Consider the following 53,481-nt stretch of genomic DNA (forward strand, 5'->3'; position numbering starts at 1 on the left):
GATCGATCCGCCGGTGCTGCTCGCGACGCCGCTCAGCGTCACCGGACGGCCCGAATTGGCGGTGCCGTCCTGCCCGGCGTTGACGATGACGCCCTCGTCGGGGCCCTTGCCGTTGCTGTCGTCGCACGCAACCAGCGCGAAGCCGCCCAGCGAAAGCGCGGCAGTGGCCTTGGCGGCGCTGAACAGCGCGGCGCGGCGCGAGTAGCGCGCGTCGATGATGCTGGTGATCGTCGGATTGTCCGAACGGTTGGTGTCGATGTCGCCGTCGGTATAGGTCAGCTCGGTCACGTGAATCCCCCGCGATATGGATTGTCCATGCGGCGGGTAGCGGCGGTGCATGACGGAAAGATGCACCGGCGAAGTCAGATTGATGACATTGCGACACCAAAGAAAAAGGGGCGGCCCCGCCATCGGGACCGCCCCATTTTCGTATCGCTGCGAACGCCCCGGTGCGAGCGTTCCGGCAGGATCAGCGCTTCGAGAACTGGAAGCTGCGGCGGGCCTTCGCCTTGCCGTACTTCTTGCGCTCGACCGCGCGGCTGTCGCGGGTCAGGAAGCCCGCAGCCTTCACCGGCGCGCGCAGCACCGGCTCGAAGCGGGTCAGCGCCTGGCTGATGCCGTGCTTGACCGCGCCGGCCTGACCCGAGAGGCCGCCGCCCTTGACGGTGGCGACGACGTCATACTGGCCCTCGCGCTCGGCGACCGAGAAGGGCTGGTTGATGACGAGGCGCAGCGTCGGACGCGCGAAGTAGATTTCCTGGTCGCGGCCGTTGATCGTGACCTTGCCGGTGCCGGGCTTGATCCACACGCGGGCGACGGCATCCTTGCGGCGGCCGGTGGCGTAGGCGCGGCCCTGCGCATCGACCTGCTTCTCGCGAAGCGGGGTGGTCGGGGCGGCAGGCTGAACGGGGGCCGAGACGATCACGTCTTCGCCCGCAGCAGCCGGAGCGGCGGTTGCGGCAACGACCGGCGCGCTGGTCAGCGCAGCGAGGTCGGACAGGGACTGGCGATTGTCGGACATTATGCGCCCACCTTGTTCTTGCGGTTCATCGAGGCGACGTCGAGCACCTCGGGGTTCTGGGCTTCGTGCGGATGCGCGGCGCCCGAGAAGATGCGCAGGTTGCGCATCTGCTGGCGGCCGAGCGGGCCGCGCGGGATCATGCGCTCGATCGCCTTCTCAAGCACGCGCTCGGGGAAACGACCCTCGAGAACCTTGCCCGCAGTGATTTCCTTCAGGCCGCCGGCATAGCCGGTGTGCTTGTAGTAGATCTTCTGCTTCAGCTTGTTGCCGGTGAAGCGGACCTTGTCAGCATTGATGATGATGACATTGTCGCCGCAGTCGATGTGCGGGGTGAAGCTCGGCTTGTGCTTGCCGCGCAGGATATTGGCGACAATCGACGCGAGCCGGCCGACGACCAGACCCTCTGCATCGATGAGATGCCATTTCTTTTCCACCTGAGCCGGGGTGATCGACTTGGTGGTCTTCATCAGAGCCTTCATGGCCTGTGACCTCGTTTCCTGAAAATAAACCGCGCCGCCCGTTTCCGGACGACGCTGATGGCGGCCTAATGCGGGGGAGGCCGGCGAAAGTCAAGCAAAAGCGCGCCATTGCTGACGGGTATCTTAATACCGCTTCCGCCAAGGCCCGTCATTGCGAGGAGGCGAAGCCGACGAAGCAATCCAGAAAGATGCCTGGCGTCGCACTGGATTGCCGCGCTCTGCTCGCAATGACGTTGAACGGGGAGGCGAGAAGCCTCACTCCCCCGAAGGCGTCAGCGTCCGCGTCTCGATCATCGTGCGCGTCAGGCTGCCCGGCCCGCTGTTCACGCGCGTGCGCACCGATTTCACCAGCAGCCCGGTGGTGCGCGATATGTCTGCCTCGACATGCTCGGTGACGGAGATCATCGCGCCGCTCGTCGGATCGGTGCGCGAATCGAGCACGAAATGGGCGATGTCGCCGTCGCTGCCGGTCAGCGTCTCGGACCCGCTGATCCGCGTCGGCCCGGCCGGGGCCTGGCTGAAGCTGACGGCTTCGCCGATCGGCGCGGTGATCGCGGCATGGTCGGTCAACTGGCGCGTATCCTCCATCAGCCGCGCCTTGCGCGCTTCGAGCGGGGCGTTCTCGACCGAGGCGATCAGCGCGCGGATGCCGGCCTTCTTCTCCGGGGTCGCGGCGGGGTCGCTTTCGGAAACGCGCATCCCGGTCTGGAAGCTCTCGACCATCCGCGCCCAGCTCCTGTCGAAATCGATGGGCTCGATGATCGCGCCGTTCGCCCCGACCTTGTAAGCGAAGGTGTAGCCCTTCAGCACCGCGACGCTGCTTTCAAACACCTGCTTGGGGTTGCCCGTCGCGTCGGTCGCATAGTCGGTCACGGTCATTTCCAACCGCTTGCCCGCGCCATCGGGCACGAAGCGCACCGACCAGACGACCGAGAAATGCCATTTACCCGCGCGGACTTCCTGCTCCTGCGCCTTCTCGTAGCGGAACGTCGTCGCCGGTGCGGCGAAGGGGATGGAGAGCGTGGCCGCCGCCGCGCCGAGCGCCAGCGCGATCATCGCGCGCTCCGCCCCAGCGCGTGCGCGGTGGCGACGCTCGCGCCCAGCAGCAGCGCCGCCACTGCCTGATGCGCGACCGCGATCTCGATCATCACTCCGCTCAGCAGCGTCGCGATGCCGAGCATTATCTGCAGCGCGAGCAGCCCCGCCACCGCGCGCGCTTGCGTCCGCGCGCCGCGCTTCGCCGCGCGCATCGTGAGCACGGCGAGCCCCGCCGCGGCCACGAAGGCGAGCCAGCGATGGACGAACTGCACCACGATCGGATTGTCGACGAGGTTGCGGAGCATCGGGCTCAGCATCGGCGTGTTCGCCGGGAACCAGGCGTCGCCCATCATCGGCCAGCTCGAAAAGGCATAGCCCGCGCGCAGCCCGGCGGTGAAGGCGCCGAACATGATCTGGCAGCCGAGCAGCCCCAGCGCGATGATCGCGACGCCGGTCAGCCGCGCCGGCTTTGCCCGACGGTCGCGCGCCAGCGCCTTCAGGTCGAGCGCGGTCCAGATCAGCGCCGAATAGATGAGCAGGGCGGTCATCAGGTGCACCGCCAGCCGGATATGGCTCACGTCCACGCGCCCGACGAGGCCCGATACCACCATCCACCAGCCGATCGCGCCCTGCAGCCCGCCGAGCGCGAGGATGCCGACCAGCCGCCAGCCAAAGCCCCGGGGGATCGCCCGCTTCGCCGCGAACCAGATCAGCGGCAGCGCAAAGGCGACGCCGATCAACCGCCCGAGCAGCCGGTGGACATATTCCCAGAAGAAGATCGCCTTGAACGCGGCCAGATCCATGCCGCGATTGACCGTCTGATATTCGGTCGTGCCCTTGTAATGCGCGAACTCGGCCTGCCACTGCGCGTCGTTGAGGGGCGGGATCGCGCCGGTCAGCGGCTTCCATTCGGCGATCGACAGCCCCGATTCGGTCAACCGCGTGATCCCGCCGACCACGACCATCAGGAAAACGAGCGCCGCCACCCACAAAAGCCAGTTGGAGATCGCGCGCGGGCGGGGCCGGGCGGGGGAGGCGGACTGGCTGAAACGGCGCGTGTCGGTCATGCGCCCGCGCCTATGCGCCTGCGCACGCGGGCGTGCAAGCATATGGCTCGGATCGTTGACCCTCGTCGCGCCGCCGCTTATACGCGGCGTCCGTCAGGGCGGCCGCCGGGGCCGCCTTTTTGCGTTCTGTCCGGAGCCTTTTCTCCAGCCTTTAAGGAGTGCCCGTAATGCCGATCACCCCGCTCATGCCCGTCTACCCGCGGTGCGGCGTGCGTCCGGTGCGAGGCGAGGGCGTCTATCTGATCGGCGAGCGCGGCGAACGCTATCTCGATTTCGCCGCCGGCATCGCGGTCAACGCGCTCGGCCACGGTCATCCGAAGCTGGTGAAGGCGATCGCGGATCAGGCCGCGACGCTGATGCACGTCTCCAATCTCTACGGCAGCCCGCAGGGCGAGAGCCTTGCCCGGCGCATCGTCGACATGAGCTTCGCCGATACGGTGTTCTTCACCAATTCGGGCGTCGAGGCGATCGAGTGCGCGATCAAGACCGCGCGCCGCTATCATTATGTCAGCGGCAACCCACAGCGTCACAAGCTGATCACCTTCAAGAACGCCTTCCATGGCCGTTCGATCGGTGCCATCTCGGCGACCGACCAGCCCAAGATGCGCGACGGGTTCGAACCGCTGCTGCCGGGCTTCGACTATGTGAAGTTCAACGATCTCGAAGGCGCGCTCGCCAAGATCGACGGCGAGACCGCCGGCTTCCTCGTCGAGACGGTGCAGGGCGAAGGCGGCATGACCGCCGGCACGCCCGAATTCATCCAGGGCCTGCGCAAGGCGTGCGACGAGCATGGCCTGCTGCTGATCCTCGACGAGATCCAGTGCGGCTATGGCCGCACCGGCAAGATGTGGGCCTATGAGCATTACGGCATCACGCCTGACATCATGACGGTGGCGAAGGGCATCGGCGGCGGCTTCCCGCTCGGCGCCTGCCTCGCCACTGAGGAAGCGGCCAAGGGCATGGTCGTCGGCACCCACGGCTCGACCTATGGCGGCAATCCGCTGGCGATGGCGGCGGGCGAAGCGGTGCTCGACGTGATGCAGGAACCCGGCTTCCTCGATCATGTCACCCGGATGGGCGATCGCCTGCGCGCCGCCTTCGAACAGCTCATCCCCAATCATGACGGGCTGTTCGACGAGATTCGCGGCAAGGGCCTGATGCTCGGCATCAAGATGAAGGAACCGGCGGTCAGCCGCGATTTCGTCGCGCATCTGCGCGACAATCACGGGCTGCTGACGGTGGCGGCGGGCGAGAATGTGTTCCGCGTCCTCCCGCCGCTGGTCATCGAGGAAAGCCACATCGCCGAATGCATCGAGCGCCTGTCCGAAGGCGCGCGGACCTACAAGCCGGCGGCTGCGGCCTGATGCGCCAGCGTCCGTTCGTCCCGAGCGAAGTCGAGGGACGTTCGGTGCCGGCATGTCTCGACTTCGCTCGACACGAACGGGGACTTAACAAGTGACGACCAGGCATTTCCTGAACCTCGCCGATGCGGGTGGCGATGCGCTCGCGGCGATGATCGCCGATGCGATCGATCGCAAGGCGGCGCGCGCGGGCTGGCCCAAGGGCAAGCCTGATGCCGACAAGCCGCTCGACGGCCGCGTGCTCGCGATGATCTTCGAGAAGAGCTCGACGCGCACGCGCGTGTCCTTCGACATGGCGATCCGCCAGCTCGGCGGGACCAGCATCGTCATGGATGCCGGATCGATGCAGCTCGGCCGCGGCGAGACGATTGCCGACACTGCGCGCGTGCTCAGCCGCTATGTCGATGCGATCATGATCCGCACCGACGATCATGCGAAGGTCGAGGAAATGGCGGCGCACGCCTCGGTGCCCGTGGTCAATGGCCTCACCGATCTGTCGCACCCCTGCCAGATCGTCGCCGATCTGCTGACCGTGGTCGAACGCGGCGTCCAGCTTCCCGGTTCGCGATGGGCGTGGCTGGGCGACGGCAACAACGTCCTCCACTCGATCGTCGAGGCGGCGGGATTGTTCGGCTTCTCGGTCGGCATCGGTTGTCCCGAGGGCTATGATCCCGATCCCGTCTTCATCGACGAGGCCAATCGCCGCCTCGCGGGCAGCAATGCCCGCGTCGCGATCGAGCGCGATCCGGCACGTGCCGCCGCCGATGCGGATATTGTCGTCACCGATACCTGGATATCGATGGGGCAGGCGCATGCCGAGGCCAAGCTGGCAGCGATGGCGCCCTATCAGGTCGGATCGGCGCTGATGGCCGAGGCGAAGGCGCAGGCGACCTTCCTCCACTGCCTCCCCGCGCATCGCGGCGAGGAAGTGACCGACGCGGTGATCGACGGGCCGCAATCGGCGATCTGGGACGAAGCGGAAAACCGCCTTCACGCCCAGAAATCGGTGCTGCTCTGGTGTTTCGGGCTGCTTTGAGGGTTGGGATCGGAATGGGTTTCCAACCCATTCCGGTCAGCACCGGCCCGCTCCCCCACCCGGCCTCCCATTTCAGGATACTGTCGTTGGGAGGCCGGGTGGGGGAGCGGGCTGGCGCTGCCTCCCCAAGCGACGACTGGCGAAAGCGGCGTTGGTTCCTACATTAAGGACTTTCCGTCCTTCACTTAGTGACTCCCGGCCGCCTTTCGCCGGGTGAAAGGCTTTGCGATGACCGACAATGTCACCGCCGACCGCGATCGCGCGCTCGGTTTCGCCCTGATCGACCGCCATGCGCGCGGGCGCCTCGTCCGCCTCGGGCCGACGCTCGACGCCATCCTTGCCGCGCACGCCTATCCGCCGGTGGTCGAGCGCCTGCTCGCCGAGGCGCTGACGGTCACCGCGCTGCTCGGCGCGATGCTCAAGGACGATAATGGCCAGCTCACCCTGCAGGCGCAGACCGAGAATGGCGTCGTCGATCTGCTCGTCTGCGATTATCGCGGGGGCGAGCTGCGCGGCTATCTGAAGTTCGACGCCGATCGGCTGGCCGAGATGCCGGCCGATCCGTCGCTCTTCGCGCTGTTCGGCAAGGGCTATCTCGCGATCACCTTCGATCAGCCGGCGTCGAACGAGCGTTATCAGGGCATCGTGCCGCTCGAAGGCGTGTCGCTCGCGGCCGCCGTCGAGCATTATTTCGACCAGTCGGAACAGATCCCCAGCCTCGTCCGCGTCGCCATTGCGGGCGGCGAAGGCAGCCCCTGCGTCGCCGGCGGCATGCTGCTCCAGCATCTGCCCGAAGGCGAGGTGGGGCGCGATCGCCTCCATACGCGCCTCGATCACCCCGAATGGCAGCATGTCGAAACGCTCGCCGCGACGGTGAAGCCCGAGGAACTGACCGATTGCGATCTGCCGCTCGAGACGCTCGTCTGGCGGCTGTTCCATGAGGAAGGCGAAGTGCGCCTGCTCGGCGGTGCGGCGATCTCCAAGGGATGCCGCTGCAATCCCGAGCATATCAGCTCGGTCCTCTCGCGTTTCCCCGAAGAGGAACGGATCGCGATGGCCGACGATCTCGGGCTGGTCCATGTCGATTGCGAGTTCTGCTCGCGATCTTTCCCGATCGCGCTCGAATCCCTTGCGATATCGGGCGATGCACCCCCATATGCGCATTGAGCGGGAACGGCACCGTAACCAGTTTCGCATAAGGGCCGCATCGCCGAACCGCCTGTGAGATCACGAACAAGGATTTCCCGTCCGATGCGCCCCTTGCTGCTCCTGTCTGCCTTCACGCTGGTTTCCTTGGGCGCTGCCGCCGCCGTATGGTCGGCCGCGCCCGCGCCGCAGGTCGCCGCGCTTGCCCAGGTCGAACCCGGCCAGTGGCAGGTCAAGCCCTTTCTCGGCGAAGGCCCGGCGCGCAGCCTGTGCATCAGCAACGCCGCCAGCTTCATCCAGATCGAGCATGGCGACGCCAATTGCTCGCGCTTCGTGGTCGAGGACAAGCCGGGCGTCGCGACGGTCAGCTATAGCTGCCCCGGCGCGGGCAGCGGCCGCACCACCATCCGCGTCGAGACGACAAGGCTGCTCGATATCCAGTCGCAGGGCATCCTCAACAATGCGCCCTTCGAGGTTCGTTACGAGGCGCGCCGCACCGGCCCCTGCGCGACGGCGGCCCGTTAATCAAAGATTTACCATGATCGGGTTACAAGGATCGCGTGTCGGGTTTGGCACGCTTTCCTCCCTATCAGGCCGATAACGGCCTCACTGGGGCCGCCCATCGGAGCGGCCCCATTCTTTTGTCCGGTGCTTTCGACCGATCCATATGTTCACAATGGCGTCATTGCGAGCGCAGCGAAGCAATCCAGAGAGGCCGGGCACTGCGGGACGGCGACGGATCAGCGTACCGGCCGCTTCTCCAGCTTCCGCGCCAGCGTGCGCCGGTGCATCCCCAGCCGCCGGGCGGATTCGGAAATGTTGAAATCGGTCTCCACCAGCACGCGGTGGATATGCTCCCATTCCAGCGTCTTGATCGAGGATTGGCGGCCGTCGACGGGGGCTTCGGTATCGCCCTCGGTCCGGTCGAACGCCGCCTCGATATCGTCGGTGCTCGACGGCTTGGCGAGATAGTGCGACGCCCCCAGCTTGATCGCCTCGACGGCGGTGGCGATGCTGGCGAAGCCGGTCAGCACCACGATCTTCATCTCCGCATCGACGGCGCGCAACGTCTGCACGCAGGCCAGCCCCGATGCGCCGCCCAGCTTCAGGTCGACGACGGCATAGCCCGGCCAGCGATCGGCGAGCAGCGCGACCAGCTCGTCATGGCTTGCCGCGACGAGCACCTGATAGTCGCGCCGCTCGAACGAGCGCTTCAGCGTCCGTGCGAAGGCGGCGTCGTCCTCGACGATGACGAGCAGGCGGTCGGCCTCGCTCACAACGCGCCGCCCCGGTAGAGGATCGTCGACAAAGGCAGCGTCAGCCGCACCACCGCGCCGCCGCCGTCGCGATTCTGCGCAAAGGCCTCGCCCCCCATCTTGCGCAACACGTTGACGAGCAGGAACAGCCCCAGCCCGCCGCCCGGCTTGCCCTTGGTCGATCGATAGGGCTGGCCGAACGCCGCGATCATCTCGGGGTTGAAGCCCGGCCCATGGTCCGCCACGTCGATCACCAGCGCATCATGCTCGCGCGTCGCGATCACCGCCACCCAGTCGGGCGAGACCTCGACCGCATTGTCGATCACATTGCCGATCACCTGCTTCAGCGCGGGGTCGGAGACGATGGCGACGTCCTTTCCGAAGCGGTCGATATAATCGATCGTCCCCGGCAGGCGGGTCGATTGCCACTCGCTTATGATCCCGTCGAGGAAGGTGCGCACGGTGGTGATCTGCGGCGCGATGCCGCGCGCCTCGCCCGCCGACATCAATATGCCCCCGACGATCGTCTTGCAGCGCTGCACCGCCGTCTGCATCTCGCGGATGTCGGCGCGCAGTTCGGGGTCGCCCATCAGCGTCGGGATATGCTGCCAGTCGCCGATGATCACCGACAAGGAGGAGAGGGGGGTGCCCAGCTCATGCGCCGCGCCCGAGGCGAGCAGCCCCATGCGGACGATATGATCCTCCTCCGCCGCGCGCTGGCGGATGGTCGCGAGCGCAGCGTCGCGATCGCGCAGGTTGCGGCTGATCCGCGTGACGAAGGCGACGAGGAGCAGCGCGATCAGCCCGAAGCAGATCAGGCTGCCTTTCAGGTACAGCCCCCAGGGGTCGGCGGCGAGGCCGGGGGGCAGGTCGAGCGGCACCGCTCCGGTCGCCAGCACGCCCAGCGCGATCGCGCTCGCCGCCACGATCGTCCACGACCAGCCGGGTTTGAGCAGCATCGCCCCGATCACGACCTGCAGCAGGAACAGCGAGGCGAAGGGATTGGTGAGCCCGCCGCTGTAATAAAGCTGCCAGCCCAGCGCGCCGACATCGATCAGCAGCACCAAGGTCAGCTCGCCGTTGGTCACCGCCTCGCGGCGCATGAGCAGGGGCAAGGTGGCGAGGTTGATCGCGATCAGCAGCGCCGGGGCCATCAGCAGCGGGGCAAGCGGCAGCCTGATCCCCATCCCCCATTCGGCGACCGCGATGGTGAGTATCTGCCCGCCGACCGCGATCCAGCGCAGCTGCATCAGCAGCAGCATGTTCCGGCGCCCCGCGTCGGCCTCGGCCGGCGCGGCTGCGATCGCCGGCTTTGTTTCGTTCACGCCGTCCCGTCCTCCTGCCTTCGTTCGCCGAGCAGCCACCATGCCCACCACAGGCTCAGCGCCGCCATGCCGAACCAGGTCAGCGCATAGCTCATATGATTATCGGGGAAAGAGACGACAGTCAGCCCACCCACCGGATAGCCGCCCCTATTGGGCGTCGCATCGGCGTCGATGAAATAGGGGGCGACGGGGCCGATCGCGCGCGCGGCGGCGATCGCGGCCACGTCGCGCGAATACCAGCGATCGGCCTTGGGGTCGTTGCTGCGCAGGAAGCCGCCATGCGGTTCGCTGATCCGCAGCAGCCCGGTGACCGTCACCTCGCCGGATGGCGCGCCGGTCGCCGCGCCGCGCTGCTCGGGCGGCACGAAGCCGCGATTGACCAGCAGGGTGAAGCCGGGGGTGACGAGTGGCGTCAGCACCCAATAGCCCGGACCTTTTTCGGTCACCGCCTGCACCAGCGTCGATTGCGCGGGCAGGAAATGGCCGGTCGCGCGGACATGGCGATAGGCGTCGCCGTCGGCGCTGACCTGTCGCCATGCGGCGGGCGGGGGAGGGGGCGTCGGCGCGGCGTGGATTCGCGTCTCGACGATGTTGATCAGCCTGTGTTTCCAGGCGCGGCGCTCGATCTGCCAGATGCCCAGCGCGATAAACCCCGCCGTCAGCAGCAGGGCGAACGCTACCGCCACCCGCGCCCGGCGCGGGTGGCGATGCGATAGGGTCAAGGCAGCTGCCTCACATCCACCGGCTGCGGCATCATGTTGGTATGCAGGTGGTACATCACCCACAGCGAGCCCGACAGCACGATGACGACGACGATGATCGTGAAGATCAGCGCGGTCATGGTCCAGCCGCCTTCGGCCTTCCCGTTCATGTGCAGGAAGTAGATCATGTGGACGACCATCTGCACGGCGGCGAGGCCCATGATGATCGCGCCCGTCGCCGCGTTCGAGAACTGGTGAGTCATCACCAGCCAGAACGGGATGGCGGTCAGGATGACCGAGAGGACGAAGCCGATGACATAGTCACGCAGGCTGCCGTGCGGCTCGGCGACGGAGTCATGGTGATCGCTCATCGCAGCATTCCCATCAGATAGACGAAGGTGAAGACGCCGATCCAGATGACGTCCAGGAAGTGCCAGAACAGGCTGAGGCACATCAGCCGGCGGCGGTTGGCGGGGACCAGGCCCTTGCGGCCGATCTGGACCATCATCGTCACCAGCCAGATCGAACCGAAGGTGACGTGAAGCCCGTGCGTGCCGACGAGCGTGAAGAAGGAGGAGAGGAAGGCGCTGCGCCACGGACCCGCGCCCTCATGGATGAGGTGCGAGAATTCGTAGAGCTCGATGCTGAGGAAGGCGAGGCCGAACAGCCCGGTGATCGCCAGCCACATCTGCGTCTGCGCCAGGTTGCGGCGCTGCACCGCCAGCATCGCGAAGCCGTAGGTGATCGACGAGAAGAGCAGCATCGCGGTGTTGAGCGCGACCAGCGGCAGGTCGAACAGGTCGCGCGGCCCCGGGCCGGCGGCATAGCTGCCGCCGAGCACGGCATAGGCCGCGAACAGCATCGCGAAGATGAGGCAGTCGCTCATCAGGTAGATCCAGAAGCCCAGCATGGTGCTGGCGCCTTCGGGATGGTCGTGCTCGTCCAGCTCGTAGAAGCGCGCCGTATCGGCTGCGCCGCCGGCCAGGGTTCCGGCGTGGGTCGTCGCGGTCATTCTCAGGCTCCAGCGGCGAGCAGGCGGGTCCGTTCGGCCTCGGTGGCGATCACCGTTTCGGCCGGGATGTGGAAGTCCCGCTTATAGTTGAAGGTGTGGCCGATCGCGGTGGCGATCAGGCCGACGAAGCTCAGGCCGACGAGCCACCAGATGTGCCAGATCAGCGCGAAGCCCATCACCAGGCTGATGCCCGACAGGATGATCCCGGCACCGGTGTTGCGCGGCATGTGGATCGGGCGGAAGCCGTCGGTCGGACGCTTGACGCCGAGCTGCTTCATCTCCGCCCAGGCGTCCAGCGAGTGGATCACCGGGGTGAAGGCGAAATTATACTCGGGCGGCGGCGAACTGGTCGACCATTCGAGCGTGCGGCCATTCCAGGGATCGCCCGTCTCGTCCTTCAACTGGTCGCGCTTCATGATGCTGACCGCGAACTGGACGAGCATCGCACCGATGCCGGCAGCGATCAGCAGCGCACCCAGGCCCGCAATCACGAACCAGATCTGCAGCGAGGGATCGTCGAACACGCGCATGCGGCGGGTGACGCCCATCAGGCCGAGCACATAGAGCGGCGCGAAGGCCAGCCAGAAGCCGGGCACCCAGCACCAGAAGCTGACCTTGCCCCAGAAGGGGTCGAGCTTGTAGCCGAACGCCTTGGGCCACCAGTAGTTGATCGCCGCGAATACGCCGAACACGACGCCGCCGATGATCACGTTGTGGAAGTGCGCGATCAGGAACAGCGAGTTGTGAAGCACGAAGTCGGCGGGCGGCACCGCCAGCATCACGCCCGTCATGCCGCCGATCACGAAGGTCAGCATGAAGGCGATCGTCCACATCATCGGCAGCTCGAAGCGGATGCGCCCCTTGTACATGGTGAACAGCCAGTTGAATATCTTCGCGCCCGTTGGGATCGAGATCACCATGGTGGTGATGCCGAAGAAGCTGTTCACGCTTGCGCCCGAACCCATGGTGAAGAAGTGGTGCAGCCACACCAGGTAGGACAGGATGGTGATGCAGACGGTCGCGTAGACCATCGACGTGTAGCCGAAGAGGCGCTTGCCGGTGAAGGTCGCGGCGATCTCCGAATAGACGCCGAACAGCGGCAGGATGAGGATGTAGACCTCGGGGTGGCCCCAGATCCAGATCAGGTTCACGTACATCATCGGGCTGCCGCCGAAGTCGTTCGTGAAGAAGTTGGTGCCGACGTAGCGGTCGAGCCCGAGCAGCGCGAGCACGGCGGTCAGTACGGGGAAGGAGGCGACGATCAGCACGTTGGTGCACAGCGCCGTCCAGGTGAAGACCGGCATCTTCATCAGGCTCATGCCCGGCGCGCGCAGCTTGATGATCGTCACGATCAGGTTGATGCCTGATAATGTCGTGCCGACACCGGCTATCTGCAGCGCCCAGATATAGTAATCGACGCCGACATTGGGGCTGTAGGCCAGCTCCGACAGCGGCGGATAGGCGAGCCAGCCGGTCTGCGCGAACTCGCCGATGAACAGCGACGCCATGACGAGAACGGCGCCCGCCGTGGTCATCCAGAAGCTGAAATTGTTGAGGAAGGGGAAGCTCACGTCGCGCGCGCCGATCTGGAGCGGGACGACATAGTTCATGAGCCCGGTGACGAAGGGCATCGCCACGAAGAAGATCATGATCACGCCGTGCGCGGTGAACACCTGGTCATAATGGTGCGCGGGCAGATAGCCGTCGGACCCGTTGAAGGCCATCGCCTGCTGGCCGCGCATCATCAGCGCGTCGGCAAAGCCGCGCAGGAACATGATGAGGCCGAGAATCATGTACATGATCCCGATCTTCTTGTGATCGACGCTGGTGAACCATTCCTTCCAGAGATAGCCCCACAGCCGGAAATAGGTGAGCAGGCCGAGCACCGCGATGCCGCCCAGCGCCACGCCGGCGAAGGTGCCGATCAGGATCGGCTCGTGATAGGGAATGGCCTCAAGCGTCAGCTTCCCGAAGATCGGGCTGTAAGGCATGGTCTGTTCAACGGACATGTCGATCTTCCGAAATCAGGATCGGGGGCTGGGCGGCGGCGCACGGTCGGCGTCTGCGACCAGCAGCGATTTGGACGATGCGCCGGGGCGCGACAGGCCCACGCCGCGCAGCGGCGCGAGGTCGATCGGCTTGGGCAGCGGCGCCTTCTCGATCGCGCCTTTCATCGGGGCGCAGAGTGCGGCGACCATCATCCGGTCGCCGGCGGTGGTGGCGGGGCTGGCGCCCGTGCCGCGCGCGCCGGCCTTGTCGTAGACCAGCGGGCGGACATTGTTGATGCCGGCCAGGCCCAGGCCGCCGCGCTCGTCGATCGCCATCATGTCGTGCATGCACATCTTGCCCGGCTCGACGCAGAGATTGACGACGGCGTCGAACAGGCCCGCCTCGACGCTGGCGAAGCGCTTGACGGGCACGGCCTCGCTCGGCTGCTCGAGCTTCAGATAGGCCGCGCGGTCCAGTTCGCCGCCGGCCGCCTGCGCCTGCTTCACCCAGGCGTCGAAACCCGCGTCGCTCAGGCTCTTGGCGTCGAAGCGCATCCTGGAGAAGCCCGCGCCGCTGTAATTGGCCGAAAAGCCCTTATAGACGCCTTCCTTGTTGAAGACGGCGTGCAGCTTGGTCTCCATCGAGGGCATGGCGTAAATCTGCCCGGCCAGCGCCGGCACGTAGAAGCTGTTCATCACCGACGAGGCGGAGATGCGGAAGCTGATCGGGCGGCCGACGGGCGCGGCCAGCTCGTTGACCGTCGCGATGCCGTACTGCGGATATATAAAGAGCCATTTCCAGTCGAGCGCGACCACCTCGACCTGCAGCGGCTCGACCCCGGCCTTCACCGGCTCGCCCGGCGCGGTGCGCGCCAGCGGGCGATAGGGATCGAGCAGGTGGGTGCCGACCCAGGTCAGCGCGCCCAGGCAGATGATGATCATCAGCGGTGCCGCCCAGATGATCAGCTCGAGCGAGGTCGAATGGTCCCAGTCGGGCCGATAGTCGGCCGCGCTGTTCGACTCGCGATATTTCCACGCGAAGAACACGATCAGCGCCATCACCGGTATGATGATCAGGAGCATCAGCCCGGTCGAGATCAGCACCAGATCGCTCTGCTGCTGGGCGATGTCGCCGGCGGGGTGGATGACCTCGAAATTGCAGCCGCCGAGCAGAGGCAGGGCGGCAAGCGCTGGTGCGAGGCGGAGAGAGTGCCGGATTCGGCTGGATTTTTCGAGCATGATGCGCGCGCCTACCCCTGCATGTTGCGGTGCGACATAGGACATTTTGTCCAATCCCATTGGGCCGCCCGAACGACGAATGGGGGCAACCCTGCCTGCGCCCCGTCAGTCGTGGCCAGACATATTATGGTATACTATACATTGTCGGAGCGCCGCTCCAGGAGTCGAAAAATGAGTGCGCAATCCGCCATGACGACATCCGCCGAAAAGGATGCCCGCGACATCAACGCGCGCGGCGGCCACAAGATCGCGCCGGGCGAAATCGCCATCGGCGTCATCATCGGCCGCACGTCGGAGTTTTTCGACTTCTTCGTCTATGCCATCGCCTCGGTGCTGGTCTTTCCGAAGCTGGTCTTCCCTTATGTCGATCCGCTGACCGGCACGATCTACAGCTTCGCCTTCTTCGCGCTCGCTTTCATCGCACGGCCCTTCGGCACGCTGATCTTCACGACGATCGACCGTCTTTACGGCCGCGGGGCGAAGCTCACCATCGCGCTCTTCCTGCTCGGCGGCTCGACGGCGGCGATCGCCTTCCTGCCGGGTTACGAGACGATCGGCATCGGCGCGGCGCTGCTGCTCGCGCTGTTCCGCCTCGGCCAGGGCGTCGCGCTCGGCGGCTCGTGGGATGGTCTGGCCTCGCTGCTCGCGATGAACGCCCCCGAAAGCAAGCGCGGCTGGTATGCGATGATCCCGCAGCTCGGCGCGCCGCTCGGCCTGATCGTCGCCAGCCTGCTTTTCGCCTTCCTCACCAGCGTGCTCCCGGCGGCCGATTTCCTCGACTGGGGCTGGCGCTATCCTTTCTTCGTCGCTTTCGCGATCAACGTCGTGGCGCTATTCGCGCGCCTGCGCATCGTGGTGACGCCCGAATATGCCCATCTCTTCGAATCGCGCGAGCTTGAGCCCGCGCCGGTGATCGAAACCATGCGCTCGGAATGGCGGCTGATCGCCATGGGCGCCTTCGCGCCGCTCGCCAGCTTCGCGATGTTCCACATGGTCACCGTGTTCCCGCTCTCCTGGGTCAACCTGTTCACCACCGAAAGCCCCACGCGCTTTCTGGTGATCGAGGCGGCTGCGGGCGCCGTCGGCGTGCTTGCCATCGTCGCCTCGGGCTATTTCGCCGATCGCGTCGGCCGCCGCACGCTGCTCGGCTTCTCGGCGGCGGCGATCGCTGCGTTCAGCGGCTTCGCGCCCCAGTTCCTCGATGCCGGCGAAGGCGGCGAGATCGCGTTCATGCTGCTCGGCTTCATCCTGCTCGGCATTTCCTTCGGCCAGTCGTCGGGTGCGCTGTCGTCCAACTTCGCGCAGCGTCACCGCTACACCGGCTCGTCGCTCACCTCGGATCTCGCCTGGCTGTTCGGCGCCGGCTTCGCGCCGCTCGCCGCGCTGCTGCTGTCGAGCAATTTCGGCCTGATCGCCTCGGGCGCCTATCTGCTCTCGGGCGCAGCGGGCACGCTGCTCGCGCTCTGGCTGAACCGCGAGCTCGGCCGCACCATCGAGTAGGAAAAAGGCGCGGCGCGGATTATTTTCGCGCCGCGCCTTTCCCGTCCAAGGTCATGATCGAATGCCTCCGTCATGGGGTGCGGACACGCATCCGGGGGCATTTGATTTATGCAGACAGGGTTGGCCGGGCTTGTCCGGTATCGGGGCATCTTCGCCCTTCGTCATGATCGACGTTCGCCAGCGGCCACAATCCGCGCCGCGCGGACAGGGAAGGGCGCATGACCGTGCGCCGTTCCGATCTCGCCATTGCGGACAGGCCGCCGGCATCGCCGCCGCCGCGCGGCGTCGATCCGCTGCTCATCCGCCGCATCCAGAACTCGCGCCAGGCGCGCCTGCGCTTCTTCGATGCCGATCTGGTCGCCGATCCGGTGTGGGACATGCTGCTCGATCTCGGCCTCGCCGCGATGGAGGGGCGCGAGATTTCGGTCTCCAGCCTGTGCATTGCCTCGAACGTGCCGCGGACCACCGCGCTACGCTGGATCGTCACGATGGTCGAACGCGGGCTGGTGACGCGCGAAGCCGACCCCGCCGACGGCCGCCGCTCGATCGTTCGCCTCACCGACGAGGCTGCGGAGGCGCTCCACAAATGCCTCGCCTTCATCGCGAAGCAATGGGGGCGGGATTAGCGAAACGTGACTGTAGTCGTTGATCGACGGCACTGATGAGCTAGTTATCGGGAATGGCAGCAATCGACCCCAAAATCCTAGCGGAGGTAATTCTCCAGGAGCAGGGACAAGCCGCCGTAATCGGCATTGACGGATGGACCGGGGTCGGAAAGACCACCCTTGCTGAAGCACTCGCAGATGCCACGGGTGGCAGAGCCTACGATCTAGACACCGCGCTAGACAGGAATCGCAATTGCTATTTGCGCGCACTCAGATTGGACGAAATTAGGCACGCACTTCGCCCCCATGGGCTTCTGTTCGTTTCCGGCATCTGTCTCCGTCAGGTCTTTGCCGAAATAAATGTCGAAGCAGATGCGCATATTTACGTAAAGCGCATGGCATCCTGGGGCTGGGCAGATGAAGACGACTTGTTGGGGCGTATTCCTGAGTTTTCGGAATCTAGCGGAGAAGCCGTACGGGACGAAATGCGCAGCTACCACAAAAAATGGGAACCGCACCTGCGAATGACCTACGAATTTCACAGGTGCGATTAGATTTCACTCTGGAACGAGGCAAAAAGTATTGGGATAAAGCGAGCTGAGATTTGCAATTCGAAGGGCGGAATCCGCAATCTTCTTCCCCCGCAACGAGCGCAATGCTTATGGTAGCAGCAGTGCCTATCGAAGCGCGCGCGCCTAAAAATTGGAGCGCCCCGCACCCACCGCCTTGCGCCGGCCCGCATAATCTGGCTTCTCGCTCCCATGCGGGGGATGCTGTCCAGAACATCGGCGATTGCGGTGGCCGCGCTCGGTCTTTCGGCCTGCGCCACGCCCGCGCCGTTCCGTGAAACGACCTGCGGCGCGACGCAGCCGCCGGGCATCACGGTTTCGCCCGATGGCCGCACCGCATCCACCACCTTGTCGGTCCTCACCTACAATATCGAGGGGCTGGGCTGGCCCGCGCGCAGCGGCCGCGCGCCCGAACTGACCGAGATCGGCAGCCGCCTTGCCGCGATGCGCGCGGCGGGCGACGCCCCCGATGTCGTGATGTTCCAGGAAATGTTCAGCGGCGCGGCCAAGCGCGCGGTCGTCGACACCGGCTATCCCGCGATCGTCACCGGCCCCCAGCGCACCACGCGCGCGAAGGGGACGACGCGCGATCCGCTTCCCGGCAAGTCGAAGGTCAAGCGCGGCGAGATCGGGGTGCATTTCAGCGGTAGCGGCCTCGCCATCGCCTCGCGCTACGCGGTGATCGACACCGATCGCCACGCCTATGGCCGCCGCTCCTGCGCAGGCTATGACTGCCTCGCCAACAAGGGCATCGTCCTTGCGCGCATCGTCATCCCCGGCGTGCCGACGCCGATCGACCTCTACGATACGCACATGAACTCGCGCCGTGCCTCGCGCGCACCTGCGCCGCGCACGCTCGCCGCGCACGACCGGCAGGCGCTGGAGGCGTCCGAGTTCATAGATCGCACGCACAACGATGCCTATCCGGTTATCTTCGGCGGCGATTTCAACATGCGCCACTCCGAGGAGCGGTGGGAGAATTTTACCCGCTACCAGTCGCTGTCGCTCGTCCACCGCGTCTGCGCCGATCCCGCGTCGGGCTGCGACGTGCGCATGTCGTGGGATGGCGATGCGCCGTGGATGGATACGCAGGATCTGCAATTCTTCTGGCCCGGCGACAGCGTCTCGATCCGCCCGATCCGCGTCGAGGCGATGTTCGACGGCGGTCCCAGCGGCCCCGAGCTTTCGGACCATGACGGCTTCAAGGTGACCTACGAGCTCAAATGGCCGGTTTCGATCAAGCCCGCCGGAGGCTGCTGAGCGGGCCGGCGGCCGCACCTCTTGCGATTGCTGCGCTGCGGGAGTAGCGCGGTGCCATGTCTTCCCAGCCGAAGCGCGCGGTCGTCCTCCTTTCGGGCGGCCTCGACTCCATGGTCGCCGCCGGTCTCGCCCGCGAGGCCGGCTTCTCGGTGCTCGCGCTCACCGTCAATTATAACCAGCGTCACGCGGTCGAGATCGAAGCCGCAGGGCGTATCGCCGCAATGCTCGGGGCAGAGCGCCATATCGTGCTGCCCATCGATCTGCGCGCCTTCGGCGGATCGGCGCTGACCGACGATATCGATGTGCCCAAGGACGGCGTGGTCGAGGGCGTCATACCCTCCACCTATGTGCCCGCGCGCAACACGATCTTCCTGTCGCTCGCGCTCGGCTGGGCCGAGGCGGCGGGCGCGCGCGATCTGTTCATCGGCGTCAATGCGCTCGATTATTCGGGCTATCCCGATTGCCGTCCGGAATTCGTTGCGGGGTTCGAACGGCTTGCTGAGCTGGCGACGCGCGCCGGGGTGGAAGGGCAGCCCTTCCACGTCCAGGCGCCTTTGCTGCACATGAGCAAGGCCGATATCGCGGCGGAGGCGGCGCGCCTCGGGCTCGACGCGGGGATGAGCTGGTCCTGCTACGATCCCACGCCCGACGGCAGGCATTGCGGCCTGTGCGACAGCTGCCGGCTGCGCCACGGCGGGTTCGAGGCGGCGGGGCTCCCCGATCCGACCGATTACGCCACGCTGCCATGAGCTATGCCGTCAAGGAGATGTTCCTGACGCTCCAGGGCGAGGGCGTTCAGGCGGGGCGGCGCGCGGTCTTCATCCGCTTCGCCGGCTGCAACCTGTGGACGGGGCGCGAGCAGGATCGTGAAAGCGCGGTCTGCCGCTTCTGCGACACCGATTTCGTCGGCATGGACGGCACGTTCGGGGGTCGTTACGATATCGCAACCAAATTGGCCGCCCAGGCAAAAGCGCTATGGGACCGTGACAACCCAGCAGGATTCTGCGTCCTCACCGGCGGCGAACCGCTCCTCCAGGTCGATGCCGCGCTGATCGATGCGCTCCACGCCGAAGGCTTCGAGATCGCGGTCGAATCCAACGGCACCATCGCCGCGCCCCCGGGCATCGACTGGCTCTGCATCAGCCCCAAGGCGGGCAGCGAGGTCGTCCAGACCAGCGGCGACGAGCTGAAGCTCGTCTGGCCGCAGCCCGGCATCGACCTCGATCGTATCGAGGGCTGGGACTTCCGCCATTTCCTCGTCCAGCCGATGGACTGTGCGGAGGCCGATGCCGCGCGCGACGCGGCGATCGATCTGGCGATGGAGCGGCCGCGCTGGCGGCTCACGCTCCAGAACCATAAGCAGCTCGGCCTGCGCTGATCCTGCTCAGAAGGAGCAGTGGCGCGTATCCAGCCGGCTGTCCTTCCAGCATTTTTCCTCGAGCGGCGGATAGCGATAGTCGAGCGGCGGCACATAGAAGACGAAGCTCTGCTCGCCATAGCGGCCAAGGCTCTTGCGCACCTCGCGCAGATATTTTTCGGCGACGGTGTAGAATTGCCCCTTGGGCACGAACAGCGCCGCGCGCCCGACCTTGCTGATCGTCTCGCAGAAGGTGAATTGCGAGCTGACGGTCGAGAAGCTGGAATAGGTGCGCGTGCCATATTGGTCGAGCGCGGTCTGAGCGAGCTTCGGCACCTTCTTGGTGCGTTTGAAATAATTGGTCAGCGTCTGATAGGCCTGACCCAGCTCGACCCGATGATAGTCGAGCAGATGATTATACTGGTTGTTGGTGAGCAGCGTCGGATCGAACTGGCATTGCAGCGCGCCGACGTTGAGCGCCGACCGCATCCGCCAGACGATCGCCGCGCGCATTTCCTGTGGCGTGGCACCGGGCAGCAGCTCGCCGATATCGGGCTCGTTGCCGACGACCGGCGGCCCCGACAGGTCGGGCGCCTTCCAGAAGAAATTGGCCTCGGCCGAAGCCAGAGGCGTCGCGACCGCCAGCAAGGCCGCGACAGGCTTGAAATAGCCGCGCGCCGTAAGGAAACTCATCAACACTCCTCCGCCTATCCGGTGATCCAGCGCGGATGCGGCGAAACGTCGCCCCCTCCCACTCGCGCGAATCCTATGCGCGTTTGGCTCGCGCCTCAAACGCTTTTGCATGTCCCGTGGCGGCGGGGTGTGCGGATGCTGCGACGATCGGCTGCAACCAAAGAAAAGGGCCGCCCGGTCGCCCGGACGGCCCCTCGAAACGATGCGACGCGCGCTTACTGAGCGACGTTGCCCGCGGCTTCGTTACCCATGGTCGCGTTGGCGTCCATGGTGTCGTTGCCCATCGCGCCGTCGACGGCGGTCATGTTGTCGGTGACTTCGCCGGCCGGCTCGACCGCGTTCAGGTCGGTCACGGCGGTGTTGTCGACGGCATTGGCCGTCTCGGTGCCGCCGCAGGCAGACACGAGCAGGGCGGCGCCGGCAACCATAGTCCCAAGAGTCAGCTTCGAGAGAAGGTCACGCATTGAAAACTCCCTATTTTTGTCGCGATTTGGCCGGCTTAACGGGCCCTTCAACAAACCAAATCGAGGCGGACATTAGACATAAATGTGACGCCCCTCAAGAAAACTCTATCGCAGGTGCAGCGAAGACAGAAAGCCGGGCAGACTGTCGGCCAGCGCCGCGTCGAGCATCTCCATTGTCGCGCCGTTTCCAAGCGCCGCGAGGCTGGTCACCGGAAACGCGCTGATCCCGCACGGCACGATGCCCCCAAAGTCCGACAAATCGGGCGAGACGTTGATGGCCGCGCCATGCAATGTGACCCAGCGGCGGACGCGAACGCCGATCGCGCCGATCTTGGCTTCATGGCCGTTCGCGTCGTCGGTCCAGATGCCGATCCGCCCCTCGGCAGGACGCGCGGCGACGCCAAGCCGATCGAGCGCTGCGATGATCCACTGCTCGAGCGCATGGACGTAGCAGCGGACGTCGCGGCCGCGCTTCGTCAGGTCGAGCTGGACGTAGACGATGCGCTGTCCCGGCCCATGATAGGTATAGCGCCCGCCACGCCCGCTCTCGAACACTGGAAAGCGTGGGTCGAGCAGTTCGGCCGGGTCGGCGCTGGTCCCCGCTGTATAGAGTGGCGGGTGCTGGAGCAGCCAGATGCGTTCGCGCCCCGTGCCGGCCTGGATCGCGGCGGCGCGCGCTTCCATGTCCGCCACGGCGTCGGGGTAGGGGACGAGTCCGGGTTCGATCCGCCACTCAATCCCGTTCTGGTCTTCGGTCATGCCCATCCTATCGGGGCGCGGGGCCGCATCTTCAAGCCCGCTGCGTCTCCGGCGCAAGCGCATCTCCACATTGTCGAACGCGCGCGCGCCGTATAGCAGGCGTCCGACGATTTGGAGGGGTGCGTGCGTAAACTGGATGGCGGCAAGACATGGGCCGATATCGTGGCGATGGCGCGCGGCAATGCCGAGCCATTGGCGCTGATCGGGGGGCTTTTCATCATGCTGCCCGCGTTGATCGTGCAGGTCTTCGTGCCTTTCGTTCCCGTGGCAACGACCTTGCAGGCGCGGGTGAACGAGCAGCTTGCCTATTTCGAAGCGAATATGGGGCCGCTGCTGGTGGCGCTGATCGTCTCGACATTCGGGCAGGCGGTGATTCTGTCGCTCCTCCTCGATCCCGATCGGCCGACAATCGGCCGTTCGTTCGGGATCGGCGCTGCCGGCCTGATATGGTTGTTGATCGCCAATTTCCTGACAGCGGTGGTGGTGGGCACGGGGCTTACGCTTTTCATCGTTCCGGGCCTCTATCTGTTCGGCCGGCTGGCGCCGATCCCGGCGATCCTGTTCGCCGAACGCCGGACCAGTCCCGTCCAGCTTTTCAGCCGCAGCTTCGCGATGACGCGCGGCAATGGTTGGCGCAACCTGCTGTTGTTCGCAGTCATCTGGGTGACGGCGACGATCGTCATCGCAGCGGCGATTTCGGTCGTGGGGATCGTCGCCAGTCTCGCGGCGGGAGGCTTCGCGGCTTTCATCACTGCGCTCGCAGCGGCCATGCTCGATACCGCGTTCGCGCTGCTCCTGCTGCTGACCTACGCCGCCATCTACCGCCAGCTCGCCTGACTTCAGATCAGCGGGATCTGCGGCGCCGAATCGCGGGGCAGCTTGCCCGTCAGGCGTGGGTCAGGGAAAGTCTCCACTGCGCGCGCGATCGGCGTGAAGCCCTGTGCGCGGTAGAAATTGAGCGCCGAGGGATGGTCGAGCGTGCACGTGTGCACCCACAGCCGCTTGATCCCTTGCGCCCAGCCGAGCTGCTTGGCCTGCGCCATCAGCCAGCGGCCGTGGCCTTTGCCGGCAAGCTCCGGGACCAGCGCGAAATAGGCGATTTCGCACTCTCCGGGCATGCGGAAATCGAGCTCGAGCATGCCGACCTCGATTCCCTGGCGATCGACCGCCGCGTGGATATGGACAGCGGGGTCGCCGATGATCGAATCGAGCGCCGCATCGTCGATCACGAGGCGAGAGAACCACAGCCACGGTGCGCCGACGCGCGTGAACAGCGCGCGATAGGCTTCGCGCGTCGGCGATTGCCAGCGGACGAGGCGTAGAGGCGCATCGGGAAGCGGCGCGGGTCTTGGCCGCTCGCGCATCTCGAGCGTGGTGACGACGGCCGCGACCTGGCCGGGTTCGAGCGCGGTCAGGCCCATGTCGCCTCCGGCGGCAGGCTCATCAGGATCGCGTCGATATTGCCGCCGGTCTTCAATCCGAACAGCGTGCCGCGATCATAGACGAGGTTGAATTCGGCATAGCGCCCGCGCCAGGCGAGTTGCTGCTGCTTGTCCGCGTCGTTCCAGGGCATGTCCATTCGCCGCCTCACGATCCGGGGGAAGATGTCGAGGAAGGCGAGCCCCACGTCGCGCGTGAACGCGAAGTTGGCGGCGAAATCGCCTTCGAGATGATCGTAGAAGATCCCGCCGACGCCGCGGTGGACCTGCCGGTGGGGAATGTAGAAATAATCGTCGGCCCATGCCTTGAAGCGCGGATAATGCGCAGGATCGTGCGCGTCGCACGCGGCCTGCATCGCGGCATGGAAATCCGCGGTGTCCTCGTCGATCGGGAGGGGCGGGTTAAGGTCCGCGCCGCCGCCGAACCAGCGTTTGGTCGTCGCCAGAAAACGCGTGTTCATATGGACGGCGGGCACATGCGGATTCGCCATGTGCGCGACGAGGCTGATCCCCGTCGCGAAGAAGCGGGGATCATCCCCCGCGCCGTGGATCGAGCGCGCGAAATCGCCTTCGAAGCGCCCGCCCACGGTCGAGACGTTGACCCCGACCTTTTCGAAGACGCGCCCCTTCATCACGCCGCGCACGCCGCCGCCGCCCGGCTCGCCCGAAGGATCGGCGCGATCCCAGCCGGTGTAGGTGAAGGCGGCGTCGCTGCCCGCGTCGCGCTCGATCGCCTCGAAGGCGGCGCAGATGCGGTCGCGCAGACTTTCGAACCAGTCGCGGGCAAGCTGTTGCTCGTTGTCGAGCACGATCATTCGGGCAATCCTCCGGTCTGGCGCAGCGCCTCCGCAAGCGCGATGCCCGTCGAGACCGCAAGGTTCAAGGATCGAAGCCCCGGGCGCATCGGAATCCTGATGCGCATTGCCGCCGCATCGTGGATGTCCTGCGGTACGCCCGCGCTTTCGGATCCCATCAGCAGGATATCATCGGGCGCGAACGCGGCATCGTAGAGCGGAACGGAACCATGCGCGCTCATCAGGACGATGCGCCCCGGCTGCGCCGCGCGAAACGCCTGCCAGTCGGCGTGGCGCACCATTTCGACATGGGCGAGATAGTCCATCCCCGCGCGTTTCATGCGCGCATCGGAAAAGACGAATCCGCATGGCTCGATGACGTCGATCGGGATGCCGAAGCAGGCGCCGATCCGCAGCACCGCGCCGACATTTCCGGCGATGTCCGGCTGGTAGAGAGCGACGCGCACGATTTGGTCCCGGAGCGATTGATGACGGGCGCTGCGTTAGCCGCACCGAAATCCTGTTGGCAAATGGCTTTAGCCTTGGCTATCACCATCTGGATCGCCTCGGGGAGTGGCGATTGCGCTGGGGAGCGCCGGGAGGGGAAAACGCCACCGGAGTCCATTCGTCTTGCATGGGGCGATCAGCGGAGAGGTGTCATTGCGCAGAAGGCCGTTGAATGACGACGCTTGAGCATAATGAGGGGGTGGACGCTGAAAGCGGCGTGCGCCGGCGCGATTTTCTGAATGTAGCTGCGGCCAGCTTTGCCGGTGTCGGCGCTGTGGCTGTGGTTGGTCCTCTGGTCACGCAGATGTGGCCTTCGGCGGATGTCCTTGCTCAGGCGTCGACCGAAGTCGATATCTCGGCGATCCAGCCCGGGCAGGCGATCAAGACCATCTATCGCAAGCAGCCTTTGTTCGTCAGGCATCTGACGCCGAAGGAAATCGGCGAGGCCGATGCCGTTCCGCTCAGCGAACTGCGCGATCCGCAGACGCTTGAACAGCGCACCAAGCCGGGCAAGGCGCAGTGGCTGATCACGATGGGTGTCTGCACGCACCTCGGCTGCGTGCCGCTGGGTGCGGGCGAGGGTGAGAATCGCGGCGAATATGGCGGCTATTTCTGCCCCTGCCACGGCTCGTCCTACGATACCGCCGCGCGCATCCGCAAAGGCCCGGCGCCCAAGAATCTCGAAGTGCCGGATTATGTCTTCCGGTCCGACACCGTCGTGGAAGTGGGGGCCAAGGCATGAGCTTTCCCTGGGCACAGCAATATGATCCCAAGCACCCGCTGATGAAGTGGGTGGACGAGAAGCTGCCGCTTCCCCGTCTGGTCTACAACGCCGTCGGCGGCGGTTATCCGGTGCCGCGCAACCTCAACTATTGGTGGAATTTCGGCGTCCTGGCGGGCGTCGCGCTGACCATCCAGATCATCAGCGGCATCGTGCTCGCGATGCATTATGCCGCCAATGCCGGCGTCGCCTTCGACTCCGTCGAACATATCATGCGCGACGTGAATTCGGGCTGGTTCCTGCGCTATGCGCACGCGACCGGGGCGAGCTTCTTCTTCATCGTGGTCTATACTCACATTTTCCGCGGCCTCTATTTCGGCTCCTACAAGGCGCCGCGCGAAATGGTCTGGCTGCTCGGCCTCGTCATCTTCCTGCTGATGATGGCGACGGCGTTCATGGGCTATGTGCTGCCCTGGGGGCAGATGAGCTTCTGGGGCGCCAAGGTGATCACCGGGCTTTTCTCGGCGATCCCGCTCGTCGGCCCGACCATCCAGGAATGGCTGCTTGGCGGCTATGCGCCGGATAATGCGACGCTCAACCGCTTCTTCTCGCTTCACTATCTGTTGCCCTTCGTCATCGCGGGCGTGGTGGTGCTGCACATCTGGTCGCTGCACCTGACCGGTTCGAGCAACCCGACCGGCGTCGATGTGAAGTCCGAGCAGGATACCGTGCCCTTCCACCCCTATTACACCGCCAAGGACGGGGTAGGGATCGGCGTCTTCCTGTTCCTCTTCTCGGTGATGCTGTTCTTCGCGCCCAACTATCTGGGCCATCCGGACAATTATATCCCGGCAAACCCGCTTTCGACGCCTGCGCACATCGTGCCCGAATGGTATTTCTGGCCGTTCTACGCGATCCTGCGCGCCTTCACCGTTGACTTCATTCTCCCGGCGAAGCTGTGGGGCGTGCTCGCCATGTTCTCGGCGATCCTGCTGCTCTTCTTCCTGCCATGGCTCGATAATTCTCCGGTCCGTTCGGGAACCTACCGGCCGCTGTTCAAGAAGTTCTTCTGGATCCTCGTCATCGACGTTCTGGTGCTCGGGTTCTGCGGCGGCGCGCCGGCCGAAGAGCCTTATGTGATGATCAGCCAGATCGCCGCAGCATACTATTTCCTCCACTTCCTCGTCATCCTGCCGCTCATCTCGTGGATCGAACGGCCGCTACCGTTGCCAGCCTCGATCACCGAGGCCGTGCTCGCCAAGCACAGGGACGACACGGGCCTCGGCGCTGCCGCCGAAGTCACGGCTGAATAAGGGGGATCGGAGAGATGCTTCTTCGCTACACACTCGGGGTGATCGGCGCGGCGTTCGCGGTCGTCCTGCTCATCGCCTTCGGCGTAGGCGCTTATAACTATATCTCGTCGCCGCCGGCAGCGACGGTGGAGCATGAGTTCCACAAGACGCCGAAGGAGCTGCGCCTCGCCAGCGACGGCCCGCTCGGCAAGTTCGACCGGCGTCAGCTCCAGCGCGGTTTTCAAGTCTATCAGGAAGTCTGCTCGGCCTGTCATTCGCTCCGTCTCGTCGCGTTCCGCGACCTGAAGGAACTCGGCTACAGCGATGCCGAGGTGAAGGCGATCGCCAAGAACTGGAAGATTCCGCAGCCCGCGATCGATCCGAACACCGGCGATACCACGACGCGTCCGTCGCTGCCTGCCGATCATTTCCCGTCGCCTTTCGCCAACGAGACGGCGGCGCGCGCGGCGAACAACAATGCGCTGCCGCCCGACCAGTCGCTGCTCGCCAAGGCGCGGCATGACGGCGCGGCCTATATCTACTCGATCCTCACCGGCTACGAGAACCAGCCGGCGGAACTGCTCAAGCACTTCCCGGACGCGAAGACGCCGAAGGGGCTGCACTACAATCCCTATTTCCCGAACCTCAACCTCGCCATGGCGCCGCCGCTGACGGCGGAGGGCCAGGTGACTTATGAGGACGGGACGCGCGCGACCGTGGACCAGATGGCGAAGGACGTTTCGGCCTTCCTCGTCTGGACGGCCGAACCCAAGCTCGAAACACGGCATAGCTGGGGTATTACGGTTCTGATTTTCCTCGCAATCTTCACCGTGCTCACATACATGTCCTACCAGAATATCTGGGCCGGCAAGAAACACTGACCGGCCTTCCAATTTCGACGCGGGAGACCAAGCGCGATGACCCGCGCCGATATTCAGGCACTGATTCGCACGATCCCGGACTTTCCAAAGCCCGGGATCCTTTTTCGTGACATCACCACGCTCTTGATCGACGGCCCCGGCTTCGCGGCCGCGATCGATGAGCTTGTCGAACTGGCGCGACCCTATGGCTGCGATCTCGTGGCCGGGATCGAGGCGCGCGGCTTCATCTTCGGCGCGCCGATCGCGCGCGCGCTCGGCGCCGGCATCCTGCCCGTTCGCAAGGCCGGCAAGCTCCCTGGGCCGCGCGTCGGCATCGACTATGCGCTCGAATATGGCACCGACCGGCTCGAAATCCACGAAGGGGCGCTGGTGCCTGGGCATCGCGTGCTGATCGTCGACGATCTGATCGCCACCGGCGGCACGGCTTTCGCCACCGCCCAGTTGCTTCGCGATTCGGGCGCGGAAGTGCCTGCGGCACTGTTCGTTATCGATCTGCCCGATCTCGGCGGGGCCGATCGGCTGCGTTCCGCCGGCCTGAGCGTCGATGCCTTGTTCGACTTTCCGGGCCACTGAATTTTTCCGCCTATAAACGATCCCTTAGTCAGCGGGCGCTAATATCGCTCCCAGAATGAGCGGGATCGCGAAATCATTTGCCCGGTGGCTTGCCGCGGCGGCGCTATTCGTTGCCGCGACGCTGGTGGAGTTTGTGTCTCCGGCCGTCGCGGCGACGGACGTCTCGGTCTGCAGAATCGTGACCGGTCCCAAGACGACGGCGGCCGAGATCATGGTGCGACCGCCAGGGCCGTGCGAACCCGCTGCACGCACTGCGAGCGGCACTGTCTGGCTCGATTTCGGATCGCCGACGCTGCTCAGGGGCGGCACCGGGCGTTACCGCCTGCTGCTCGACAATCACCGCGTCGACAGCGTCGATCTTTATTTCCGGCGCACCGACGGCGCGATCGAACATGTCGCCTATGATCCCGCTTCGCCGACGCGCGAATGGCGATCTGGCGGTTATTTCACCATTCCCGTGCAGTTGCATGACACGCCGGTCGACCGGCTCGTCGTCCGGCTGGGTGGCGTGAAGATGATCACCATGTCGCGCGCGCCGCATCTAGTGGACGTGAAGCGCTATATAGCGCTCGAGCGCAGGGACAGCGCCCTGTTCGGCATGGCGGTCGGCATGCTGGGGCTGACCATTTTGTTTCACCTGTCGCTGTTCTTCGCCATCCGCCGCCGTTTCCAACTGCTCTATTGCGCGCACGCATCGGTGCTGCTGCTCTACGCGCTCGCCTATTCGGGGCTGATCATGCTCGCCGTGCCATTTTCGGCCGACGCGATTTCGCGGCTGATCGGCGCGTCCATGGCGGCTGCTACGGCGACGGGGCTGCTATTCTCGATAGACTTCATCGAAGGCAGAGTCCTGCCGCGCTGGATGCGGCGTTGGGCGTTGGTTGGAGCCGGGCTTTCGATCCTGTCGGCAACCTTCCTGATGCTTGCGCCTGACGACATGACGCTTGCCGTCTACATCTTCGGCAACATCGTCGGGTTGCATGCTTTGCTGCTGATCGCGGCGATCGTGATGACGGGCAGCATCAGGCGCAGCCGGACGGCATGGATGCTGGCGGCCGGGTGGTCGGTGCCGCTTACCGTCGGTATTTTCTTCCCGCTGCGCTTCGCCGGCCTGGTGTCGAGCGCCATATTGCCCGACGGCGCCATGGTCGCCGCCTGCACCATCGAATGCCTTATCGTCTCGCTTCCGGTCATCGAACGCGTCAAGCGGCTGCGCCTTGATCATGAGCGCGTTCGCGAACGGCAGCAGGTGCTCGAGCGCCAGGCCGCGACCGACGCGCTGACCGGCCTGTCGAACCGTCGCGGCTTCATCGGCGCGATCGAACGCGCCGTGCGGCTGCGCGGCGGAGAACATCCGATCGCGCTGCTGATGATCGACATCGATCATTTCAAGGCGGTCAACGACCGCTACGGCCACGTCCGCGCCGATGCGGTCCTGGTCGACGTCGGCGCGCATGTGGGGCGTGCGGCGGGGTCGGGTGCGATCGTCGCGCGCTATGGCGGCGAGGAATTCGTCGTCGCGCTCGTCGGCCTCGATCAAAAGCGCGCGCGCACCATCGCCGAGCGGATCAGGCGTGGGATCGAGGCACGCGGCGAGGATCTGCTCTCGGTGACGGTCAGCATCGGCGTGGCCTGCGGTCCGTGCGGCGCGATCGATCGCCTGATGGTCGAAGCCGACCTCGCGCTCTACGATGCCAAGCGCGAAGGCCGGAACCGCGTCGCGCTGTCGGCGGCCTCGATCGTTCCAGCGATCGCCGCCTAACGCAGCCAGCCGCGTTTCGCGGCCGAGTTGGCGAAGATGACCAGTATGATCCCGATGACGATGATCGTGGCGGGCAGCGGAATGGCGGACGGCCCGATCACTTCATGCGCGCGGCCGATGGCGAAGACCCAGCCGAACTGGACGATCGCGGCGACCAGCGACACGATGAACAGCGATTGCGCCCAACGCCGCCGCATGAGCAGGCCGATCGCCGCCGTCAGCCCGCCCCACACCGCGACCGCGAAGATGGCGGTGATCCAGCCGGGCGTGATTGAATAGACATGGCGCTGGCCTTCGGGCAGGGCGGCCAGCTGATCGGCCGTCATCGTCACCTGCATCATATAGGCGATGACGCCGCTCAGCTCCCACAGCAGCGCCAGCACGGCGACGACCCAGAACCAGCCTGGAATGCGTGTCTCGACGGTATCGTTCATTCCACCCTCCCTGTTTGCGGCGGGAGGATGCGCCTGTTTCGCCTGCGATGCTAGAGGCGCAGGCCCGATGTCTCGGGCAGCCCCGCCATCAGGTTGAGGCTCTGGACGGCAGCGCCCGCGGCGCCCTTGCCGAGATTGTCGATGGCGGCGACGAGCCGAACCTGCCCGGTCGCGTCATTGCCGAAGACGTGAAGCTCGATCCGGTCGGTCCCCGCCACGCGCTCGATCGGCAACACGCCGAGGCTCGCGCTTTCTGCTTTGTCCGCGACACCGATCAGCGGCGAGGCGGCATAGGCATCGGCCAGTGCCTCGCGCAGCATATCGGGTGCCGCGGATAGCGCCTGCGCGGGCAGCGGAACCTCGACGATCATGCCGCGATAGGTGTGCGTGACGGCGGGGGCGAAGATCGGCGGATGCGCAAGCCCGGCATGCGTCTGCATCTCGGGTACATGCTTGTGCGCCAGCGACAGGCCGTAGATGCGGAAGGCGGTATCGGTCGCATCCGGCGCCGCACTGTCCTCGAAGGCGGCGATCATCGACTTGCCGCCGCCCGAATAGCCCGAGACGGCGTTGACCGTGACCGGCCAATCGCGATCGACCAGCCCCGCGCGCACCAGCGGCGCGACGAGCGAAAGAAAGGCGGTGGGGTAGCAGCCCGGGTTCGATACGCGCGCCGAGGCCGCGATGCGCTCGCGCTGACCGGGCGAAAGCTCGGGGAAGCCATAGTCCCAGCCCGTCGCGGTGCGGTGCGCGGTCGACGCGTCGATGATCCGCGTGGGCGCGTCGCCGACGAGCGTCACGGCTTCGCGCGCGGCATCGTCGGGCAGGCAGAGGATGACGAAATCGGCGCCGCGCAGCGCGTCGGCGCGCGCGGCAGGATCCTTGCGCAGGGCTTCGGGCAGGGTCTTGAGCGCGATCTCGCTGCGCCCGCCAAGCCGGTCGAGAATCTCGATGCCGGTGGTGCCGACGCCGCCATCGACGAAAACCGAAACAGTCATGATATCCTCCGGCGGGCGAGCACGGGAACTTCATGCTCCGCCGCGGTGCGCGAGATAAGATCGGCGAGCGGTTCGACAATGACCGCCATGGCAAAAGCCGTCGCATGCAGGATGCGCTGGCCGTCGATCATGATGCCGACATGGCCGGGGAAGAAGACGAGGTCGCCGCGTCGCAGCGCCTCGCCGTCGGGGATCGGCGCGCCGGCGGCCGCGCATTGCTGGTCGCTGTCGCGCGGCAGCGCGTGGCCGGAAAGGCCGAAGACAAGCTGCACCAGCCCCGAACAGTCGAAGCCGCCATCGCCGCGCCCGCCCCACAGATAGGGCTCGCCTGCCAGTGCTTCGGCGAGGCCCGCGGGGTCGGGCAGGGCGGCACCCACCACTTCGAGCTGAGCCGCGAACATATGCCCGCCCGCGACGGCCAACCATTCGCCTTCGCCTTCGGCCTGCACCAGCGCGCCGAGCGTGAAGCGGCCGACGGCAGGCGATTTCAGATCAGGCGCCGCATAGACGAGCGCGGCAGGGGTTATGACGCGGTGGGAAAATTCGCTGTCCAGCCCCAGCATATCGGCCGCGATATAGCCGACATAATGATCGTGGACGCTATAGCCCCAGGCCCAGCCGCCGCTGACGTCGAGCACCGCGAATGTCTCGCCGTGCAGGAGTTGCGAGACGAGCGGCGCGTCCGCCGCGCCGGCAGCGCGCATCGGTGTGGACGGTACGGCGCAGTGCCGCAGCACGGGCCGGGCATAGTGCGGCGCGAACAATGTTCCGGCGAGCGCGATGTCTGCTATGTCGCCGCGTGCGGCGTTGATCCGAGGGTCAAGCCGTGCGGAGCGGCCCAAAAGCGCGAAATGCGTCGTGAACCGGTCAGTAGTGGCCGGATGCCCGACCGATGATGAGAGACTTGAACCCGTCAAGGAAAGTGGCCCCTTCGTGCGTGGACGCGACGAAGATGTTGCGCCTGTCGGCGTCGTCACGCTGGCGGCGCAGATAGCCGAGTGCGCCCAGCCTGTTCAAGGCGCGCGTGATGACGGGCTTCGAAACGTTAAGTCCGCGCGCCAGTCCGCGCACGGTATGCGGTCCGGGCTCGAGATGAACGAGCATCAGCAGCGCCATCTGGCGGTTGGTGAGATCGGGCTCGCCCGAACGCACATAGTCCACAAGCGTCTGCTTCCACGAATTCAAACGGTCATCACCCACGTCCTGCTTCCTCCTCGCCGCCCCTGGCGCTTCTACGGATCGTTACGCATGGCAACGCATCGCGGCGGCGGTTGGTTTCGCAGCGGGAAGGAAAAATGACAGATTTTCGGGATCAGCCGAAGCGCGCGCGGAGCATCGACCACGCCGCGCGCAGCCCCAGCGCCTCGCCGCCCTTGGGCCGGCCGGCGCGTGCGGATGGCCGCCAGGCGAAGGTGTCGAAATGCGCCCAGGGCGTATCGGCGGGCACGAATTTCTGCAGGAAGAGCGCGGCCGTCACCGCCCCGGCCATGCCGCCTTCGGGCGCATTGTCGATATCCGCAATGTCGGATTTGAGCATGTCGTTATAGCCGGCCCACAGCGGCATCCGCCACAGCGGGTCGCTAACGGCCGTCCCCGCCTTCAGCAGATCGTCGGCAAGCAGATCGTCATTGGCGAACATCGCCGGAAGATCGGGGCCGAGCGCAACGCGCGCCGCGCCGGTCAGTGTCGCGAAATCGATCGCAAGCACCGGCTTCTCCTCGAAAGCGCGGGCGAGCGAGTCGCCCAGGATCAGACGCCCCTCGGCATCGGTGTTGCTGATCTCTACGCTCGGCCCCTTGCGGCTGCGCAGCACGTCGCCGGGGCGGAAGGCATTGCCCGAAATGGCGTTTTCGACGGCGGGGATGAGGAGGTGCAGGCGCACGGGCAGGCGGCTCGCCGCTACCAGCTTGGCGAGGGCGAGGGCGTGGGCCGCCCCGCCCATATCCTTCTTCATCAGCCGCATTCCCGATGCGGGCTTGATGTCGAGCCCGCCCGAATCGAAGCATACGCCCTTGCCGATCAGCGCGATGCGCGGATGCGCGGGATTGCCCCAGCTCATCTCGACGAGACGCGGCTCGCGGCCCTTCGCGGCGGCGCGGCCGACGGCATGGATCATCGGATAGCCGCTGGCGAGTTCGTCGCCCTTGGTGACGCTGACATCGCCGCCAATGGCCTTGGCGACCTCGCGCACCTTGGCCTCGATATCGGCCGGGCCCATATCCTCGGTCGGCGTGTTGACCATGTCGCGGACGAGCGCGACGGCCTCTGCCAGCCGGATGGTCTCGTCGATCGCGGCAGGCTCACCGGTCAGCAGGACGCGCGCACCCGCCGGCTTGTCGGCGGCGCGGTAGCGATCGAAACGGTGCTGGGCGAGCAGCCAGCCGAGCGCGGCCGCGCCGGGGGCTGCGTCGACGAGGCGATAGCTGCCGTCGGGAAGCGCATCGGCCGCGCGTGCGAGGCACCAGGGCGTGAGCGCCGCGCGATCGGCGACGCCGACCGCCACAGACCATTCGTCCGCCTTCTCATCGGGCAGGATCGCCTGTTCACCTGCCTTGCCTGCAAAGCCCTGTGCGGCTGCCGCGGCGCGCGCGCGCGGCGACTGGGCCTTCAGCCAGTCGTCATACCCCGCCGCGTCGACGAGGTGAATGTTGCGCGCCGTCTGGCCCTTGTCGGCGGTGAGGAGAGTCGAAAAATCGGTCATGGCTGCGGCCCGAAGTTGAGAAAGTTGACACGATCCGCGTCGATCTTCGCTTTCCGCCGCATCGCCTGAACCGCAGATGATCGACAGGCAGGGGCGGGGTGGGGGATCATGGTCCGTCGACGCTAGCGAATCCTCGTGGCGTAGGACAGCTTTGTTCGCGGGTCTCCGCGCCGTCGTTCGTCGCAGCTTCCCCGCAGTTGGTCGGCCGGCGCTTGGCTTTCGCGGTGTGCGTCGTCTACAACTTTAGTATGAAAAAAGAGGATGTCGTCGGCCCGACGATCGAAAGCTGCCTGTCGCCGCTCGCGGCGCAGCTGGCCGAATGGAACGAGGCCGAAAGCCTGACGATCAAGGCCGCGATCGCGGCGGCGGCGGGCTATGTCTGCGCCGAACCTGGCTATTCGCACGAAGAGCGGGGGCGGAACATCGCCGCCATCGCGACGATGGATATGCTCGTCCGCGCCAGCATGGAGGAAGACAGGCTGCGCGCCGCCGCGCCGGTGCTCGCGATCGCCTGAGCGATCGGCACTGGTCCAATCAAGCGACGGGCACGCCGAACAGATCGTGCTCGTCGGCATCCTCGACCAGAACGCTGAGGATATCGCCGGGCTTCGCGCCATGCGCGTCGCGTAGATGGACCGCGCCGTCGATCTCGGGCGCGTCGGCCTTGGATCGCCCGCTCGCGCCACCTTCGTCATCGGCCACGTCGATCAGCACGTCGATCGTGCGCCCGACCTTGGCGGCGAGCCGCGCGGTCGAGATGGCGGCGGTGTGCGCCATCAGCCGCTGATAACGCTCTTCCTTGACCTCTTCGGCCACCGGATCGGGCAGGTTGTTGGCTGCGGCGCCCTCGACGGGCTCGAAGCGGAAGGCGCCGACGCGGTCGAGCTGCGCTTCGCTCAGCCAGTCGAGCAGATACTGGAAATCCTCCTCGGTCTCGCCGGGGAAGCCGACGACGAAGGACGATCGGATCGCCAGATCGGGAGCGATTGTGCGCCAGCCCTTGATGCGTTCAAGCACCTTGGCGTCGTTGGCCGGGCGCTTCATCGCCTTGAGCACCTTGGGGCTGGCGTGCTGGAAGGGAATGTCGAGATAGGGGAGGACCAGCCCCTCGGCCATCAGCGGAACGACCTGTTCGACATGCGGATAGGGATAGACATAATGGAGCCGCACCCACGCGCCCAGCTGGCCCAGTTCGCGCGCCAGATCGGTCATGTGCGCGCGGACAGGCGCACCCTTCCACTGCCAGTCGGCGGCATGGCGCAGGTCGACGCCATAGGCCGACGTGTCCTGACTGATGACCAGCAATTCCTTCGTCCCCGCCGCGACCAGCTTCTCGGCCTCGCGCAGAATCGCGTCGGGGCGCCGGCTGGCGAGGTCGCCGCGGATCGAGGGGATGATGCAGAAGGCGCAGCGATGGTTGCAGCCCTCCGAAATCTTCAGATAGCTATAGTGGCGCGGCGTCAGCTTCAGCCCCGCCTCGGGCACCAGATCGATGAAGGGCGAAGGGATGGGCGGCGCGGCCTCGTGCACGGCGCCGACCACATCCTCATATTGGTGCGGTCCGGTGACGGCGAGCACCTGGGGGAAGCGCGCGCGGATGACCTCGGCCTCATTGCCCATGCAGCCGGTGACGATCACGCGGCCATTCTCGGCAATCGCTTCGCCGATCGCCTCGAGGCTCTCCTCCTTGGCGCTGTCGAGGAAGCCGCAGGTGTTGACGAGCACGACGTCCGCGCCGGCATAGTCGGGCGACATCTGATAGCCGTCGGCGCGCAGCTTGGTCAGGATGCGTTCGCTGTCGACCAGCGCCTTGGGGCAGCCGAGCGAGACCATGCCGACTTTCGGCGGGGAAGGGAGCGTTGTTGCCATGAAGGCGCGCGACATAGTCGCATTGCGCCGATTTTTCCAGATGCGGTTTAGCGACGGCCGAATGCGCGCCGGTTTTAGCTGGCGGCCCAGACCTTTTCCTCCACTATGCCGTCTCTCACGTCATTGCGAGCGTAGCGAAGCAATCCAGTACTGTGCTCGACATCTTTCTGGATTGCTTCGCTACGCTCGCAATGACGGCGATGATACTCAATGGCCTCACGCAGAGCGTTTTTTAGCGAGCGCCAGGGACTGACGTGCGGGCGCGGAACCGATTGGCGGCACGCTCATTCTCACCGGAACGGGGATCGCAAGCGGAGGGAATATGAAACAGCTCGTCGCCTTCGACCTCGATGGAACGCTCGCCGAGAGCAAGCAGGCGATCGACGCCGAGATGGCGGCGCTGCTGGCGCGATTGACCGAAGTCGCGCTGGTTGCGGTGATATCGGGCGGGGACTGGCCGCAGTTCGAGACCCAGCTGGTCAGCAGGTTGCCGGCCAATGCCCGGCTGGCGCGCTTCCTCGTCATGCCGACGACGGGCACCAAGCTCTATCGCCACTGTCCCGACGGCTGGATGCGCGTCTATGCCGAGCTTTTCTCGGATGCCGAGCGCGCGACGATCGAGGCACGGCTGAAGGCAGCCGTCGAGCAGGCCGGGCTGGCGGGCCAGCAGGTCTATGGCCCGCAGATCGAGGATCGTGGCAGCCAGATCACCTTTTCGGCATTGGGCCAGCAGGCGCCGCTTTCGGTCAAGACGGGCTGGGATCCCGATGCAGCCAAGCGCAAGGCGCTGAAGGCGATCCTCGATCCCCAGCTTCCCGGCTTCGCGATCAACATCGGCGGCGCGACCTCGATCGACGTGACGCGTGCCGGTGTCGACAAGGGCTATGCGGTACGCCGCCTGTCCGACGCGACGGGCGTGCCGCTCGATGCCATGCTGTTCATGGGCGATGCGATCTTTCCGGGCGGCAACGACTATGCGGTGAAGGTCGCCGGGGTCGACAGCGTGCGAGTCCGCGACGTCGAGGAGACGAAGCGGATGATCGAGGCGGTGGTCGCCTGCCTCAAATAAGCTCGGCGGCGGCCCGCGCCGGCGCTTCGACCGGCTGGTCGGCCAGATGCCGCGCGATGAAAGCGCAGGCGATCAGCTGGATCTGATGGAAGATCATCACCGGCAGGATGACGAGCCCGACCTGCGCGGGGGCGAACAGCACGCTGGCGATCGGCACGCCCGAGGCGAGGCTCTTCTTCGATCCGCAGAACAGCAGCACGATCTGGTCCTCGCGCGGCAGGCCGATCAGGCGGCCGCCATACCAGGTGACGAGCAGGCTGGCGGCAAGCACGGCGGCGCAGAGGAGGAAGATGATCCCGATCTCGCCGACCGACATACGGTGCCAAAGCCCTTCGACCACCGCCGCGCCGAACGCCGAATAGACGACGAGGAGGATCGATCCGCGATCGACCAGCCCGACGATGCTCTTGTGCCGTTCGATGAAGCCCCCGATCACCGGGCGCAGCAGCTGGCCGAGGAAAAAGGGCAGGACGAGCTGGAGCAGGATCGATTCGATCGACGCCAATGACATCGCGTTGCTGCCGCCCGAACTGATCAGCAGCGCGGCGAGCAGCGGCGTTACGACCGTGCCCAGCAGGTTGGAGAGCGATGCGCTGCACACCGCCGCCGCGACATTGCCCCGCGCGATCGCGGTGAAGGCGATCGAGGACTGCACGGTCGATGGCAGCAGGGTGAGGAACAGGATGCCCGTCGCCGCGATCGCGGGCAGGAAGGGCAGCCTGGTCACGCCCAGCCCCATCAGCGGGAAGATGACGAAGGTGGCGGTCAGCACGGCCGCATGAAGCCGCCAGTTCTTCGCGCCCGCAATCACCGCCTCGCGCGACAGCTTGGCGCCGTGGAGGAAGAAGAGCAGCACGATGCCGGCGTCGGCCAGCGTCGCGAATACCGGCGCGGCGGCCCCGCGCGCGGGCAGGATCGAGGCGATCAGCACCGTGCCGAGCAGCGCGACGATGAACGGGTCGAGAATGATTTTGAGCTTGGCTAGCATCGCGCGCTACCTAAGCCCTCATCCCGCGCTGTCGATCCCACCATTTCGTATAAGGCCGGGGCGGGGACCTAAGCGCCGGCACGCGGCTTGCCGGTGCCGGGAACGATCTCGACGATCGAATCGCCGGGCTGGAGGACCAGCGCCTCGGGCTCCCAGAAGCCATAGGGGCGGCCCTCGCGGTAGACGCGGACGCCCATGCCCGTTTCCACCGCGCGCAGCGGCTTGCCGATTTCGTGCTGCGCTACCGGGCGTTCGGCAAGCTGCACGCGCCCGTCGGCCGCTGCGAGATCGACCATATAGTCGGTGATGTGCGGGCCATAGCAGGATCCGGCGAGCAGCAGGCCGGCAAAGCTCGTCGGGTTGATCACCGTGTCCGCGCCGGCTTGTCGTGCGGGCAGTTCATTGTCCTCGGCGCGCACGATCACGCTGATCCTGATGTCGGGGGCCAAATGGCGCGCGGTCAGGCAGATGAGGATGGAGGTGTCGTCGCGCCCGGCGGTGGCGATCAGGATGCGGGCGCGGTCGATCCGCACCGCCTGCAGGATCGAATCGCGTGTCGCGTCGCCCTCATAGACGTTGAGGCCCTTCTCCTCGGCGCGCGCGATCGCGGCGGCCGAGGGATCGATCACGACGATTTCCGATGCCTGCGTGCCGCGCGCGATCAATTCGGCCACCGCCTCGGCGCCACTGCTGCCGAAACCGCAGACGATGACATGACCGTGAAGATTCTTCTGGATGAGCGCCATTCGCCACCTGTCCCATGTGCGCTTGAAGACGAAGCTATAGGCCGTCCCGATGAAGATGAGCACCACGAAGACGCGGATCGGCGTGACGACGAGCGCATCGAACATGCGCGCGCCGGTGCTCACCGGGGCGATGTCGCCATAGCCCGTCGTGGTGATCGAGATCATCGTGAAATAAACGACGTCGAGGAAGCTGACATGCCCGTCGGCATTGTCGCGCAACCCGGTGCGATCGAACCAGTGGACGGCTATGGCGATGCCGACAAGCGTCAGCACCAGCAGCACGCGCCAGCCGATCGAGATCCAGACCGGCGTCGTCGAGCGGCGCCTGAGCGTTACGTAGCGGGGCGGCCGCCCGCTCATCCCCGCGCCGGCAACATGGTCAGCGGGTCGACAGGCGCGCGCTTGTTGCGGATCTCGAAGTGCAGGCCGCTGTCGGTGCGGCCGATCACCTGCCCGCGCCTCACCGCCTGCCCGCGCGTCACGCCCAGCGTGTCGGCGCGGGCATAGGCGGTGATCCAGCCGTCGCCGTGGAGGATCAGGATCAGCCCGCCATAGGCCGGCAAACCGGTGCCGACATAAACGACGACGCCGTCCGCAGCGGCGACGATCGCTTCGCCGGGCGCGGGCGCGAGATCGATGCCGTTGCTGACTTCGCCCAGGGCCGGCCCGCGGCCGAAACGGCGAACCACGCGGCCGTTCGCCGGCCAGATGAAGCGTCCGGAGAAGCGCTCGGGCTCGCGCACCGCGACGGTGGGCGGCAGGACGCGGCCGGGCGTGACGGCGGGCGGCGGGGCCGGGGGCTGGTTCTCGGCGACCGCCGGCTCGCCACCGGTGAGGATCGAATCGATGTCGAGGCGGAAGGCGGCGGCGCGTTCCTCGATGCTTTGCTGGGGCTGAGTCGCCGCGTCGGGGATCAGCAGCCGGCGGCCGGCGCGCAGTATATAAGGGTCCCGCAGCCCGTTGGCGGCGATGATCCGGTCCCAGGAAATGCCATAGGCACGCGCGATCGCGATGCCCGAATCCCCGGCGACGATCGCATGATAGCGGCCGCCGGGGATCTTGAGCCGCTGGCCGGGCCTGATCGTATAGGGTGGCGATATGCTGTTCGCGGCGGCGATCGCGTCGATCCCCGCGCCCGTCTTGCGCGCGACGACGCCCAGCGATTCTCCGGGCTGGACGACATGGGTGCCGGGCGCGACGCGGATGCTATCGGGCCGCGCCGGGCGCTGGTCCCACACCGGCGGGGTCTCGGGCAGGCCGGCGATTTCCGCTTCCAGGCGTGGCGGCATCTTCTGGGTCAGCGGCTGATCGGCATGGCGCGGCGCGACGCAGGCCGACAACGCAATGCAGACCGCAGTCGCCGGGATCAGCCGCGATGCGCCGGGCGCCTTCACCGGTAGGCGGCCTCCAGCGTCCCCATCGATTCGAAATGGGTCATGTCGAGGTGCAGCGGGGTGACCGCGATATAGCCTTCGGCCACCGCTTCCAGATCGGTGGAATGCGCCGGCGTGCTGATCGTCGGGCCAAGCGCGAACCAGTGATATTCATAGCCGCGCGGATCGCGGCCGCTGACGATCTTGGTGCGGCCATAATCGCGCAGCCCCTGGCTGACGACACGGACGCCCTTCACCTGATCGGCGGCGAGCGCGGGGAAATTGACGTTGATCAGCGTGCGCGGCGCCAGCGGCGCCTCGATCAGCGGGCGGAGCACTTTCTCGCCCCAGGCCTGCGCTGCCGCGAAAGGCACGTCGTCGCCCATACCTTCCTTGGCATAGACCTGGCTGAGCGCGATCGATCGCACGCCCGCCAGCGCGCCTTCCATCGCCGCAGAGACGGTACCCGAATAGGTCACGTCCTCGCCCAGATTGGCGCCGCGATTGACGCCCGAGAGGATCAGGTCGGGCGGGCTGTCGGCCATGATCTTGGCGAGCGCCATCATCACTGAGTCCGTCGGCGTGCCGGTGACCGAATGGCGTCGCTCGCCCAGACGGCGCAGGCGGAGCGGGCGGGTGAGCGTCAGCGAATGGCCCGCGCCCGATTGCTCCTCGCTCGGCGCGACGATGGTGATGTCGTCAGAAATGGTGCGAGCAATGGCCTCCAACACCTTGAGACCAGTTGCGTGGACGCCGTCGTCGTTCGTCAGCAGGATTTTCATTTCGGCGCGAGCACGGTGGCCCCTCCCATATAACCGGTCAGTGCCTGGGGAACGCGCACCGATCCGTCCTGGTTCTGATAATTTTCGAGTACCGCCACCAAAGTGCGACCGACTGCCAGCCCCGAGCCGTTGAGCGTATGGACGAAGCGCGTGCCCTTGGCCTCGCCGGCGGGCCGGTAGCGCGCATTCATCCGCCGCGCCTGGAAGTCGCCGCAGTTGGAGCAGGATGAGATTTCCCGATAGCGCTGCTGCCCCGGCAGCCACACTTCGAGGTCGAAGGTCCTGGTCGCCGAAAAGCCCATATCGCCCGAGCAGAGCAGCATCCGCCGGTAGGGAAGCTGGAGCGCCTCGAGGATCGATTCCGCCGCGCGCGTCATCCGCTCATGCTCGGCGTCGGACTCCTCGGGCGTGGTGATCGAGACGAGTTCGACCTTCTCGAACTGGTGCTGACGGATCAGCCCGCGCGTGTCGCGCCCCGCCGCGCCCGCTTCAGAGCGGAAACAGGGGGTGAGCGCGGTGAAGCGCAGCGGTAGCGACGTTTCATCGAGGATCGATTCGCGGACGATGTTGGTCAGGCTCACCTCGGCGGTCGGGATCAGCCAGCGGCCGTCGGTGGTGTGGAACAGATCCTCGGCGAACTTGGGCAGCTGCCCGGTGCCGAACACCGCCTCGTCGCGCACCAGCAGCGGCGGCGCGACTTCCTCATAACCTGCGTCGAGCGTCTGTCGATCGAGCATGAACTGGCCAAGCGCGCGGGCAAGGCGTGCCACCGGCCCACGAAGCAACGCGAAGCGCGCACCCGCAATGCCCGCCGCCGTCTCGAAGTCGAGCCCGAGCGCGGGGCCGAAGTTATCATGCTCGGCGGGGGTGAAATCGAAGGTCGGCTGGTCGCCCCAGCGCTTGACCTCGACATTGTCGTTCTCGTCCGCGCCTTGCGGCACATCCTCGGCCGGCAGGTTGGGGATCGCGGCAAGCTGGGCATCGAGCGCCTCGCCGAGCAGCTTCTCGCGCGCTTCCAGCGTAGGAAGCGTCTCCTTCAGCGCCGACACTTCGGCCATCAGCGCCTGGGCTTCGTCCTCGCGCTTCTGCGCCTTTGCGGCGCCGATCGCCTTCGACGCCTCGTTGCGGCGGGCAAGCGCGGTCTGGAGCTCGGTCGCGAGCGCGCGGCGGCGTTGGTCGAGGTCGAGCAGCGCGGCGGAAACGGGCTCCAGCCCCCGACGGGCGAGCGCGGCGTCGAAAGCGTCGGGATTGTCGCGGATCAGGCGGATATCGTGCATGGCATCGGGCTATGGCCGGGCCTTATCCCCCGCGCAACCCCGCCCGCGCCAGCTTAGCCCTTGCGGCGTGCGGCGTAACGCTGGCGCGCGACGAGTCCGGCTGCGGCGGCGCCGAACAGGAACAGCATCGGCGGCGCCGGAACGTCGGGCGGAGGCGGGGGCGGCGGGCCGCCCGAAGAGCCGCCGCTGCTCGAAGCGCTGGAGCTGCTCGTCGACGAGGCCGAGCTTGTCGAATTGCCGAAGCTCGATGATCCCCCGGTAGCGCCCGAGCTCGTAGAGGTGGACGAAGTCGACGACGTCGAGGCGCCACCAGACGACGAGGCGGACGATGCACTCGATGACGATGCCGAACTGGCCGAAGAACTGCTCGTCGAGGACGAGACATTGCCGCTGCTCGACGAGGTCGAGCTGACATTGCCCGAGGATGTGCTGCTGCTCGATCCGCCCGTGGAACTGGTGGAGGTCGAGCTGACGCCGCCGGTCGACGTGCTGCTGCTTGAGCCGCCGGACCCGCCCGATGCGCTGCTCGTGCTGGTGCTGCCACCGCTCGACGTCGATGAGATGACGACGCTGCCGCCCCCCGCGCTGCCGCCGAAGAAACCGCCGAAAAAGCCGCCGCCAAAGCCTCCGCTGCCGCCGATCACCACCGGCGGCGCGCTGCTTCCAGGGCTGGCATAGCTGCTTTCGACCGGCGTCTGCGGGGGCAGGGGGATCGGTGCGGCCTGGCTCGATACCGTCACCACCTGCGGCACGCAGGCGGCGGTCGTCGTCGTCACGGTGCGCTTCACGCGCTTGCGCTGGATCGTCTTGGGCGCGACGCGCGCCTTGGGCTTCGCGACATGCGTGCGCGGTCGTTCCACGACATGCACTGCGCCGCCGCCGATCACGGCGCCGCCGCAGGCGCAGGCGCAAAGTTTCGCGAGGGCCATCCGGACCGACATGCTACGCGTCTCATCCCCAAACCGGCCCATTGCCCCATCAGGCTGGGAAACGGGCGTCCAATGACCATCCGAAACCCCGATCGGCGATGCATCTCAAGAGGGTTAACCTTCAATTAGGGGGGCGCCGGCGGCGTTTCATCGCGATCGCGGGAAAGGCTTATGGTTAATGTGCCATTTGGGAACTGATTTGGCGGCGGGGAGCGATGGCGCGTTCCCCGGCCGGTTCAGCCATGGGCAATGCTGCGCGGCATATCCTTGAATCTCGGACGCGAGTCGTGCGCCACTATGGATATTCCTGCGACTTGTGCGGCCGACGCGGCGTGGCTATAGGCGCGCTCGGGTGGGTCCGTGACCGTCAACCGACCGGCACGGACGGGTGAGTGGAGAATGGCATGGCGACTGCGGTCACCGACATGAATGGCCCGGACGAGTCCGGCGCTGCCGATTTTGACGAGACTTATCGACCTTCAGCCGCCGAACCGTTCATGAACCCGCGTCAGCTCGCTTATTTCAAGGCGAAGCTTCAGGCGTGGAAGGCGGACATCCTTCGCGAGGCGCAGGGGACGCTCGCACAGCTCCAGACCGATTCGCTCCGCGAGCCGGACGTGACCGACCGGGCGTCGAGTGAGACGGACTGGTCGATCGAGCTGCGCACGCGCGATCGCCAGCGCAAGCTGATCTCTAAGATCGATGCGGCGCTGCGCCGGATCGAGGATGGCGAATATGGCTATTGCGAAGTGACCGGCGAGCCGATTTCGCTCGGGCGTCTCGAGGCTCGGCCGATCGCGACGATGACGCTTGAGGCACAGGAGCGTCACGAGCGGCAGGAGAAGGTCTCACGCGACGAATAGCGCCAGACTTTAACAATTATTCCAGAGTTGTTCACTATTGAGTCTGGCGGGAACGCAAGGATTGAAGTGACGAATCCAATGTCAGGCGCTGCGGCAGAGGGGGACCTGCACGACGAGCAGATGCAGCACCCGCGCGAAAGCGTTCGGGACAGCCTGTTCATCCTTGCGAACATCGCGGCGGTCGATGGCGGGCTTGCGTTCGTAGGGCGCGTCCGCAACCTCTCCACCGGCGGAATGATGGTAGAGGCGCCGGCGACTCCGGGAATCAACGATCGTTTCGGAATCGACCTGCGCGGTGTCGGGCACATAACGGGGCGCGTGGCCTGGGCGCGGGACGGCAAGATCGGCTTCGCGTTCGACAGTCCGATCGATCCCCGCGCAGCGCGCAAGCCCGTTTCGAGCTCGGCGAAGGCGCCTGTCGAGCAGAAGCCGTTCCGCCTCTTCTGAGCGGACAGCTCTGCCCGACGACTCAGGCGCCTAGTGCGCCAGCATCGCTTCCTTGATCTTGAGTTTTTGCTTCTTGAGCGCTGCGAGTCGCGACTGATCGGGCATCGGTCGCCGCAGTTCGGTGGAGATTTGGGCATCTAGCCCCGCATGTTTCGCGGTGAGGGCGGAAAGATGCGCGTTTTCCATATCGACGCTCTCCTTACTCTGGCTTCAGGGGATAGCGAGTTAAGCACTAAACGGGTTAACTGTCTCTACCCAGTTTGGGTAAAAGAGACGGCCCGAGGCACGGTGGTGGACGAACGGCGGCGCTTCGCGCACAATCGTTTTATCCCATGGAGTTGGGCGGAAAAGGGCGGGCATGACGGACGAACTCGCGCGTCGATTGGAAATGCTGAAACTTGAGCATCGCGATCTCGACTCGGCCATCACCGTTCTCACCGAGCAGGCGGTGCAGGATCAGCTTCAGCTCGCCCGGCTCAAGAAGCGCAAGCTGAAGCTGCGCGACGAGATTGCGATGATCGAGGACCAGATGATCCCGGACATCATCGCCTGATGGCCGAAAAGGCCGTTGGAGCCGCGTTCACCCTGTTTCACGCTGGCGGGCGCCGGGACGCTATGGCAGCAGAGACGCCATGACCATGCTGTCCCACGACCTGCAGATGACGCCGCGGCTGATCGAGTCGCTCTATCTCGAGGCGATGGTGCTTGCCGATGAAGCGCGCGGTTATTTCGATCATGTCGCGAAAAGCGATCGCGACTTGCTCGGCGCGGCGGATCGCGTCGCCTTCTCGTGCGAATCCCTGAAGGTCACGACGCGGCTGATGCACGTCATCGCCTGGCTGCTTCATCGCAAGGCCGAGGCAGCGGGCGAAGTGATCGAGGGCGGCGGGCGGCTGGGCCATGCCGCTATCACCGAGCCGACGGTACGCGATGTTATGCCGGAGGCGGCACGCGCACTGATTGCTGCGACCAGCGACCTTTATGATCGTGTCGTTCGGCTCGACAATGCGCCGTGCGCCGGGGAAAGCCCGGCGCGCGCGCTGATGAGCAGGCTGCAGGGCGCCTTCTGACGCCCCTGTCCCTGGGGCTCAGTTCCAGGCGTTGTAGTTGGATTTGGCGATGAGTTCGGCGCGCGCGGCGTGATATTCGCGCTCAAGCTCGTCGACGCGGTCGGCGACGCTCTGCACCGCATGGACCGATCCGATGCCCTGGCCCGAACCCCAGATGTCGCGCCAGGCCTTCTTGTCCTGATTGCCGCCCGATCCGAAATCCATCGTTTTATATTCGCCCTTGGGCAGATTGTCGGGATCCAGCCCGGCGGCCTCGATCGAGCCGCGCAGATAATTGCCGTGAACGCCAGTGAACAGGTCGGAATAGACGATGTCGGCGGCATGCCCTTCGACGATGCCCTGCTTGTAGTCGTCGGCGGCGTTAGCTTCCTTCGTCGCAATGAAGGCCGATCCCATATAGGCGAGATCGGCGCCGGCGGCCTGCGCGGCGAGGACCGATCGGCCGTTGCCGATCGCGCCCGACAGCGCGACGGGACCGTCGAACCATTGGCGGATTTCCGAAACGAGCGCGAAGGGAGATGTGACACCGGCATGGCCGCCCGCGCCGGCGGCGACGGGAATCAGCCCGTCCGCGCCCTTTTCGATCGCCTTGCGCGCAAAGCGGTCGCTGATCACGTCGTGCAGCGTGATTCCGCCCCAGCCATGGACGGCGGTGTTGAGATCCTCGCGCGCGCCGAGCGAGGTGATAACGATCGGCACCTGCCACTTGGCGCAGATCATGAGGTCGGCTTCGAGGCGGTCGTTCGATTTATGGACGATCTGGTTGACGGCGAAGGGCGCGGCCGGGCGATCGGGATTCTCGCGGTTCCACGACGCCAGTTCCTCCGTGATCCGGTGGAGCCACTCGTCGAGCAGGCTCTGCGGCCGCGCATTGAGCGCGGGGAAGGATCCGACGATCCCCGCCTTGCACTGGGCGATCACCAGATCGGGACCGGAAACGATGAAAAGCGGCGAGCCGATGATCGGCAGGCGCAGGCGATCGAAAATCGAAGGCAGGCTCATGCCCGTTTCATAGCCGGACCGTCCGGCGAGTAAAGCCGGCTGGACGTTCGGCACATTTGTTCGGACGGCGCCAAGGTGGCAGGGGGGCGGCCTTTGCCCGATTAGGCGGCGAGCAGCGCCTCAATCGGCTCGGACAGCTTGATGCCGTCGAGCACCGCCGCCGTTTCGTCGCGCACGCGGAGCATGACGAAATGCACGCGGCATTCCTCCTGCGTCACGCAATTCTTGCACGGCGTGTAGGCCAGGCGGCTGGCGCAGGGTACGAGCGCGAGCGAGCCGCGCGTCTGGCGCACGATGTCGCCATAGCTGATTTCGTGCGGCGGTCGCGACAGCCAGTAGCCGCCGTCCTTGCCGCGCTGCGTCTCGATCAGACCCGCACGGCTGAGCTCGGACAGGATCACCGTCAGGAACTTCGCTGGGATGTTCTGCGCGTCCGCGATCTCGGTCAGCTGCACGGGGCCATTGCCATAGCGGTCGGCCAAGTGGAGAAGCGCCCGGATTGCATAGCGCGTTCGTTGAGAAAGCATGGGGCCAATAGGCGCCAATCCACGTGCTTTGCAAGCGTGGCCATGCCGCTTTTCCGCGGACTGTTGCCCGTAATACTCAGCCCGCTAGAGCGCCGAACAGCTCATAGGGACGCAGCGGCTTCTCCAGCACGGCCGCAAACCCGCTGGCGAGTGCGCAATCGCGGACCAGCGGCGAGGGGAAAGCGGTGATCAGCACCGCGCGTCCGTCCCAGCCGCGCCGCCGCATCGCGCGCAATATGCCAAGCCCGTCGCCGTCAGGCAGGCGGTAGTCGGTGACCAGCATGTCGATCTCGTCGACCGGCGGTTCGTGGAGGATCGACGCGGCCGACGCATGGGCGCGCACATTATAGCCGGAGCCATGCAGGAGGAGCTGGAGCGAGCGGCGCACGGCCTCGTCATCGTCGACCAGAAGGACGCGGGCTTTGGGCGTTTCACCGGGGTTTTGCGTTTCGGTCGACATCGGCTCTCGGACACGCTTGGATTATTGTCCTACCTTGCCGCGTCGCGCCGCCGACGTCCTTACGTAGAGTCCGCAACCTGATCGGACAGGCCCGCCGCGAAGGCGAGGCGGAGCGCTTCGGACAGGCTGTGGACGCCGAGCTTCGCCATCAGGTTGGCGCGGTGCACTTCCACCGTGCGCGGCGAGATGCCCAGATCATAGGCGATCGTCTTGTTAGGGTGCCCGCGCACCAGCCCGCGCAGCACATCGGTCTCGCGCGGGGTGAGCGCGGCGAGCCGCACCGCCGCCTCGCGCGCTGAAGACATCGTCTCCCCATGATCGTCGAGGCGGCGGAAACCCTCCTCGATCGCCGCGATCAGCCGCGCCTTCTCGAACGGCTTCTCGAGAAAATCGACCGCGCCGTTCTTCATCGCCTGGACCGCGATGGCGATGTCGCCATGGCCGGTGAGGACGATCACCGGCATGCCCACGCCGCGTGTCGCGAGTTCGGCCTGCACCTCCAGCCCGTCCATCCCCGGCATGCGCACGTCGAGCAGGATGCAGCCGGCCTCGGCCGCCTTGACCTCCTTCAGAAACTCCACCCCGGACGCATAGGTCTTCACCTCGAACCCCGAGGTGCGGAGCATGAAGCCGGCCGAGCGGCGGATCGATTCCTCGTCGTCGACCAGATGGATGAGGCGCTTATCGGTCATTCTGATCCTCGCACTGCGCATTCATGACGGTGAAGTGGAAAATTGTGCCGCCTCCGGCGCGCGGCTCTGCCCAGATGCGGCCGCCATGCGCCTCGACGATCGTGCGGCAGATCGACAGGCCGAGGCCCATGCCCTGCTCCTTGGTACTGGTGAAGGCTTGGAACAGCTTGTCGAGCACGGCCGGTTCGATGCCGCGCCCGGTGTCCTCCACGGAGATGCGAACCATGGCGTTGGGCAGGCATGCGGTGCCGATGCTGACATCGCGCTCCTCGCAGTCGGAGAGCGCCTCGACGGCATTGCGGATGAGGTTGACCAGTACCTGCTGGATCTGGATGCGGTCGACGACGACGCAGGCGGCGGCCGGATCGAGCGTGAAGAAGGCGCGGACCCCGCGTTCGCGCGCGCCGGTCAGCGCGAGGTGGCTCGCTTCCTCGATGAGGCGCGGCAGGTCCTCTGCCTTCTTCTCCACTTCGCCGCGCGCCACGAAATCGCGGAGGCGGCGCACGATGCTGCCCGCGCGTAGCGCTTCCTTCGCGCTTTCGTCGACCGCCTCGCGGACATGGGCGATCGATTCCGCGTCGCCCCGGTCGATCAGGTCGCGCGCGGCCTCCAGATAGTTGGCGATGGCGGTGAGGGGCTGGTTGAGTTCGTGCGCGAGCGTCGAGGCCATCGTGCCCATCGCGCTGACGCGCGAGACGTGGATCAGTTCGGATTGGAGTTCCTTCAGGCGGAACTCGGCGCGCTGGGTGCTGGTCAGGTCGCGGATGAAGCCGGTGAAGATGCGGTGGCCGTCGCTGCGCGCCTCGCCGACCGCGAGCTCCATCGGAAATTCCGATCCGTCGCGACGCTTGCCGACGACGATACGGCCGATGCCGATGATACGCCGCTCGCTGGTCGTCAGGTAGTGGCCGATATAGCTGTCATGCTTGGCGGCGTCGGGCGCGGGCATCAGCATGCTCACGTTGCGGCCAAGCACCTCCGCCTCGCCGAAGCCGAACAGCCGCTCGGCCGCTGCGCTGAACGACAGGATGATCCCGCGTTCGTCGATGACGATCATCGCCTCGGGGATGGTCGCGAGGATCGAGCGGACATGCGACTCGCTGTTGACCAGCGCCTGCTCCGCTGCCTTGCGCGAGGTGACGTCGACGATGCTGAGCGCAAAGCCGTGCGCCGCGCCGCCATCCTCGCGGATCGCGAAAATGCTGACGTCGGCAAGGAATTCTGACCCGTCCTGGCGGATGCGCCAGCCTTCCTCGCGCCGGGTGCCGCGTGCAAGCGCGTCGGCCAGTTCCTTGGCGGGAAGGCCGGCGCGCGCGTCCTGCGGGGCATAGAGAACGGACAGCGGCTTGCCGATGATCTGCGTCGCCGGCCAGCCGGTCAGCAGCTCGCCGCCGCGCGGCCAGCTGAGGATCAGGCCTTCGGAATCGGTGAGGAAGATCGCGCGGTCGACCGCGCTGTCGACGAAGCGGACGAGCTCTTCACCTAGCTTGTCAGGGGAAAGTCCCTTTTCGCGCAATTTCCTATTCCTACAGACCCGAAAAGCCGCGTTCCAACATGCTTTGCCGCCGCATCCGCAACATTCCCATTGGGCACACTACGTAACGAGCTTTGTGCCGCTTCGTCCTAGCGCGAATTAGCTCTGATGATGGAGGCACAAATGAAAAGTGGGGCGTTTTTCCTGGTGACGGCTGCAGTTGCGGCAGGGGCCGCGTCGCCCGCATGGGCGGAGCAGGGCGACCTGATCGTCCGCGCTCGCGCGATCGTCGTCGCGCCCAACGAGAAGTCGACGGGGGTCAATCCCGCGTTCCCGACCGGCCGCGTCGGCGTCGACAATGCGGTGATGCCCGAGGTCGACTTCACCTATATGTGGACCAAGCATATCGGCACCGAACTGATCCTTGCGACGACCAAGCACGACCTGCGCGGCCGCGCGGGCCTGTCGGGCGTCGACAAGCTGGGCAGCGCCTGGGCGCTGCCGCCGGTGCTGACCGTGCAGTATCACTTCCTGCCCGATGCGAAGTTCCGGCCCTATGTGGGCGCGGGCGCGAACTACACGATCTTCTATTCGGACAAGACGAGCAGCGCGCTCAACGCCGCGATCGGCCAGACGTCGCTGCATCTGAAGGACAGCTTCGGCTACGCCCTGCAGGGCGGCATGGACATCGACATCACCAAGAAGGTCTTCATGAACTTCGACATCAAATATGTCGACATGAGCACCAAGGCGCGGCTCAACACCGCCGGTGCGATCAACCGGACCAAGGTGGACATCAACCCGCTGATCTTCGGCGTGGGGGTGGGCATGCGCTTCTAAGGCGCTTGTCCGGAAAGGGAGCGGGCGGGGCCGGAGGGCTCCGCCCGAACCTTTTTGCGCTGCCCTCACAACGCCGGTTTGAGCACGTGCCGGGCCGCGTTCTCAACGACGCGCGACAATGGTGTAGATCGGCACCGTCCGGTCGCGATAGCGATATGTGTTCCAGGACAGCGAATAGTTCTTGAAGCCGAGGATGCCGAGATATTCCTGCACCAGAAGGGGCGGGAGCCTGAACCATCCGTCGTTGATGCCGTTGGGCTTCGCGGCGCGCGGCATGAAGCGGGGGGTTCTTTTGAACTTGCTGGCGAATTGCCCATAGGGGGAAACATCGGACACGATGATCGCCTCGCGGGTGAGGCGCGCCCCATTTTCGAGCGCGAGAAACGGATCGCGCAGATGGAGCAGGATACTGCCGAATATCGTCACGTCGACCTCGCCGATCGACTGCGGAATATCATAGACGACGCCGTTGACCATATGCGCGCGCGAATTGAAGGCCTTGTGGCACAGCCAGTAGCCGTTGTTGATCTTGCGCAGATGCGCGCGCCGCGAGGCGCGGGTCGCGTCATTGTCATTCTCGGAGAAGGGGACGATGTCCCAATCATAATTTTCCGACAGGTCGTAGGAGACGACGTCGGCGCCGCGCTGCTCGACGTGAAAGCTCAATATGCCCGATGCGGCGCCGACATCGAGGACGCGGCGCCCGGTGAAGTCATAATGGCCCAGATAATCGTCGATCGCGCCGCGAAGATCCCATTCCCCTTCGACGACGCCGTGACCGGGTATGTCCATCGTGTGGTAGAAATAGCAGTCTTCCAGGGAATCGATCGTGCGCGGTTCGGCATAGGGAGACGCGTTCGATGAACCGTCGCCGGGTCGGGCTTCGTCAATCGCCATCATGTCGTTCGCAAATTCCGGATTTGTCGTTGGGATAGGGCGCAATGTCATCAGGCCTGCCAAGGCGAGTGTGACTGACACGGCCTAGACGGGAACCCCGCCACGGTCCAGCCGCCCCATACGGGGCATGAAGGCTTCGCTTGATTTGGGGGTAAATGCTTGTCCCGTGTCAGCCGGGGGTGCCGCAGATACCCGCTGCCTGCGGGGCGGATATCATGAACAGACCGTGCCGCGCCCACAAACCGCCTGGGAGACGAGCTGCAAGGCAAAATAAACGAGCCACCACGATGCAGGCAGCAAGATGAGAAGGTTCAGGCGGCGTGAACTGAAGGACTGGAAGGTCTGGACCGCCAGCGCTATCGTCGCCAGCGTCACGAGGGGCTGGCCCACAGAAGCAGGACCAGCAGCCAGGTAAACGGGTTTCGCTCCGATCCCGGCGCATCGAAAAGCATTCCGGACCCCATGGCGAAGAGCGCCGCGATCGGCAGGGCGATCAAGGCGCCAATGCCGATCAATACCGGGATCACGATCTGTGCCCCCTGACTTAATTGAGGATCGTTTTCCAGTTCGGACAAGATCAACCGCCCCCACCCATGATGATTGGCGATCATCATGGGGTTCGAGCCTGTTTGCAATGGGGTGAAGCTGCCAAGCTGTATTGTAATTTACATCCTAGACCGCGCGCGAAGCGGTGTCGGGCGCGGGTTTGCGATAGGCGTCGAATGCGTTGGCGGCGAGGCGCGCATAGGGGCGGCCATCGGGGGTGATGGCGATGCGCGCGCCGTCGATGGTGACGAGCCCGCGCGCGGCGAGATCGGCGAGCATTGCGACGCTTTCATCGAATTCGGCCAGCGGGCGGCCATGAAGTGCGGCGATCTCGGCGAGGTCGACCGCGCCGTCGCAGAGCAGGCGTTCGATCACCAGCCCGCGCATCCGGTCAACGGCGCTGCGCACGACGCCTTTCACGCCGGCAAGGCGCCCGTTGCCGGCGCGCATCCGCCAGGCGCCGACATGCTTCTCATTCTGCACGATGAGCCCCGGGAACTGGCTGATCGCCGACGTGCCGAGGCCGACGAGTATGTCGGCCTGATCATCGGTAAAACCCTGGAAATTGCGACGCAGCCGGCCTTCGCGCGCGGCGAACGCAAGGCTGTCGTCGGGCAAGGCAAAATGATCGAAACCGATCGCCTGATAACCCGCCTCGACGAGCAGATCATGGGCAAGCGCGCTCTGGACGAAGCGCTGCTCGGCATCGGGGAGGATGAGCGAGGCGATCATGCGCTGGCGCGGCAGCAGGCTCGGCAGATGGGCATAGCCGAACATCGCGATGCGATCGGGGCGCAGCGACAATGCGCGCGTTACTGTGTCGTCAATGTCGTCCAGTCCCTGACCGGGAAGGCCGTACATGAGATCGAGATTGATATGCTTGATCCCCGCGCCGCGCAGCTCGCCCACGCGCAGCGCGACCATGTCGAAGGGTTGGATGCGGCCGATCTGTTCCTGAATGTCGGAGCTGAAGCATTGGACGCCGAGGCTGACGCGATCGATGCCCGACGCGGCCAGCGTCTCGGCATAGTTGGCGTCGAGCAGGCGCGGATCGAGCTCGGCCGCCCATTCGACGGACTTGCGGCCCGCCACATCGAAATGCCGCGCAATCGCCGCGCAGACGCGCGCGAACAGCGCCGGGGGCAGGGCGTTGGGGCTGCCCCCGCCGAAATGGACGCGCTCGACCCGGCCGCGCAGGAGGGACACGACGGTCGCCATTTCGGCCTCCAGTGCGTCGACATAAAGGTTCAGCCGCTCGGGACGGCCGATCGCGCCGGTGTTGCATCCGCAATACCAGCAGATGTCGCGGCAATAAGGGATGTGGAGATAGAGCGAGACGGGCGCGCCATCGGGCACCGCTGCGAGCGTCTCTGCCTGAGCCTCGCCGCCGACGGCGTCGCTGAATTCAAGCGCGGTCGGGTAGCTGGTGTAGCGGGGCGCGGGGCGCCGGGCGAGGTCGGGCAGGTAGATGTGCATGGCGGCGTATCCGGGCGAGCGAAGGGCTGCGGCGGCGGAAAAACCGCCGCCGTGCCCTGGTTGGGAACCAGGCCTGTTTGAGAATGCGCATCCGCGCATTGGGCGGCACCGGCCCGCTCCCCGCCCGGCCTCCCATCTAGGACACACTGAGTGGGAGGCCGGGTGGGGGAGCGGGC

General features: G+C 65.9%; 62 protein-coding genes (1 of these 62 cut by a window edge). 24 read left to right on the plus strand and 38 right to left on the minus strand.

The features are described 5' to 3' along the window. The 5 genes from AC3WT0_RS09415 to AC3WT0_RS09435 all read right to left on the minus strand — a co-directional run. Positions 1–288 carry the beginning of a PhoX family protein gene (locus AC3WT0_RS09415; RefSeq protein ID WP_492753254.1) on the minus strand. 2,193 nt of this gene lie to the left of the window's left edge, so 288 of the gene's 2,481 nt are visible here — the first part of the coding sequence; its start codon is at positions 286–288; its stop codon lies off the left edge, out of view. A gap of 181 nt (positions 289–469) precedes the next feature. Then, positions 470–1,021 carry a 30S ribosomal protein S9 gene (gene rpsI / locus AC3WT0_RS09420; protein WP_492753255.1) on the minus strand — a complete coding sequence of 184 codons (552 nt, stop codon included), beginning with the start codon at positions 1,019–1,021 and terminating at the stop codon, positions 470–472. After that, positions 1,021–1,500 carry a 50S ribosomal protein L13 gene (gene rplM / locus AC3WT0_RS09425; protein ID WP_492753256.1) on the minus strand — a complete coding sequence of 160 codons (480 nt, stop codon included), beginning with the start codon at positions 1,498–1,500 and terminating at the stop codon, positions 1,021–1,023. The genes rpsI and rplM overlap by 1 nt, the downstream gene beginning before the upstream one ends. A gap of 255 nt (positions 1,501–1,755) precedes the next feature. Further along, positions 1,756–2,556 (minus strand): hypothetical protein, encoded by an 801-nt coding sequence (locus AC3WT0_RS09430; RefSeq protein WP_492753257.1) that lies wholly within the window; start codon positions 2,554–2,556, stop codon positions 1,756–1,758. Continuing rightward, a complete protein-coding gene (locus tag AC3WT0_RS09435; RefSeq protein WP_492753258.1) occupies positions 2,553–3,605 on the minus strand; it encodes a COX15/CtaA family protein in 1,053 nt (350 codons plus the stop codon). Before AC3WT0_RS09435 ends, AC3WT0_RS09430 begins: the two co-directional genes overlap by 4 nt. A gap of 167 nt (positions 3,606–3,772) precedes the next feature. Here AC3WT0_RS09435 and AC3WT0_RS09440 point away from each other — a divergent pair, with 167 nt between their 5' ends. The 4 genes from AC3WT0_RS09440 (at position 3,773) to AC3WT0_RS09455 (ending at position 7,673) form a co-directional block, all read left to right on the plus strand. Then, the gene (locus AC3WT0_RS09440; RefSeq protein WP_492753259.1) at positions 3,773–4,969 is read left to right on the plus strand and encodes an aspartate aminotransferase family protein; all 1,197 of its coding nucleotides are present in this window, start codon (positions 3,773–3,775) and stop codon (positions 4,967–4,969) included. 91 nt (positions 4,970–5,060) lie between these two features. After that, positions 5,061–6,002: an ornithine carbamoyltransferase gene (gene argF / locus AC3WT0_RS09445; protein ID WP_492753260.1), complete on the plus strand. Its 942-nt coding sequence runs from the start codon at positions 5,061–5,063 to the stop codon at positions 6,000–6,002. 228 nt (positions 6,003–6,230) lie between these two features. After that, positions 6,231–7,169 carry an Hsp33 family molecular chaperone HslO gene (gene hslO / locus AC3WT0_RS09450; protein ID WP_492753261.1) on the plus strand — a complete coding sequence of 313 codons (939 nt, stop codon included), beginning with the start codon at positions 6,231–6,233 and terminating at the stop codon, positions 7,167–7,169. Positions 7,170–7,253: 84 nt separating this feature from the next. After that, positions 7,254–7,673 (plus strand): DUF3617 domain-containing protein, encoded by a 420-nt coding sequence (locus AC3WT0_RS09455; protein ID WP_492753262.1) that lies wholly within the window; start codon positions 7,254–7,256, stop codon positions 7,671–7,673. Between the two features lie 215 nt (positions 7,674–7,888). On the opposite strand, the gene AC3WT0_RS09460 is transcribed toward AC3WT0_RS09455, so the two are convergent. From AC3WT0_RS09460 to cyoA, 7 genes are read right to left on the minus strand one after another with little or no spacing between them, the layout of a single operon-like run. Beyond that, positions 7,889–8,425 (minus strand): response regulator transcription factor, encoded by a 537-nt coding sequence (locus AC3WT0_RS09460; RefSeq protein WP_492753263.1) that lies wholly within the window; start codon positions 8,423–8,425, stop codon positions 7,889–7,891. Further along, a complete protein-coding gene (locus tag AC3WT0_RS09465; RefSeq protein ID WP_492753264.1) occupies positions 8,422–9,729 on the minus strand; it encodes an ATP-binding protein in 1,308 nt (435 codons plus the stop codon). Before AC3WT0_RS09465 ends, AC3WT0_RS09460 begins: the two co-directional genes overlap by 4 nt. Next, positions 9,726–10,451, minus strand: coding sequence for an SURF1 family protein (locus AC3WT0_RS09470; RefSeq protein ID WP_492753265.1), 726 nt, complete (start codon positions 10,449–10,451; stop codon positions 9,726–9,728). The genes AC3WT0_RS09465 and AC3WT0_RS09470 overlap by 4 nt, the downstream gene beginning before the upstream one ends. Then, positions 10,448–10,801, minus strand: a complete 354-nt coding sequence (gene cyoD, locus AC3WT0_RS09475; RefSeq protein ID WP_492753266.1) for a cytochrome o ubiquinol oxidase subunit IV — start codon at positions 10,799–10,801, stop codon at positions 10,448–10,450. The genes AC3WT0_RS09470 and cyoD overlap by 4 nt, the downstream gene beginning before the upstream one ends. Then, positions 10,798–11,442: a cytochrome o ubiquinol oxidase subunit III gene (cyoC, locus tag AC3WT0_RS09480; protein ID WP_492753267.1), complete on the minus strand. Its 645-nt coding sequence runs from the start codon at positions 11,440–11,442 to the stop codon at positions 10,798–10,800. Before cyoC ends, cyoD begins: the two co-directional genes overlap by 4 nt. A 2-nt stretch (positions 11,443–11,444) precedes the next feature. After that, positions 11,445–13,451 (minus strand): cytochrome o ubiquinol oxidase subunit I, encoded by a 2,007-nt coding sequence (gene cyoB / locus AC3WT0_RS09485; protein ID WP_492753268.1) that lies wholly within the window; start codon positions 13,449–13,451, stop codon positions 11,445–11,447. A 15-nt stretch (positions 13,452–13,466) separates the two neighbouring features. Continuing rightward, positions 13,467–14,669, minus strand: a complete 1,203-nt coding sequence (gene cyoA / locus AC3WT0_RS09490) for a ubiquinol oxidase subunit II (RefSeq protein ID WP_492753323.1) — start codon at positions 14,667–14,669, stop codon at positions 13,467–13,469. A gap of 171 nt (positions 14,670–14,840) precedes the next feature. On the opposite strand from cyoA, the gene AC3WT0_RS09495 reads away from it, so the two are divergent. The 6 genes from AC3WT0_RS09495 to queE all read left to right on the plus strand — a co-directional run bounded on the left by AC3WT0_RS09495 (position 14,841) and on the right by queE (position 19,981). Continuing rightward, positions 14,841–16,169, plus strand: a complete 1,329-nt coding sequence (locus AC3WT0_RS09495; protein WP_492753269.1) for an MFS transporter — start codon at positions 14,841–14,843, stop codon at positions 16,167–16,169. Between the two features lie 218 nt (positions 16,170–16,387). Next, positions 16,388–16,795, plus strand: coding sequence for a winged helix DNA-binding protein (locus tag AC3WT0_RS09500; protein ID WP_492753270.1), 408 nt, complete (start codon positions 16,388–16,390; stop codon positions 16,793–16,795). A 53-nt stretch (positions 16,796–16,848) separates the two neighbouring features. After that, on the plus strand, positions 16,849–17,328 hold the full coding sequence (locus AC3WT0_RS09505; protein WP_492753271.1) for a hypothetical protein: 480 nt from the start codon (positions 16,849–16,851) through the stop codon (positions 17,326–17,328). A 243-nt stretch (positions 17,329–17,571) separates the two neighbouring features. Next, the gene (locus tag AC3WT0_RS09510) at positions 17,572–18,603 is read left to right on the plus strand and encodes an endonuclease/exonuclease/phosphatase family protein (protein ID WP_492753272.1); all 1,032 of its coding nucleotides are present in this window, start codon (positions 17,572–17,574) and stop codon (positions 18,601–18,603) included. Between the two features lie 56 nt (positions 18,604–18,659). Continuing rightward, positions 18,660–19,352, plus strand: coding sequence for a 7-cyano-7-deazaguanine synthase QueC (queC, locus tag AC3WT0_RS09515; RefSeq protein WP_492753273.1), 693 nt, complete (start codon positions 18,660–18,662; stop codon positions 19,350–19,352). Further along, positions 19,349–19,981, plus strand: coding sequence for a 7-carboxy-7-deazaguanine synthase (gene queE / locus AC3WT0_RS09520; protein WP_492753274.1), 633 nt, complete (start codon positions 19,349–19,351; stop codon positions 19,979–19,981). Before queC ends, queE begins: the two co-directional genes overlap by 4 nt. A gap of 6 nt (positions 19,982–19,987) precedes the next feature. Here the strand turns inward: queE and AC3WT0_RS09525 are convergent, their stop codons facing one another. From AC3WT0_RS09525 to lipB, 3 genes are all read right to left on the minus strand, one after another. Further along, positions 19,988–20,653 carry a hypothetical protein gene (locus AC3WT0_RS09525; RefSeq protein WP_492753275.1) on the minus strand — a complete coding sequence of 222 codons (666 nt, stop codon included), beginning with the start codon at positions 20,651–20,653 and terminating at the stop codon, positions 19,988–19,990. A gap of 215 nt (positions 20,654–20,868) precedes the next feature. Continuing rightward, positions 20,869–21,117, minus strand: a complete 249-nt coding sequence (locus AC3WT0_RS09530) for a hypothetical protein (RefSeq protein ID WP_492753276.1) — start codon at positions 21,115–21,117, stop codon at positions 20,869–20,871. 105 nt (positions 21,118–21,222) lie between these two features. Further along, on the minus strand, positions 21,223–21,882 hold the full coding sequence (lipB, locus tag AC3WT0_RS09535; RefSeq protein ID WP_492753324.1) for a lipoyl(octanoyl) transferase LipB: 660 nt from the start codon (positions 21,880–21,882) through the stop codon (positions 21,223–21,225). Between the two features lie 117 nt (positions 21,883–21,999). Here lipB and AC3WT0_RS09540 point away from each other — a divergent pair, with 117 nt between their 5' ends. Further along, positions 22,000–22,713 (plus strand): hypothetical protein, encoded by a 714-nt coding sequence (locus AC3WT0_RS09540; protein WP_492753277.1) that lies wholly within the window; start codon positions 22,000–22,002, stop codon positions 22,711–22,713. Between the two features lie 2 nt (positions 22,714–22,715). Here the strand turns inward: AC3WT0_RS09540 and AC3WT0_RS09545 are convergent, their stop codons facing one another. Genes AC3WT0_RS09545 through AC3WT0_RS09555 form a run of 3 tightly spaced genes read right to left on the minus strand, consistent with a single transcriptional unit; the run spans position 22,716 to position 24,576 of the window. Next, positions 22,716–23,297: a GNAT family N-acetyltransferase gene (locus AC3WT0_RS09545; RefSeq protein ID WP_492753278.1), complete on the minus strand. Its 582-nt coding sequence runs from the start codon at positions 23,295–23,297 to the stop codon at positions 22,716–22,718. Beyond that, positions 23,288–24,130 (minus strand): oxygen-dependent coproporphyrinogen oxidase, encoded by an 843-nt coding sequence (gene hemF, locus AC3WT0_RS09550; RefSeq protein ID WP_492753279.1) that lies wholly within the window; start codon positions 24,128–24,130, stop codon positions 23,288–23,290. The genes AC3WT0_RS09545 and hemF overlap by 10 nt, the downstream gene beginning before the upstream one ends. Further along, positions 24,127–24,576: a tRNA (cytidine(34)-2'-O)-methyltransferase gene (locus AC3WT0_RS09555; protein ID WP_492753280.1), complete on the minus strand. Its 450-nt coding sequence runs from the start codon at positions 24,574–24,576 to the stop codon at positions 24,127–24,129. The genes hemF and AC3WT0_RS09555 overlap by 4 nt, the downstream gene beginning before the upstream one ends. Before the next feature lie 212 nt (positions 24,577–24,788). Here AC3WT0_RS09555 and petA point away from each other — a divergent pair, with 212 nt between their 5' ends. From petA to AC3WT0_RS09580, 5 genes are all read left to right on the plus strand, one after another. Continuing rightward, on the plus strand, positions 24,789–25,358 hold the full coding sequence (petA, locus tag AC3WT0_RS09560) for a ubiquinol-cytochrome c reductase iron-sulfur subunit (protein ID WP_492753281.1): 570 nt from the start codon (positions 24,789–24,791) through the stop codon (positions 25,356–25,358). After that, entirely contained in the window at positions 25,355–26,650 is a 1,296-nt protein-coding gene (locus tag AC3WT0_RS09565) for a cytochrome b (protein ID WP_492753282.1), read from the plus strand. Before petA ends, AC3WT0_RS09565 begins: the two co-directional genes overlap by 4 nt. Before the next feature lie 14 nt (positions 26,651–26,664). Further along, positions 26,665–27,510: a cytochrome c1 gene (locus tag AC3WT0_RS09570; protein ID WP_492753283.1), complete on the plus strand. Its 846-nt coding sequence runs from the start codon at positions 26,665–26,667 to the stop codon at positions 27,508–27,510. A 36-nt stretch (positions 27,511–27,546) separates the two neighbouring features. Beyond that, on the plus strand, positions 27,547–28,083 hold the full coding sequence (locus AC3WT0_RS09575; RefSeq protein ID WP_492753284.1) for an adenine phosphoribosyltransferase: 537 nt from the start codon (positions 27,547–27,549) through the stop codon (positions 28,081–28,083). A gap of 178 nt (positions 28,084–28,261) precedes the next feature. Continuing rightward, positions 28,262–29,845, plus strand: coding sequence for a sensor domain-containing diguanylate cyclase (locus AC3WT0_RS09580; protein ID WP_492753285.1), 1,584 nt, complete (start codon positions 28,262–28,264; stop codon positions 29,843–29,845). On the opposite strand, the gene AC3WT0_RS09585 is transcribed toward AC3WT0_RS09580, so the two are convergent. From AC3WT0_RS09585 to AC3WT0_RS09605, 5 genes are all read right to left on the minus strand, one after another. After that, positions 29,842–30,279, minus strand: coding sequence for a hypothetical protein (locus AC3WT0_RS09585; RefSeq protein ID WP_492753286.1), 438 nt, complete (start codon positions 30,277–30,279; stop codon positions 29,842–29,844). The genes AC3WT0_RS09580 and AC3WT0_RS09585 overlap by 4 nt on opposite strands. Before the next feature lie 50 nt (positions 30,280–30,329). After that, positions 30,330–31,277, minus strand: coding sequence for an N-acetyl-gamma-glutamyl-phosphate reductase (gene argC / locus AC3WT0_RS09590; protein ID WP_492753287.1), 948 nt, complete (start codon positions 31,275–31,277; stop codon positions 30,330–30,332). After that, entirely contained in the window at positions 31,274–32,119 is an 846-nt protein-coding gene (locus AC3WT0_RS09595) for a C40 family peptidase (RefSeq protein WP_492753288.1), read from the minus strand. Before AC3WT0_RS09595 ends, argC begins: the two co-directional genes overlap by 4 nt. 25 nt (positions 32,120–32,144) lie before the next feature. Next, the gene (locus AC3WT0_RS09600; protein WP_492753289.1) at positions 32,145–32,477 is read right to left on the minus strand and encodes a MarR family transcriptional regulator; all 333 of its coding nucleotides are present in this window, start codon (positions 32,475–32,477) and stop codon (positions 32,145–32,147) included. 112 nt (positions 32,478–32,589) lie between these two features. Continuing rightward, positions 32,590–33,978: a leucyl aminopeptidase family protein gene (locus AC3WT0_RS09605; protein WP_492753290.1), complete on the minus strand. Its 1,389-nt coding sequence runs from the start codon at positions 33,976–33,978 to the stop codon at positions 32,590–32,592. A gap of 248 nt (positions 33,979–34,226) precedes the next feature. On the opposite strand from AC3WT0_RS09605, the gene AC3WT0_RS09610 reads away from it, so the two are divergent. After that, entirely contained in the window at positions 34,227–34,493 is a 267-nt protein-coding gene (locus AC3WT0_RS09610; RefSeq protein WP_492753291.1) for a hypothetical protein, read from the plus strand. A 19-nt stretch (positions 34,494–34,512) separates the two neighbouring features. On the opposite strand, the gene rimO is transcribed toward AC3WT0_RS09610, so the two are convergent. Continuing rightward, on the minus strand, positions 34,513–35,847 hold the full coding sequence (rimO, locus tag AC3WT0_RS09615) for a 30S ribosomal protein S12 methylthiotransferase RimO (protein ID WP_492753292.1): 1,335 nt from the start codon (positions 35,845–35,847) through the stop codon (positions 34,513–34,515). 322 nt (positions 35,848–36,169) lie between these two features. Between rimO and AC3WT0_RS09620 the strand changes: the two genes are divergently transcribed. Beyond that, complete coding sequence (locus AC3WT0_RS09620) at positions 36,170–36,916, plus strand: HAD-IIB family hydrolase (RefSeq protein ID WP_492753293.1); 747 nt, start codon at positions 36,170–36,172, stop codon at positions 36,914–36,916. Here AC3WT0_RS09620 and AC3WT0_RS09625 read toward each other — a convergent pair. The 5 genes from AC3WT0_RS09625 to serS form a co-directional block, all read right to left on the minus strand. Beyond that, a complete protein-coding gene (locus tag AC3WT0_RS09625) occupies positions 36,909–37,904 on the minus strand; it encodes a bile acid:sodium symporter family protein (RefSeq protein WP_492753294.1) in 996 nt (331 codons plus the stop codon). The genes AC3WT0_RS09620 and AC3WT0_RS09625 overlap by 8 nt on opposite strands. 68 nt (positions 37,905–37,972) lie before the next feature. Then, entirely contained in the window at positions 37,973–39,010 is a 1,038-nt protein-coding gene (locus tag AC3WT0_RS09630) for a potassium channel family protein (protein WP_492753295.1), read from the minus strand. Next, entirely contained in the window at positions 39,007–40,044 is a 1,038-nt protein-coding gene (locus AC3WT0_RS09635) for a LysM peptidoglycan-binding domain-containing protein (protein ID WP_492753296.1), read from the minus strand. The genes AC3WT0_RS09630 and AC3WT0_RS09635 overlap by 4 nt, the downstream gene beginning before the upstream one ends. Next, positions 40,041–40,805, minus strand: a complete 765-nt coding sequence (gene surE / locus AC3WT0_RS09640; protein WP_492753297.1) for a 5'/3'-nucleotidase SurE — start codon at positions 40,803–40,805, stop codon at positions 40,041–40,043. Before surE ends, AC3WT0_RS09635 begins: the two co-directional genes overlap by 4 nt. Further along, positions 40,802–42,082: a serine--tRNA ligase gene (gene serS / locus AC3WT0_RS09645; protein WP_492753298.1), complete on the minus strand. Its 1,281-nt coding sequence runs from the start codon at positions 42,080–42,082 to the stop codon at positions 40,802–40,804. The genes surE and serS overlap by 4 nt, the downstream gene beginning before the upstream one ends. Positions 42,083–42,316: 234 nt before the next feature. Here serS and AC3WT0_RS09650 point away from each other — a divergent pair, with 234 nt between their 5' ends. The 3 genes from AC3WT0_RS09650 to AC3WT0_RS09660 all read left to right on the plus strand — a co-directional run bounded on the left by AC3WT0_RS09650 (position 42,317) and on the right by AC3WT0_RS09660 (position 44,321). Continuing rightward, entirely contained in the window at positions 42,317–42,760 is a 444-nt protein-coding gene (locus tag AC3WT0_RS09650; protein ID WP_492753299.1) for a hypothetical protein, read from the plus strand. 655 nt (positions 42,761–43,415) lie between these two features. Continuing rightward, complete coding sequence (dksA, locus tag AC3WT0_RS09655) at positions 43,416–43,874, plus strand: RNA polymerase-binding protein DksA (protein ID WP_492753300.1); 459 nt, start codon at positions 43,416–43,418, stop codon at positions 43,872–43,874. A 66-nt stretch (positions 43,875–43,940) separates the two neighbouring features. Then, positions 43,941–44,321, plus strand: a complete 381-nt coding sequence (locus tag AC3WT0_RS09660) for a PilZ domain-containing protein (RefSeq protein WP_492753301.1) — start codon at positions 43,941–43,943, stop codon at positions 44,319–44,321. A gap of 30 nt (positions 44,322–44,351) precedes the next feature. Here AC3WT0_RS09660 and AC3WT0_RS09665 read toward each other — a convergent pair whose 3' ends face one another. Beyond that, a complete protein-coding gene (locus AC3WT0_RS09665; protein ID WP_492753302.1) occupies positions 44,352–44,507 on the minus strand; it encodes a YdcH family protein in 156 nt (51 codons plus the stop codon). 172 nt (positions 44,508–44,679) lie between these two features. Here AC3WT0_RS09665 and AC3WT0_RS09670 point away from each other — a divergent pair, with 172 nt between their 5' ends. Then, the gene (locus AC3WT0_RS09670; RefSeq protein ID WP_492753303.1) at positions 44,680–44,874 is read left to right on the plus strand and encodes a YdcH family protein; all 195 of its coding nucleotides are present in this window, start codon (positions 44,680–44,682) and stop codon (positions 44,872–44,874) included. A gap of 79 nt (positions 44,875–44,953) precedes the next feature. After that, the gene (locus AC3WT0_RS09675; RefSeq protein ID WP_492753304.1) at positions 44,954–45,391 is read left to right on the plus strand and encodes a DUF1465 family protein; all 438 of its coding nucleotides are present in this window, start codon (positions 44,954–44,956) and stop codon (positions 45,389–45,391) included. A gap of 18 nt (positions 45,392–45,409) precedes the next feature. Here AC3WT0_RS09675 and AC3WT0_RS09680 read toward each other — a convergent pair whose 3' ends face one another. The 5 genes from AC3WT0_RS09680 to AC3WT0_RS09700 form a co-directional block, all read right to left on the minus strand. Then, positions 45,410–46,393: an NAD(P)H-dependent flavin oxidoreductase gene (locus tag AC3WT0_RS09680; RefSeq protein WP_492753305.1), complete on the minus strand. Its 984-nt coding sequence runs from the start codon at positions 46,391–46,393 to the stop codon at positions 45,410–45,412. 101 nt (positions 46,394–46,494) lie between these two features. Continuing rightward, positions 46,495–46,920 carry an RrF2 family transcriptional regulator gene (locus AC3WT0_RS09685; protein ID WP_492753306.1) on the minus strand — a complete coding sequence of 142 codons (426 nt, stop codon included), beginning with the start codon at positions 46,918–46,920 and terminating at the stop codon, positions 46,495–46,497. 76 nt (positions 46,921–46,996) lie between these two features. Continuing rightward, on the minus strand, positions 46,997–47,380 hold the full coding sequence (locus AC3WT0_RS09690; RefSeq protein WP_492753307.1) for a response regulator: 384 nt from the start codon (positions 47,378–47,380) through the stop codon (positions 46,997–46,999). A gap of 59 nt (positions 47,381–47,439) precedes the next feature. Beyond that, entirely contained in the window at positions 47,440–48,072 is a 633-nt protein-coding gene (locus tag AC3WT0_RS09695; protein ID WP_492753308.1) for a response regulator transcription factor, read from the minus strand. Then, complete coding sequence (locus AC3WT0_RS09700) at positions 48,062–49,588, minus strand: PAS domain-containing sensor histidine kinase (protein WP_492753309.1); 1,527 nt, start codon at positions 49,586–49,588, stop codon at positions 48,062–48,064. The genes AC3WT0_RS09695 and AC3WT0_RS09700 overlap by 11 nt, the downstream gene beginning before the upstream one ends. Before the next feature lie 141 nt (positions 49,589–49,729). On the opposite strand from AC3WT0_RS09700, the gene AC3WT0_RS09705 reads away from it, so the two are divergent. Further along, positions 49,730–50,386 carry an OmpW/AlkL family protein gene (locus tag AC3WT0_RS09705; RefSeq protein ID WP_492753310.1) on the plus strand — a complete coding sequence of 219 codons (657 nt, stop codon included), beginning with the start codon at positions 49,730–49,732 and terminating at the stop codon, positions 50,384–50,386. Between the two features lie 102 nt (positions 50,387–50,488). Here the strand turns inward: AC3WT0_RS09705 and AC3WT0_RS09710 are convergent, their stop codons facing one another. The 3 genes from AC3WT0_RS09710 to hemN form a co-directional block, all read right to left on the minus strand. Further along, on the minus strand, positions 50,489–51,286 hold the full coding sequence (locus AC3WT0_RS09710; RefSeq protein ID WP_492753311.1) for a class I SAM-dependent methyltransferase: 798 nt from the start codon (positions 51,284–51,286) through the stop codon (positions 50,489–50,491). A gap of 368 nt (positions 51,287–51,654) precedes the next feature. Continuing rightward, positions 51,655–51,897, minus strand: coding sequence for a hypothetical protein (locus AC3WT0_RS09715; protein WP_492753312.1), 243 nt, complete (start codon positions 51,895–51,897; stop codon positions 51,655–51,657). Positions 51,898–51,955: 58 nt separating this feature from the next. Then, positions 51,956–53,305, minus strand: a complete 1,350-nt coding sequence (gene hemN, locus AC3WT0_RS09720; RefSeq protein ID WP_492753313.1) for an oxygen-independent coproporphyrinogen III oxidase — start codon at positions 53,303–53,305, stop codon at positions 51,956–51,958. Positions 53,306–53,481: the final 176 nt, after the last annotated feature.

This window comes from Sphingomonas sp. EU05-FHT14C10, assembly GCF_058790595.1.

What these genes read in the sequence shown, in the direction of transcription:
- rpsI (WP_492753255.1), bottom strand. Translation starts at nt 1,021, where the DNA reads ATGTCCGACAATCGCCAGTCCCTGTCCGACCTCGCTGCGCTGACCAGC.
- rplM (WP_492753256.1), bottom strand. Translation starts at nt 1,500, where the DNA reads ATGAAGGCTCTGATGAAGACCACCAAGTCGATCACCCCGGCTCAGGTG.
- AC3WT0_RS09430 (WP_492753257.1), bottom strand. Translation starts at nt 2,556, where the DNA reads ATGATCGCGCTGGCGCTCGGCGCGGCGGCGGCCACGCTCTCCATCCCC.
- AC3WT0_RS09435 (WP_492753258.1), bottom strand. Translation starts at nt 3,605, where the DNA reads ATGACCGACACGCGCCGTTTCAGCCAGTCCGCCTCCCCCGCCCGGCCC.
- AC3WT0_RS09440 (WP_492753259.1), top strand. Translation starts at nt 3,773, where the DNA reads ATGCCGATCACCCCGCTCATGCCCGTCTACCCGCGGTGCGGCGTGCGT.
- hslO (WP_492753261.1), top strand. Translation starts at nt 6,231, where the DNA reads ATGACCGACAATGTCACCGCCGACCGCGATCGCGCGCTCGGTTTCGCC.
- AC3WT0_RS09455 (WP_492753262.1), top strand. Translation starts at nt 7,254, where the DNA reads ATGCGCCCCTTGCTGCTCCTGTCTGCCTTCACGCTGGTTTCCTTGGGC.
- cyoD (WP_492753266.1), bottom strand. Translation starts at nt 10,801, where the DNA reads ATGAGCGATCACCATGACTCCGTCGCCGAGCCGCACGGCAGCCTGCGT.
- cyoC (WP_492753267.1), bottom strand. Translation starts at nt 11,442, where the DNA reads ATGACCGCGACGACCCACGCCGGAACCCTGGCCGGCGGCGCAGCCGAT.
- cyoB (WP_492753268.1), bottom strand. Translation starts at nt 13,451, where the DNA reads ATGTCCGTTGAACAGACCATGCCTTACAGCCCGATCTTCGGGAAGCTG.
- cyoA (WP_492753323.1), bottom strand. Translation starts at nt 14,669, where the DNA reads ATGCTCGAAAAATCCAGCCGAATCCGGCACTCTCTCCGCCTCGCACCA.
- AC3WT0_RS09495 (WP_492753269.1), top strand. Translation starts at nt 14,841, where the DNA reads ATGAGTGCGCAATCCGCCATGACGACATCCGCCGAAAAGGATGCCCGC.
- AC3WT0_RS09500 (WP_492753270.1), top strand. Translation starts at nt 16,388, where the DNA reads ATGACCGTGCGCCGTTCCGATCTCGCCATTGCGGACAGGCCGCCGGCA.
- AC3WT0_RS09505 (WP_492753271.1), top strand. Translation starts at nt 16,849, where the DNA reads ATGGCAGCAATCGACCCCAAAATCCTAGCGGAGGTAATTCTCCAGGAG.
- queC (WP_492753273.1), top strand. Translation starts at nt 18,660, where the DNA reads ATGTCTTCCCAGCCGAAGCGCGCGGTCGTCCTCCTTTCGGGCGGCCTC.
- queE (WP_492753274.1), top strand. Translation starts at nt 19,349, where the DNA reads ATGAGCTATGCCGTCAAGGAGATGTTCCTGACGCTCCAGGGCGAGGGC.
- AC3WT0_RS09525 (WP_492753275.1), bottom strand. Translation starts at nt 20,653, where the DNA reads ATGAGTTTCCTTACGGCGCGCGGCTATTTCAAGCCTGTCGCGGCCTTG.
- AC3WT0_RS09530 (WP_492753276.1), bottom strand. Translation starts at nt 21,117, where the DNA reads ATGCGTGACCTTCTCTCGAAGCTGACTCTTGGGACTATGGTTGCCGGC.
- lipB (WP_492753324.1), bottom strand. Translation starts at nt 21,882, where the DNA reads ATGGGCATGACCGAAGACCAGAACGGGATTGAGTGGCGGATCGAACCC.
- AC3WT0_RS09545 (WP_492753278.1), bottom strand. Translation starts at nt 23,297, where the DNA reads ATGGGCCTGACCGCGCTCGAACCCGGCCAGGTCGCGGCCGTCGTCACC.
- hemF (WP_492753279.1), bottom strand. Translation starts at nt 24,130, where the DNA reads ATGATCGTGCTCGACAACGAGCAACAGCTTGCCCGCGACTGGTTCGAA.
- petA (WP_492753281.1), top strand. Translation starts at nt 24,789, where the DNA reads ATGACGACGCTTGAGCATAATGAGGGGGTGGACGCTGAAAGCGGCGTG.
- AC3WT0_RS09565 (WP_492753282.1), top strand. Translation starts at nt 25,355, where the DNA reads ATGAGCTTTCCCTGGGCACAGCAATATGATCCCAAGCACCCGCTGATG.
- AC3WT0_RS09570 (WP_492753283.1), top strand. Translation starts at nt 26,665, where the DNA reads ATGCTTCTTCGCTACACACTCGGGGTGATCGGCGCGGCGTTCGCGGTC.
- AC3WT0_RS09575 (WP_492753284.1), top strand. Translation starts at nt 27,547, where the DNA reads ATGACCCGCGCCGATATTCAGGCACTGATTCGCACGATCCCGGACTTT.
- AC3WT0_RS09585 (WP_492753286.1), bottom strand. Translation starts at nt 30,279, where the DNA reads ATGAACGATACCGTCGAGACACGCATTCCAGGCTGGTTCTGGGTCGTC.
- argC (WP_492753287.1), bottom strand. Translation starts at nt 31,277, where the DNA reads ATGACTGTTTCGGTTTTCGTCGATGGCGGCGTCGGCACCACCGGCATC.
- AC3WT0_RS09605 (WP_492753290.1), bottom strand. Translation starts at nt 33,978, where the DNA reads ATGACCGATTTTTCGACTCTCCTCACCGCCGACAAGGGCCAGACGGCG.
- AC3WT0_RS09610 (WP_492753291.1), top strand. Translation starts at nt 34,227, where the DNA reads ATGAAAAAAGAGGATGTCGTCGGCCCGACGATCGAAAGCTGCCTGTCG.
- rimO (WP_492753292.1), bottom strand. Translation starts at nt 35,847, where the DNA reads ATGGCAACAACGCTCCCTTCCCCGCCGAAAGTCGGCATGGTCTCGCTC.
- AC3WT0_RS09620 (WP_492753293.1), top strand. Translation starts at nt 36,170, where the DNA reads ATGAAACAGCTCGTCGCCTTCGACCTCGATGGAACGCTCGCCGAGAGC.
- AC3WT0_RS09625 (WP_492753294.1), bottom strand. Translation starts at nt 37,904, where the DNA reads ATGCTAGCCAAGCTCAAAATCATTCTCGACCCGTTCATCGTCGCGCTG.
- AC3WT0_RS09630 (WP_492753295.1), bottom strand. Translation starts at nt 39,010, where the DNA reads ATGAGCGGGCGGCCGCCCCGCTACGTAACGCTCAGGCGCCGCTCGACG.
- surE (WP_492753297.1), bottom strand. Translation starts at nt 40,805, where the DNA reads ATGAAAATCCTGCTGACGAACGACGACGGCGTCCACGCAACTGGTCTC.
- serS (WP_492753298.1), bottom strand. Translation starts at nt 42,082, where the DNA reads ATGCACGATATCCGCCTGATCCGCGACAATCCCGACGCTTTCGACGCC.
- dksA (WP_492753300.1), top strand. Translation starts at nt 43,416, where the DNA reads ATGGCGACTGCGGTCACCGACATGAATGGCCCGGACGAGTCCGGCGCT.
- AC3WT0_RS09665 (WP_492753302.1), bottom strand. Translation starts at nt 44,507, where the DNA reads ATGGAAAACGCGCATCTTTCCGCCCTCACCGCGAAACATGCGGGGCTA.
- AC3WT0_RS09670 (WP_492753303.1), top strand. Translation starts at nt 44,680, where the DNA reads ATGACGGACGAACTCGCGCGTCGATTGGAAATGCTGAAACTTGAGCAT.
- AC3WT0_RS09675 (WP_492753304.1), top strand. Translation starts at nt 44,954, where the DNA reads ATGACCATGCTGTCCCACGACCTGCAGATGACGCCGCGGCTGATCGAG.
- AC3WT0_RS09680 (WP_492753305.1), bottom strand. Translation starts at nt 46,393, where the DNA reads ATGAGCCTGCCTTCGATTTTCGATCGCCTGCGCCTGCCGATCATCGGC.
- AC3WT0_RS09685 (WP_492753306.1), bottom strand. Translation starts at nt 46,920, where the DNA reads ATGCTTTCTCAACGAACGCGCTATGCAATCCGGGCGCTTCTCCACTTG.
- AC3WT0_RS09690 (WP_492753307.1), bottom strand. Translation starts at nt 47,380, where the DNA reads ATGTCGACCGAAACGCAAAACCCCGGTGAAACGCCCAAAGCCCGCGTC.
- AC3WT0_RS09695 (WP_492753308.1), bottom strand. Translation starts at nt 48,072, where the DNA reads ATGACCGATAAGCGCCTCATCCATCTGGTCGACGACGAGGAATCGATC.
- AC3WT0_RS09705 (WP_492753310.1), top strand. Translation starts at nt 49,730, where the DNA reads ATGAAAAGTGGGGCGTTTTTCCTGGTGACGGCTGCAGTTGCGGCAGGG.
- AC3WT0_RS09710 (WP_492753311.1), bottom strand. Translation starts at nt 51,286, where the DNA reads ATGATGGCGATTGACGAAGCCCGACCCGGCGACGGTTCATCGAACGCG.
- AC3WT0_RS09715 (WP_492753312.1), bottom strand. Translation starts at nt 51,897, where the DNA reads ATGATGATCGCCAATCATCATGGGTGGGGGCGGTTGATCTTGTCCGAA.
- hemN (WP_492753313.1), bottom strand. Translation starts at nt 53,305, where the DNA reads ATGCACATCTACCTGCCCGACCTCGCCCGGCGCCCCGCGCCCCGCTAC.